Annotated in this window: 63 protein-coding genes (2 of these 63 cut by a window edge); 51 read left to right on the forward strand and 12 right to left on the reverse strand. The window is 48.7% G+C overall.

Annotation, left to right across the window (positions count from 1 at the left end):
• Positions 1-3,370, forward strand: partial view of a phosphoribosylformylglycinamidine synthase gene (purL, locus tag KFE80_00255; protein ID UTW45403.1) — the 3' portion only. It extends 500 nt beyond the left edge of the window; the window shows 3,370 of its 3,870 coding nt (coding positions 501-3,870); its start codon lies off the left edge, out of view; its stop codon occupies positions 3,368-3,370.
• A gap of 13 nt (positions 3,371-3,383) precedes the next feature.
• On the opposite strand, the gene KFE80_00260 is transcribed toward purL, so the two are convergent.
• Positions 3,384-4,418 carry an integron integrase gene (locus KFE80_00260; protein ID UTW45404.1) on the reverse strand — a complete coding sequence of 345 codons (1,035 nt, stop codon included), beginning with the start codon at positions 4,416-4,418 and terminating at the stop codon, positions 3,384-3,386.
• A 321-nt stretch (positions 4,419-4,739) separates the two neighbouring features.
• Here KFE80_00260 and KFE80_00265 point away from each other — a divergent pair, with 321 nt between their 5' ends.
• The 34 genes from KFE80_00265 (at position 4,740) to KFE80_00430 (ending at position 23,499) form a co-directional block, all read left to right on the forward strand.
• Positions 4,740-5,129 (forward strand): hypothetical protein, encoded by a 390-nt coding sequence (locus KFE80_00265; GenBank protein UTW45405.1) that lies wholly within the window; start codon positions 4,740-4,742, stop codon positions 5,127-5,129.
• 90 nt (positions 5,130-5,219) lie between these two features.
• Positions 5,220-5,642 (forward strand): DUF4375 domain-containing protein, encoded by a 423-nt coding sequence (locus KFE80_00270; GenBank protein UTW45406.1) that lies wholly within the window; start codon positions 5,220-5,222, stop codon positions 5,640-5,642.
• 63 nt (positions 5,643-5,705) lie between these two features.
• Positions 5,706-6,068, forward strand: coding sequence for a hypothetical protein (locus KFE80_00275; GenBank protein UTW45407.1), 363 nt, complete (start codon positions 5,706-5,708; stop codon positions 6,066-6,068).
• Positions 6,069-6,171: 103 nt separating this feature from the next.
• Positions 6,172-6,462, forward strand: a complete 291-nt coding sequence (locus tag KFE80_00280) for a hypothetical protein (GenBank protein UTW45408.1) — start codon at positions 6,172-6,174, stop codon at positions 6,460-6,462.
• A gap of 90 nt (positions 6,463-6,552) precedes the next feature.
• Complete coding sequence (locus KFE80_00285) at positions 6,553-6,795, forward strand: hypothetical protein (protein UTW45409.1); 243 nt, start codon at positions 6,553-6,555, stop codon at positions 6,793-6,795.
• An 87-nt stretch (positions 6,796-6,882) separates the two neighbouring features.
• On the forward strand, positions 6,883-7,212 hold the full coding sequence (locus tag KFE80_00290) for a hypothetical protein (protein ID UTW45410.1): 330 nt from the start codon (positions 6,883-6,885) through the stop codon (positions 7,210-7,212).
• Between the two features lie 128 nt (positions 7,213-7,340).
• Positions 7,341-7,664, forward strand: a complete 324-nt coding sequence (locus KFE80_00295) for a hypothetical protein (protein ID UTW45411.1) — start codon at positions 7,341-7,343, stop codon at positions 7,662-7,664.
• Complete coding sequence (locus KFE80_00300) at positions 7,661-7,981, forward strand: hypothetical protein (protein ID UTW45412.1); 321 nt, start codon at positions 7,661-7,663, stop codon at positions 7,979-7,981. Before KFE80_00295 ends, KFE80_00300 begins: the two co-directional genes overlap by 4 nt.
• A gap of 390 nt (positions 7,982-8,371) precedes the next feature.
• Positions 8,372-8,635 carry a hypothetical protein gene (locus tag KFE80_00305; GenBank protein UTW45413.1) on the forward strand — a complete coding sequence of 88 codons (264 nt, stop codon included), beginning with the start codon at positions 8,372-8,374 and terminating at the stop codon, positions 8,633-8,635.
• A 106-nt stretch (positions 8,636-8,741) separates the two neighbouring features.
• The gene (locus KFE80_00310; protein ID UTW46558.1) at positions 8,742-9,329 is read left to right on the forward strand and encodes a hypothetical protein; all 588 of its coding nucleotides are present in this window, start codon (positions 8,742-8,744) and stop codon (positions 9,327-9,329) included.
• Complete coding sequence (locus KFE80_00315) at positions 9,326-9,751, forward strand: hypothetical protein (protein ID UTW45414.1); 426 nt, start codon at positions 9,326-9,328, stop codon at positions 9,749-9,751. Before KFE80_00310 ends, KFE80_00315 begins: the two co-directional genes overlap by 4 nt.
• Positions 9,752-9,849: 98 nt before the next feature.
• The gene (locus KFE80_00320) at positions 9,850-10,191 is read left to right on the forward strand and encodes a hypothetical protein (GenBank protein UTW45415.1); all 342 of its coding nucleotides are present in this window, start codon (positions 9,850-9,852) and stop codon (positions 10,189-10,191) included.
• 95 nt (positions 10,192-10,286) lie between these two features.
• On the forward strand, positions 10,287-11,630 hold the full coding sequence (locus KFE80_00325) for a hypothetical protein (protein ID UTW45416.1): 1,344 nt from the start codon (positions 10,287-10,289) through the stop codon (positions 11,628-11,630).
• A 26-nt stretch (positions 11,631-11,656) separates the two neighbouring features.
• A complete protein-coding gene (locus KFE80_00330) occupies positions 11,657-11,977 on the forward strand; it encodes a hypothetical protein (protein UTW45417.1) in 321 nt (106 codons plus the stop codon).
• Positions 11,978-12,079: 102 nt separating this feature from the next.
• Positions 12,080-12,343, forward strand: a complete 264-nt coding sequence (locus tag KFE80_00335; protein UTW45418.1) for a hypothetical protein — start codon at positions 12,080-12,082, stop codon at positions 12,341-12,343.
• Positions 12,344-12,436: 93 nt separating this feature from the next.
• Positions 12,437-12,901: a hypothetical protein gene (locus tag KFE80_00340; protein ID UTW45419.1), complete on the forward strand. Its 465-nt coding sequence runs from the start codon at positions 12,437-12,439 to the stop codon at positions 12,899-12,901.
• 94 nt (positions 12,902-12,995) lie between these two features.
• A complete protein-coding gene (locus tag KFE80_00345; GenBank protein ID UTW45420.1) occupies positions 12,996-13,391 on the forward strand; it encodes a hypothetical protein in 396 nt (131 codons plus the stop codon).
• 103 nt (positions 13,392-13,494) lie between these two features.
• Positions 13,495-13,803: a hypothetical protein gene (locus KFE80_00350; protein ID UTW45421.1), complete on the forward strand. Its 309-nt coding sequence runs from the start codon at positions 13,495-13,497 to the stop codon at positions 13,801-13,803.
• Positions 13,804-13,903: 100 nt separating this feature from the next.
• On the forward strand, positions 13,904-14,278 hold the full coding sequence (locus tag KFE80_00355; protein UTW45422.1) for a hypothetical protein: 375 nt from the start codon (positions 13,904-13,906) through the stop codon (positions 14,276-14,278).
• Positions 14,279-14,356: 78 nt separating this feature from the next.
• On the forward strand, positions 14,357-14,749 hold the full coding sequence (locus KFE80_00360; protein UTW45423.1) for a hypothetical protein: 393 nt from the start codon (positions 14,357-14,359) through the stop codon (positions 14,747-14,749).
• 101 nt (positions 14,750-14,850) lie between these two features.
• Positions 14,851-15,240 carry a hypothetical protein gene (locus tag KFE80_00365; GenBank protein UTW45424.1) on the forward strand — a complete coding sequence of 130 codons (390 nt, stop codon included), beginning with the start codon at positions 14,851-14,853 and terminating at the stop codon, positions 15,238-15,240.
• Between the two features lie 113 nt (positions 15,241-15,353).
• Positions 15,354-15,911 (forward strand): hypothetical protein, encoded by a 558-nt coding sequence (locus KFE80_00370; GenBank protein UTW45425.1) that lies wholly within the window; start codon positions 15,354-15,356, stop codon positions 15,909-15,911.
• A gap of 91 nt (positions 15,912-16,002) precedes the next feature.
• Positions 16,003-16,488 (forward strand): hypothetical protein, encoded by a 486-nt coding sequence (locus tag KFE80_00375; protein ID UTW45426.1) that lies wholly within the window; start codon positions 16,003-16,005, stop codon positions 16,486-16,488.
• 103 nt (positions 16,489-16,591) lie between these two features.
• Positions 16,592-16,936, forward strand: a complete 345-nt coding sequence (locus KFE80_00380) for a hypothetical protein (protein UTW45427.1) — start codon at positions 16,592-16,594, stop codon at positions 16,934-16,936.
• A 100-nt stretch (positions 16,937-17,036) separates the two neighbouring features.
• Complete coding sequence (locus KFE80_00385; protein ID UTW45428.1) at positions 17,037-17,606, forward strand: hypothetical protein; 570 nt, start codon at positions 17,037-17,039, stop codon at positions 17,604-17,606.
• Positions 17,607-18,111: 505 nt separating this feature from the next.
• Positions 18,112-18,453 (forward strand): hypothetical protein, encoded by a 342-nt coding sequence (locus tag KFE80_00390; GenBank protein ID UTW45429.1) that lies wholly within the window; start codon positions 18,112-18,114, stop codon positions 18,451-18,453.
• Positions 18,454-18,524: 71 nt separating this feature from the next.
• Positions 18,525-18,836 (forward strand): hypothetical protein, encoded by a 312-nt coding sequence (locus tag KFE80_00395; protein ID UTW45430.1) that lies wholly within the window; start codon positions 18,525-18,527, stop codon positions 18,834-18,836.
• A gap of 592 nt (positions 18,837-19,428) precedes the next feature.
• Positions 19,429-19,728: a hypothetical protein gene (locus KFE80_00400; protein UTW45431.1), complete on the forward strand. Its 300-nt coding sequence runs from the start codon at positions 19,429-19,431 to the stop codon at positions 19,726-19,728.
• A 499-nt stretch (positions 19,729-20,227) separates the two neighbouring features.
• The gene (locus KFE80_00405; protein ID UTW45432.1) at positions 20,228-20,875 is read left to right on the forward strand and encodes an alkylmercury lyase family protein; all 648 of its coding nucleotides are present in this window, start codon (positions 20,228-20,230) and stop codon (positions 20,873-20,875) included.
• 51 nt (positions 20,876-20,926) lie between these two features.
• A complete protein-coding gene (locus tag KFE80_00410; protein ID UTW45433.1) occupies positions 20,927-21,685 on the forward strand; it encodes a class I SAM-dependent methyltransferase in 759 nt (252 codons plus the stop codon).
• Positions 21,686-21,776: 91 nt separating this feature from the next.
• On the forward strand, positions 21,777-22,043 hold the full coding sequence (locus tag KFE80_00415) for a cupin domain-containing protein (GenBank protein ID UTW46559.1): 267 nt from the start codon (positions 21,777-21,779) through the stop codon (positions 22,041-22,043).
• A gap of 105 nt (positions 22,044-22,148) precedes the next feature.
• A complete protein-coding gene (locus KFE80_00420) occupies positions 22,149-22,652 on the forward strand; it encodes a cytochrome P460 family protein (GenBank protein ID UTW45434.1) in 504 nt (167 codons plus the stop codon).
• 46 nt (positions 22,653-22,698) lie between these two features.
• Positions 22,699-23,106 carry a gamma-glutamylcyclotransferase gene (locus KFE80_00425; protein ID UTW45435.1) on the forward strand — a complete coding sequence of 136 codons (408 nt, stop codon included), beginning with the start codon at positions 22,699-22,701 and terminating at the stop codon, positions 23,104-23,106.
• Between the two features lie 27 nt (positions 23,107-23,133).
• Entirely contained in the window at positions 23,134-23,499 is a 366-nt protein-coding gene (locus KFE80_00430; GenBank protein ID UTW46560.1) for a cupin domain-containing protein, read from the forward strand.
• Between the two features lie 59 nt (positions 23,500-23,558).
• On the opposite strand, the gene KFE80_00435 is transcribed toward KFE80_00430, so the two are convergent.
• Both KFE80_00435 and metG read right to left on the reverse strand, forming a co-directional pair.
• A complete protein-coding gene (locus KFE80_00435) occupies positions 23,559-24,557 on the reverse strand; it encodes a YhdH/YhfP family quinone oxidoreductase (GenBank protein UTW45436.1) in 999 nt (332 codons plus the stop codon).
• The gene (gene metG / locus KFE80_00440) at positions 24,557-26,590 is read right to left on the reverse strand and encodes a methionine--tRNA ligase (GenBank protein UTW45437.1); all 2,034 of its coding nucleotides are present in this window, start codon (positions 26,588-26,590) and stop codon (positions 24,557-24,559) included. Before metG ends, KFE80_00435 begins: the two co-directional genes overlap by 1 nt.
• 83 nt (positions 26,591-26,673) lie before the next feature.
• On the opposite strand from metG, the gene apbC reads away from it, so the two are divergent.
• Positions 26,674-27,492, forward strand: a complete 819-nt coding sequence (gene apbC / locus KFE80_00445) for an iron-sulfur cluster carrier protein ApbC (protein UTW45438.1) — start codon at positions 26,674-26,676, stop codon at positions 27,490-27,492.
• A gap of 50 nt (positions 27,493-27,542) precedes the next feature.
• On the forward strand, positions 27,543-28,115 hold the full coding sequence (locus tag KFE80_00450; GenBank protein UTW45439.1) for a dCTP deaminase: 573 nt from the start codon (positions 27,543-27,545) through the stop codon (positions 28,113-28,115).
• Between the two features lie 162 nt (positions 28,116-28,277).
• On the opposite strand, the gene KFE80_00455 is transcribed toward KFE80_00450, so the two are convergent.
• Positions 28,278-29,627: an SPOR domain-containing protein gene (locus KFE80_00455; GenBank protein UTW45440.1), complete on the reverse strand. Its 1,350-nt coding sequence runs from the start codon at positions 29,625-29,627 to the stop codon at positions 28,278-28,280.
• A 107-nt stretch (positions 29,628-29,734) separates the two neighbouring features.
• On the opposite strand from KFE80_00455, the gene KFE80_00460 reads away from it, so the two are divergent.
• The 3 genes from KFE80_00460 (at position 29,735) to KFE80_00470 (ending at position 33,114) form a co-directional block, all read left to right on the forward strand.
• Positions 29,735-31,099, forward strand: coding sequence for a flagellar hook-length control protein FliK (locus KFE80_00460; protein UTW45441.1), 1,365 nt, complete (start codon positions 29,735-29,737; stop codon positions 31,097-31,099).
• Positions 31,100-31,120: 21 nt separating this feature from the next.
• Positions 31,121-31,411, forward strand: a complete 291-nt coding sequence (locus KFE80_00465) for an EscU/YscU/HrcU family type III secretion system export apparatus switch protein (protein UTW45442.1) — start codon at positions 31,121-31,123, stop codon at positions 31,409-31,411.
• A gap of 143 nt (positions 31,412-31,554) precedes the next feature.
• Entirely contained in the window at positions 31,555-33,114 is a 1,560-nt protein-coding gene (locus tag KFE80_00470) for a GGDEF domain-containing protein (protein ID UTW45443.1), read from the forward strand.
• Positions 33,115-33,186: 72 nt separating this feature from the next.
• On the opposite strand, the gene KFE80_00475 is transcribed toward KFE80_00470, so the two are convergent.
• On the reverse strand, positions 33,187-34,125 hold the full coding sequence (locus KFE80_00475; GenBank protein UTW45444.1) for a GGDEF domain-containing protein: 939 nt from the start codon (positions 34,123-34,125) through the stop codon (positions 33,187-33,189).
• A gap of 253 nt (positions 34,126-34,378) precedes the next feature.
• Between KFE80_00475 and KFE80_00480 the strand changes: the two genes are divergently transcribed.
• The 6 genes from KFE80_00480 (at position 34,379) to KFE80_00505 (ending at position 42,894) form a co-directional block, all read left to right on the forward strand.
• Positions 34,379-36,307: a S9 family peptidase gene (locus KFE80_00480; GenBank protein UTW45445.1), complete on the forward strand. Its 1,929-nt coding sequence runs from the start codon at positions 34,379-34,381 to the stop codon at positions 36,305-36,307.
• A 74-nt stretch (positions 36,308-36,381) separates the two neighbouring features.
• On the forward strand, positions 36,382-37,392 hold the full coding sequence (locus KFE80_00485; protein ID UTW45446.1) for an aspartate carbamoyltransferase: 1,011 nt from the start codon (positions 36,382-36,384) through the stop codon (positions 37,390-37,392).
• A gap of 70 nt (positions 37,393-37,462) precedes the next feature.
• Positions 37,463-38,623: a 1-acyl-sn-glycerol-3-phosphate acyltransferase gene (locus KFE80_00490; GenBank protein ID UTW45447.1), complete on the forward strand. Its 1,161-nt coding sequence runs from the start codon at positions 37,463-37,465 to the stop codon at positions 38,621-38,623.
• Between the two features lie 68 nt (positions 38,624-38,691).
• Positions 38,692-40,833 (forward strand): ATP-dependent DNA helicase DinG, encoded by a 2,142-nt coding sequence (gene dinG / locus KFE80_00495; GenBank protein ID UTW45448.1) that lies wholly within the window; start codon positions 38,692-38,694, stop codon positions 40,831-40,833.
• A 64-nt stretch (positions 40,834-40,897) separates the two neighbouring features.
• Positions 40,898-41,188, forward strand: coding sequence for a DUF4212 domain-containing protein (locus KFE80_00500; protein UTW45449.1), 291 nt, complete (start codon positions 40,898-40,900; stop codon positions 41,186-41,188).
• Positions 41,188-42,894: a cation acetate symporter gene (locus KFE80_00505; GenBank protein UTW45450.1), complete on the forward strand. Its 1,707-nt coding sequence runs from the start codon at positions 41,188-41,190 to the stop codon at positions 42,892-42,894. Before KFE80_00500 ends, KFE80_00505 begins: the two co-directional genes overlap by 1 nt.
• Positions 42,895-42,898: 4 nt before the next feature.
• Here the strand turns inward: KFE80_00505 and KFE80_00510 are convergent, their stop codons facing one another.
• The 4 genes from KFE80_00510 to KFE80_00525 all read right to left on the reverse strand — a co-directional run bounded on the left by KFE80_00510 (position 42,899) and on the right by KFE80_00525 (position 46,199).
• Positions 42,899-43,327: a ribose ABC transporter gene (locus KFE80_00510; protein UTW45451.1), complete on the reverse strand. Its 429-nt coding sequence runs from the start codon at positions 43,325-43,327 to the stop codon at positions 42,899-42,901.
• Positions 43,327-44,457 carry a DUF2961 domain-containing protein gene (locus KFE80_00515; GenBank protein ID UTW45452.1) on the reverse strand — a complete coding sequence of 377 codons (1,131 nt, stop codon included), beginning with the start codon at positions 44,455-44,457 and terminating at the stop codon, positions 43,327-43,329. The genes KFE80_00510 and KFE80_00515 overlap by 1 nt, the downstream gene beginning before the upstream one ends.
• Before the next feature lie 66 nt (positions 44,458-44,523).
• Complete coding sequence (locus KFE80_00520; GenBank protein ID UTW45453.1) at positions 44,524-45,600, reverse strand: FecR domain-containing protein; 1,077 nt, start codon at positions 45,598-45,600, stop codon at positions 44,524-44,526.
• A complete protein-coding gene (locus KFE80_00525) occupies positions 45,597-46,199 on the reverse strand; it encodes an RNA polymerase sigma factor (protein UTW45454.1) in 603 nt (200 codons plus the stop codon). Before KFE80_00525 ends, KFE80_00520 begins: the two co-directional genes overlap by 4 nt.
• Before the next feature lie 280 nt (positions 46,200-46,479).
• Here KFE80_00525 and KFE80_00530 point away from each other — a divergent pair, with 280 nt between their 5' ends.
• From KFE80_00530 to mgrA, 5 genes are all read left to right on the forward strand, one after another.
• Positions 46,480-49,794 carry a TonB-dependent receptor gene (locus tag KFE80_00530; protein UTW45455.1) on the forward strand — a complete coding sequence of 1,105 codons (3,315 nt, stop codon included), beginning with the start codon at positions 46,480-46,482 and terminating at the stop codon, positions 49,792-49,794.
• Between the two features lie 98 nt (positions 49,795-49,892).
• Positions 49,893-51,245, forward strand: a complete 1,353-nt coding sequence (locus KFE80_00535; protein UTW45456.1) for an MFS transporter — start codon at positions 49,893-49,895, stop codon at positions 51,243-51,245.
• 56 nt (positions 51,246-51,301) lie between these two features.
• Positions 51,302-52,408, forward strand: a complete 1,107-nt coding sequence (locus tag KFE80_00540; GenBank protein UTW46561.1) for a DUF2961 domain-containing protein — start codon at positions 51,302-51,304, stop codon at positions 52,406-52,408.
• A gap of 42 nt (positions 52,409-52,450) precedes the next feature.
• Entirely contained in the window at positions 52,451-53,815 is a 1,365-nt protein-coding gene (locus tag KFE80_00545) for an MFS transporter (GenBank protein ID UTW45457.1), read from the forward strand.
• Between the two features lie 88 nt (positions 53,816-53,903).
• A complete protein-coding gene (mgrA, locus tag KFE80_00550) occupies positions 53,904-54,902 on the forward strand; it encodes an L-glyceraldehyde 3-phosphate reductase (GenBank protein UTW46562.1) in 999 nt (332 codons plus the stop codon).
• A 56-nt stretch (positions 54,903-54,958) separates the two neighbouring features.
• Here the strand turns inward: mgrA and KFE80_00555 are convergent, their stop codons facing one another.
• The 3 genes from KFE80_00555 to KFE80_00565 all read right to left on the reverse strand — a co-directional run.
• A complete protein-coding gene (locus KFE80_00555) occupies positions 54,959-55,807 on the reverse strand; it encodes a fumarylacetoacetate hydrolase family protein (GenBank protein UTW45458.1) in 849 nt (282 codons plus the stop codon).
• 14 nt (positions 55,808-55,821) lie between these two features.
• Positions 55,822-56,598 carry a glucose 1-dehydrogenase gene (locus KFE80_00560; protein UTW45459.1) on the reverse strand — a complete coding sequence of 259 codons (777 nt, stop codon included), beginning with the start codon at positions 56,596-56,598 and terminating at the stop codon, positions 55,822-55,824.
• Between the two features lie 82 nt (positions 56,599-56,680).
• A protein-coding gene (locus KFE80_00565; protein UTW45460.1) for a UxaA family hydrolase crosses the window boundary here: on the reverse strand, positions 56,681-57,671 show its 3' portion. Its footprint extends 215 nt past the window's final position; the window shows 991 of its 1,206 coding nt (coding positions 216-1,206); the start codon falls outside the window, past its right edge; it ends in the stop codon at positions 56,681-56,683.

Raw genomic sequence — 57,671 nt, forward strand, 5'->3', positions numbered from 1 at the left:
TGCATTGGAACAAGCTAATGTCCAGCTTGGTCTGGCGCTGGCGGAAGATGAAATCGACTATCTGGTCAACAGCTTTGAAGGTTTGCAGCGCAATCCCACAGATGTAGAGCTGATGATGTTCGCCCAGGCGAACTCCGAACACTGCCGTCACAAAATCTTCAACGCCAGTTGGACACTGGATGGCGAGGAGATGCCCTGCAGCCTGTTCAAAATGATCAAAAACACCTATGAACAGGGTGGCCAAGATGTGTTATCGGCCTATGCCGACAATGCCTCAGTGATTACTGGCGCCAAAGCAGGGCGTTTCTACCCGGACCCGGAAACCTGCCAGTACGGCTTTAGCCAGGAAGATATCCATATCCTGATGAAGGTGGAAACTCACAACCACCCAACCGCTATTGCGCCATACCCCGGTGCGGGCACCGGTTCCGGCGGTGAGATTCGCGATGAAGGCGCGGTAGGCCGCGGCTCCAAACCCAAGGTGGGTCTGACCGGCTTTACCGTATCCAACTTGCAGATTCCCGGCCACCAGCAGCCGTGGGAAAACGACTATGGCAAGCCGGAACGCATCGTTACCGCGCTGGATATTATGATCGAAGGCCCCATCGGCGGTGCTGCCTTCAACAACGAATTTGGCCGCCCCAATATCTGCGGTTATTTCCGTACCTTTGAAGAGAACTTTAGCGGCGAGCGTCGCGGCTACCACAAACCCATTATGTTGGCCGGTGGCTACGGTAATATTCGCGCCGAACACGTGGACCAGCACGAATTCGACCCCGGCCATAAACTCATTGTGCTGGGTGGCCCGGCCATGTTGATCGGCCTGGGCGGCGGCGCTGCGTCTTCCATGACCAGCGGTGCTTCCTGCGAAGACCTGGATTTTGCCTCCGTGCAGCGCCAAAACCCGGAAATGGAACGCCGCTGCCAGGAAGTGATCGACCGCTGCTGGCAACTGGGCGACGCCAACCCCATTGCCTTTATTCACGACGTGGGTGCCGGTGGCCTGAGTAACGCCTTCCCGGAATTGGCCAAAGACGGCGGCTGCGGCGCCAATTTTGAACTGCGCAATGTGCCCAACGACGAACCGGGCATGTCGCCGCGGGAAATCTGGTGTAACGAATCTCAGGAACGCTACGTGATGGCGGTGGCGCCGCAGGATTTGGCGCAATTTGAAGCTATCTGTGAACGGGAACGCTGCCCTTACGCGGTGGTGGGCGAAGCCACCGACGAACAACACTTGCGCCTTGGGGACACTCACTTCGACAACAATCCCGTCGACCTGCCCATGGATGTGCTGTTTGGCAAACCGCCAAAAATGCACCGCACCGCAGAAACCCGCAGCTACGATCTGGTGCCGTTCGATACCAGCGATATCGATATTCACGATGCGGTAGAACGGGTGCTGCGCCTGCCCACTGTGGCCAGCAAAAACTTCCTGATTACCATTGGCGACCGCTCGGTAACCGGTATGGTGCACCGCGATCAGATGGTAGGCCCCTGGCAGGTGCCAGTGGCGGACTGTGCGGTAACCACCGCGAGTTACGATTCGAACGCTGGTGAAGCCATGTCCATGGGCGAACGCACCCCGGCGGCACTGTTGGATGGCCCAGCGTCCGGCCGTATGGCTATCGGTGAGGCGATTACCAATATCGCCGCCACCCGAATTGAAAAAATCTCCGACATCAAACTCTCCGCCAACTGGATGTGTGCCGCAGGCCACCCCGGCGAAGACGAAAAACTCTACCGCACCGTGGAAGCGGTGGGCATGGAATTGTGCCCCCAGCTGGGCATTACCATTCCGGTGGGCAAAGACTCCATGTCTATGCGTACTGCCTGGAATGACGGTGAAGACAAAGCTGTGACTGCGCCACTGTCGCTGGTAATTACCGCGTTTGCACCGGTGCCGGATGTTCGCAAAACTGTTACCCCGCAATTGAAAACAGAGGGCGATACAGAACTGCTGTTGATCGACCTGGGCAACGGCAAAAATCGCCTGGGCGCCTCCTGCCTGGCGCAGGTGTACAACCAGATCGGCACTGATACCCCGGACGTGGATAACGCCGAACAACTGAAAGCCTTTTTCGAGCAAATACAAAACCTGCTGGAAGCGGAAAAAATCCTCGCCTACCATGACCGTGGTGACGGCGGCCTGTTTACCACCATCGCCGAAATGGCCTTTGCCGGCCACTGCGGCGTGGACCTGAATATTGTCGGCTTGGGAGCGGATAAACTGGCGGCCTTGTTCAGTGAAGAACTGGGAGCGGTGATTCAAGTGAATACCGCTGACAGTGCGGCAATTCAACAGCAGTTTGCTGACGTCGGAGTTACGGCACACAGCGTCGGCACCCTCAACGACCTGGACCAATTGCGGGTGTTTGAAGGCGACCTGATGCACTACAGCCACCAGCGGGTACACCTGCAACTGGCGTGGAGCGAAACCAGCTACCGTGTGCAGTCGCTGCGCGACAACGCCGATTGCGCCCAGTCTGAATTTGATGCCATTACTGAGGAAGATCCTGGTTTGTCGGTGAACCTGAGTTACGACGCCCAGGACGACATTGTCGCCAAGTTGATTGCGAATACGCCAGAAAACCAGCGCCCTAAAGTAGCTGTGCTGCGGGAGCAGGGCGTTAACGGCCATGTGGAAATGGCCGCTGCTTTTAGTAAAGCAGGCTTTACTGCCGTGGACGTGCATATGAGCGATGTGTTGGCAGGGCGTGTTGATCTGAATGACTTTAAAGGCCTAGTGGCCTGCGGCGGCTTCTCCTACGGTGACGTACTGGGTGCCGGTGAAGGCTGGGCCAAATCTATTCTGTTTAATAACGATGCTCGCGAAGCCTTCCGCCAATTCTTTCAACGTGAAGATACTTTCAGTCTGGGCATCTGCAACGGCTGCCAGATGATGAGCAACCTCAAAGAACTGATTCCCGGCAGCGACCACTGGCCGCACTTTGTACGCAATGAATCAGAGCAATTTGAAGCGCGTTTCTCGCTGGTAAAAGTGCCGGAATCGCCTTCGGTATTATTTAAAGGTATGGCCGGTTCCCATATGCCGGTAGCGGTTGCTCATGGAGAAGGGCGCGCTGAATTTGCCAATACCGAAGCGCGTAATACCTGCGACAACAGCGGTTTGGTGTCCCTGCGTTATATCGATAACCAGTTGAACATGACCGAACGCTACCCGGCCAACCCCAATGGCTCACCAGCGGGTATTACCGGCGTGTGCAGCAGCGATGGCCGAGTCACCATTATGATGCCCCACCCGGAGCGTATCTTCCGCACTGTGACTAACTCCTGGGCGCCAGATGATATGGGTGAAGACTCGCCTTGGATGCGGATGTTCAGGAATGCGCGGGCGTTTGTGGGGTAAGCTTGTTTCATCGTCATGCCCGCGCAGGCGGGCATCCAAAAAAGCCGCTCTCAATTGAGGGCGGTTTTTTATTGTAGGCCGCTTTTGGCTCACAAATTTGATCCAGAGGGCTGGTGGCTCCTGCATAGTGCCTGCCGAGTACGTGAGTGTATATTTGCGTGGTTTTCACGTCGTTATGGCCAAGCAGCTCCTGCACCGTGCGAATGTCTGTACCTGCAGACAGCATATGGGTAGCAAAAGAGTGCCTGAAGGTATGGCAGTTCACTCGTTTCATGGTGATTCCTGCTTGCTCAACAGATCTCTGCAATGCCTTACGAACGACGGATTGGTGTAAATGATGCCGGCAGACTGCGCCAGTTACAGGGTGTTTGCATAAAGAGGTAGATGGAAATAGAAATGCCCAGCCATCATTGCGAAACGCATTGGGGTATTTTTTGCCAAGTGCTTCAGGTAATGAGTATCCAACCCCTCTCTTGTTATCATTTTTCTGTTGCGCGATGGCATCGGCTATTGTGTTTTTAAGGGCATTAATCAAGCTAGGGCTGAGTAATGTTTGGCGGTCTTTTCGTCCTTTGCCGTTGTGAATAGTGATAGAAAGACGATCCAGGTCCACATCCTTTACCCGCAACCGCAAACATTCTGAAACCCGTAAACCACTCCCATAAAGAAGTTCAATAATCAGCTTATGTTTCCCTGATAGTTGGCTGATGATTCTCTTTACCTCCAATGGCGTAAGAACAGTAGGCAATGTTCGTTGCCGGGTAGCCAGAGTAAAACCCAGATCACCCAAGTCAATCTTGAGCACTTTCTGATACATAAAGACAATGGCATTCAAGGCTACTTTTTGTGTGTTTACCGCCACGTTTTGATCCGTAGCAAGCCAGCTTAAAAAGGCTTTTACTTCAACAGCGCCTGCTTCAAGTGGATGGCGCTTATTGATGAAATAGATATACCGCTTAATCCAAGTCAGATACGTCTTCTCTGTACGTATACTGTACCCGCGCAAGCGAATATCACTTCTTACTGACTCCAGAAAGGGGCTTTTCATGGTAATCTCTCCTTGATAATTCTGTATAAATATACAGTATTTTTGTGCCAAATCAATGATCTTGCTCACATGCACAGTATAAAATGCGCACATGCATGCCTTGTCAGAAATAATGTTTAGTAATTACAAGAGGTTACTTCGATAGCTTGGCAAATATCGAGACCCTCGCTATGATTGTTTTCGAGACCCCTCATATGTACTCAAAGGGAATTTGGTATCTTCGCGTAAATTTCTTTTGAATCAGCGAGTTGAAATCAGATAAGAGACAATCTTATTTGGCAAAGCGCGCATGCGCGATATACAAATGTTATGAGTACTAGTATGCGAATCATCGTATTTATATTTGCGATCTTTTCAGCCAGTTGTTTTGCAGACATGGTCTCTCATTGCAAAGCTATGAAATACGAAAAGAACGTAGAGTTAATGTACGAAATCGCATTTGAGGATGAAGCACTAAAGAGCAACATATTTAATATCAAGGCCATTGCTCCTAAAAGTGTACTGGGTAGACCTTTGGAGAACATTAATTTCCAAAGTAATACTGGCGGTATTAATGTACCAATGGCTTACGAAGAAACCAAAAAAGGCATCACAACATCGTTTAGCATTAGCAATTCAGATATTAATCATACCTATATAGTTGCGTACTATGGTTTAAAAGAAAACGGTTGCCCAATACTACTAGGCACAAGGGTTACCAATGCAAAGTAACGTACTCATAACCAGGTTAGGCACCGGACTACGCACTGCGTGCTTCGCTCGGTGCTAACGGCGTTATGTGCTTCAGGAGCTCGGTAGATAGTGAATAATAATGGGCTAGAAAAACGGATTTTCGATCAGTACGGTGGTGTACAGTCAATTTCGAGCGTCCCTGAACCTGCAAAAACAGTTGTAGCAATATATGCCGCCCAAGGTGTAATTGATTATGGTGGATTAGGTTATTTCTTTGAGAGCGACTTCCCATCAGATGATGCCTATAGTGTAATTTGTCAAAGCTACCGAAATATCGGAATGCCAGAGCGTGCAGAAGCTTTAGAGAAAATTTTATCGCTATTTCCAGATTCAAAGCCCCATAAAAATCATGCTAGGCGACAGAAATTTATAGAAAAATATTTCGATTATGGCTCGCTCCATCCTACAGTTCGTTGGGCTGAAGAGGTTTTAGATGGCAGTAATGGTGACGCTTGCAATGAAGCACTTGAGTATTACAAGAAACACACATAACCAGGAAAAGCAGTGGATCGCCGCACTGCGTGCGCCTCACCACTGTTTGCGGCGTTATAAGTAATGGAATATCACCAAATTACAAATCTTGAGGGCTTTCCCAATTTAACAATTGAATCATGGCCTGATGAGCCAAGGGCAGTTCTCAAGGTGTCGGGTAAATATGCTCCGCCGTCCAGAGGGCTTTATAAATTTGTTACAGAAGATGGCGCTGAACACCAGATATATATCCAAGAACAGAATTATGATCGAGTGCCTAGAGTATGGCTCAATGGTGAAGAAGTTTGGGTGGGTAATCGTAATCCACAGCAACCAATAAAAAATTTCTTGGTTTTTTATTTCAAAGAGTTTGGGTTAAAAACTACCGCTGCTTTCTTAGTAATAGCTGCTATCCACGGTCTAATAAATTATGCAAAAAACTTATAACAAGGCCATTAAATTCGTTCCGGCCGCAAAAGGCGCGGCCTCCACCGGATCGCCTACGCGTTGCTTCGGCTCCCGTTTATGGCGGCGTTATGTGTATTAAGTAATGAATCGCACTGAATCAATAAATTGGATTAGAAAAAAATGCGGTGAAGGCTGGGTACCCTTGGTCGAAGATATTTATTCAGATTTACCCAAGGGCACGACTATCACTAGCATTTATCAGAAGTGGGGAGCCTTGATGTTTGACGCGTCACCTTGGAGTGATGAGGTTGAGGAAATCTACAATAGAATTGAATCCGTTTCTTTGCAGACTTGTGAGGTTTGTGGAGCAAAAGGTAAAGAAACCACTATTAGTGGCTGGGTACATACTCGTTGTGAAAATCATGGAATCTAAAACACATAATAAGTTGCCCAAGTTACTCCGCCCTTCGGGCTCTGCGGGACACGCTAAAGCGTGCCCCTTGGCAAGGCGTTATGAGTAAAAATGATTGATAGAAATATTGATAACCTTCTTGGGGAACTCTGTATAAAGTGGGGATTTTGCCTGCCGCCCAAAGAGCATCATCGTATTGCTTCAGCATGCTCATGGGATGCTGAAAGCTTTGCAAGGGATGTCGTAGAAAGTGAGGGCCTAAATCCAGAATATGAAGTTGGGCATGTTCGAAGTATTCGTAACAAATTTATTGAGGTTCTTGGTAGCAATGTCTACAAAAGTGAAAACTCATAACAAGGTGCAGCACAACGCGGCTCCTCCGCTCGGACAGCCTCCGCGTTGCTTCGGCTGCCCGTGTGCACGGCGTTATGAGTACTTGATATGGAGCTAGTAGTCGCTGTAGCGATTTTTGTTCTGATCATCATGCTGGTTTTTGTAGTAATACCTGCCATTCCCGTAATTGGTGGCTTGTTTGATTTTTTGGCTGAAATTGCCAGCGGGCCGCGCTTTCTAACAATGGGTATCGGTTGGGTAATGTCAGAAAATTATCGCCAGGAAATTCGTAGAGAACATAGTAAGCGCGTAAAGGTACTAGCCTGGCTGGAGTATATTTTGGCTGCCTTATGTTTATTTGGCTGGTTTGGACTATTAGGCTGGCTTTCATTCGAGTTGGCATACATTATTTTAAGTGAAGGGAAAGCCAATGCTTAAAACGTCTCATAACAAGCGTATGTTGGTGCCCCTTCGGGGCTGGGACGGCCTTCGCGTCGCTCAGTCCGCGCCAAATACGGGCGTTAAAAGGCGGTAAAGCTAATCGTTTTTTTCACAAGGAAAATGCAGTGATTTCAGCAATCAATTCAAAACGCTATTTTGGCCGGTTGCCAAGTGGTAAAAGCAGTGCGTTTTGTCACTATCTTGCTGCATTCTTTCACGTTCATTGCTCGCCTTTGGGCGCACAAGCTGGCCACTTCGCAAGCTGGGTTGCCATCGTTGGCAATCGTGGTATTGTCGGTTTTAGTGCGTTTGTTCGGTGTGCCATTAGCGGGTTCAGGTTCCGCTTGCGCTCCACAACGCAGTTTCGTTCACGCGCGGCAAGCCGCGCTTTTAACCAGCAAGGGCAGAGCGAGCGCTGCCGCGCCGCCTGCCTTGGGCGTTATGTGTGATTGATATGGCGATAGTTACTCCCTATTCTAGATGCGCGCTTTGTGGTGAACTCCTACTGGAAGATGATTTGGATGTATTTTTCTTTCCCGCCGTAGGATTAAGCATGGATTTCATGGTTGAGTATATTGAATACACCAAATTTGATGATAATGGTGTTCATCAAAAATGTATTCAATCATGGGGTAAAGCTCCCCAGTTCGTAAGATTTTGGAATGAATATGTTAAAACTCTCCAGAACAGTGAAAATATTCAGTTAACACTTACAGATAAGTCCAAGTTGAAATATGTTGCTCCAAATAGAAGTAAAAGCACATAACCAGCATATGTTGGCCGCCCCTTTGGGGCTGGGACGGCCTTCGTGTTGCTCAGTCCGCCCCAAATACGGGCGTTAAAAGGCGGTTAGAAAAAATTTATTCACAAGGAAAATGCAGTGGTTTCAGCAAAGCACACAAATCACCTCTTTGGCTTTCTGCCAATCTCGAATAATGGCACTTTTCACTACTTCCTTGGTGCATTCTTTAGCAATCGTGGTAAGGTCAGTTTCGGTGCGTTTTTCGGGTGTGCCATTGTCAGGTTTAGGTTCCGCCTTCGCTCCACAACGCAGTTTATTTCCCGCGCGGCACGCCGCGCTTTTAACCAGGCTAAGCAGTGGATCGCCGCACTGCGTGCGCCTCACCACTGTTAGCGGCGTTAAATTTCATTAGCTATGAAAGAAGAATACGAGATTGTAGAAAGATTCGATATCACAGGGCGGGGAACAGCTGTTGTGATTGATAAGCTTACAGAGAGAGTTCCGGGAAAAGAGTACAAGGCACAAATCAAAAATTCTGATGGTGCGAGCATCGCAGTATCAGCATTTAAAGAATGGCTTTTGCGTCGCAACTCAGAACCAATTGAAAGAGAGGCATACCTTCTTAAAGGTGTCCAAAAAACGGAAATTGCAGAAAATGCGGTTATTTCATTTCTGTAAACATCAAGAATTTAACAAGGCCAGGCACAATTGCCCGCAAGCGGGCTGGACCTCCGCACTGCGTGCTCCGGCCTTTGCTGGCGGCGTTAAGTTCCAAGGAGAGAATGTGCCAAAGGAAATATTTTTATTTATGGGTGCCGTAATTGGTGCCTTGGCTGCTTACATTACAGCCAAGGCAACAGGGAATAAACAGCTCGAAATCGCAAAGCTGAATGCTCAGAAAGAAATAACCCTTCAAGAAAATATGCTTCATGACGAGAGGATAAAGTCGGAGGTTTCATTAGAACGTGAAAAGCTAGAAAGCCTCCACATCATTCTGTCAAAAATCGCTTTAGAAAATTCTCAGACAATGAGTCACATTCAATCTGACTCAAACACGGAGATTGAGTCTTTTAGAGAAAGGTACCTTGATAACTGCTCTCGATTGCATCAAGCAAGGGCTATCGTTGATATTTATTATCCAGACATGAGCGAATCTGTCAGAGAAATCTATGGCAAAGCGAATGTGTTCTGGGGGCATCAAGAAGCAGTTATTAGAATTAACATAAAAGAGAACCCAAAAGGCTGGAACTCAAATCTATCTGAAGTTTTAAAAGCTGGAGATGAAATAGCAGGCAATGTAAAGCAGCTGCAATACAATATATCCAGTTGTAGTAAAGAACTTAACAAGGTGCTGCACCGGACAAGCCGGTGAGCACGGCGTTAGCAGTCAAGGAAGCCATGTACCAAGAAGGTGAAATTACGATATCCCAATGCGCGAAGTGTGGTAACAAATTTCCAGTTTTCACCTTTGTCGCGGATACCGATATGGTCACAGCCGGCTGTGTTGCTTTAACTGGCTTAAGCAATAGCATTGTTCTGACCATGTGTGAACCCAATGAAGGTATTGAGGCCATTGAGGCTAGGGTGGGCTCAAGTCATAAAGTGGTGCGAGTTACCTACAAAAATACACCAACTAATAACGTAGGTTCATTTCAGGAGTTCCTTAAAAATCATAAGCCAGCCACACCAATTTATACGTGTATATACTGCGGCGGTAACGCTAAGGCTATAAAACATGAAACTAAAGAACAGTTCCTTCGTTACGGCAACATAGAGGTTCTAAATGACTGCTAACAAGGTGCTTAAATTTGCTCCGGGCTTTCAGCCCTCCACCGGACTGTCCAAGCGTCGCTTGGACAGCCCTTTAGCACGACGTTAACTTTTTATCGAGTATGGAAATTTTACCGGAACGTGAGATTGCGGAAATTAGGAGTAAGTACCCAGATATTTCCCAAGAGTATCTGGCCTGGTTGTCTGAGGTCGGGTGGGGAGAGTTGGAAAGTGGGTATATGATTTATTCTAGCCCGATCTATGCATCTGAGATGTTTGGTGAGTTGTGCCCCGAGAATATTAAGAAAGTGCTTATGGTCGGCGATGATATGGCTGGATATTCAGTAGGCTTTGTTTTTAATGACTCTGGATGGAATTTTGTTGGCGTTGATAGCTGCGGGTGGGTAGACGAGATGATTCCTGAGGGATTTAGCGCCTACTTCAAAGTTAACAAGGCCCAGTAGTAAAGCCAGCTTCGCTGGCCGGACAATTTAACGCGGCTGTGCCGCTAAAGGCAAATTGCCGCTATGGGCGGCGTTATGAAGAAAGGTAATTAAACATGGGTGAAATTTTCAAGAATATAAAAACACTTTTCTTCACCTATATGTCTATTGTTTTCCTGCTATTTTTTGCAGTTCTTCAATCTAGCCAAGAGATATACGACACAGCTTTGGAGCAACTTAATGAAATCGAAAGGCTAGTCGCTTCGTACGATGAAAAGGCCATCCAAAACCTAATTAGCATTAAAGCCCCTGATGCAAGTAGAAAAGAAAATGATGAGTATAAAATTCCCAGTTTGAACTTATCAGTTAGCTTTGCATTCAACGTATCGGACTTGGACTTTGCTTCTCTAAAAGGAAAATTTGAGGGACAGGCTCCCGCAGGGTTTGATTTTGGAGCGGGAAATCAAGATCGCCTACCGGATGATTTTACTAAAGTTGATTCAGTGAAAGACTTTATAATAACTCTGCTACCACCTAGAAGCATTGTCGGATATAAACAAGTACATAACGGAACCCTTGCAGATATCATTCTCCCTGTATTTAGCCCCGAGTTTACGTCAGCACGCGTGGAAGCATTTGAGTACAAAAAGAGTACATATAACTCTATTGAAATGATTAACACCAGTGAATATCAAAATCACAAGGTATTTGACCAACTTTTGTTAGTTGAAGAATCCGCATCTAAAGTGTCGACCTGTAATATGAGGCTAGTAAAAACAGCTACAAATGGTCGTTATGCATACTTCTGTAGTATCTCAAACTTTGAACATGAGGGGGTTAGTTATTCTGGAGCAAGAATTTTCATTCCTGCAAAATATAGTACAGTCTTACTTAAGAAGAGTGATCTAATGGAATTGTATGGAATTCCTATAGACCGACGGGTAGCGTTCAAAAATGCTTACAAAGAATTGTTTGATACAACAAAGGCATATTCTTTTCTTGAGTTTGAAAAAATAGAATCCATTATTGAATCTGAAAAATCTAGAAATCCGAGTAAATTATCGATCTTTGGTGCAGAAATTAATATTAGTATTTTGACAAAGTTGATTTTTCCGATTCTCATAATGGTATGCCTATATATTTACTTACACCTAAAGGAAGCTAGGCGAAGAGTTATTAATTCCAATGGGAAATGGAATGATTATGATGTTCCTTGGGTTGGAATATATACTGAAAACATCAATAAAAGCGCTATTTTTACTCAACTAATTATCTTTCCAGTCGCGTTGATGGGGATAATTCACGTTAAGTCATCACTTGATACGACACTAGTTTTGTCATGGGTTTTTTGTATTGGGTTGCTCCTGATCAACTTTTATAATTACCGTGTAATAGTAGATTTACGTGCGACACTTCATAACAATTCAATGCAGCCGACCGCTAAAGCGCCGGCTGATTGAGGCGTTATATGCGGTAGGTGCTGATTATGGCGGAAATTTCTCCTTGGACAATACTGGTTTTTTGGCAGCTAGTTGGTTTGGCTGTATTTGTTCTTTTCTTTTTCCTCACTAAAGATTACATATGGTACGTAAGGGGACTTCTCTTAACGCTAATTCCGCTGGTGTTTATTCCATTTATAGCATTTGGTGCTCATAGTGCTGTGGTTGTTATGCCAGTTGTATGGCTGGCCTTTGAGAAGCCAAGTATCCTTGTATATTATGGCCTGGCTTGGGGGTTTTTATTTTTGTTGTATATGTCATGCACAAAATCAGCAAGAATTAAAAATTTTGAGGTTCGAGAAAAATAAGTGTTTAAAGCATATAACCAGTCAAAGCATACGGACTCCGCTCCGCGTCGCCCGTGTTTGCGGCGTTATGAATTTCTTTAAAACCAAACTAGGGATATGGAAGTGAGCAATGAGCAAAGGGTAAGGGAAATAGAAAAAGAATTTACCACACTGGGACTCATTGATGCTGTCCCTGTAATCATGATTGGATTAGGTTTGCATGCAAAGTTTGGCAAGGACGGCGAACCAATATTTGAGTTTCTTAAAAACGAATCCATCGTGAATGGTATGTTTATAATTGCCGTTCCCGTCGTTTTATGGTGCATGGTTAAAGCAATTAGACTTGCAGTAGAACGCAAGCGCATAGAATCAAGTGCAAACTCATAACAAGCGAGTCAAGTTCACTCCGCCCTTTCGGGACTGCGCGGGACAGCCAAAGCGTTGCTTTGTCTGCCCCTTACCGGGGCGTTAAGTTTCACCATGCCGAAAGATCACGGAATAAAAGCAGATTATTATCTATATGGAATAGAGCTAGGGATTCTTAGCTTCGAGCAAGCTATTACATGGGCAGATCAAGTAATTGAGTTTGAAGCTGAACCAACTGGAGAAATAATTGATCTTGCTCTAAGTCGTCCTAGAGGCAGAAACGGGGTTATGGAAGCGCTAAAAGAAATTGAAGGCAAGCGACAGCCTCAGGTTGCTGGTGCCATGCTACTGAATGATCTTTCCTCACGGTTAGAGCAAGGAGAAAACATCAAGGGTGTTGCCAGCAAAGCTCTCAATGTAGCTTGGGCTACACAGCTTCCAGAAGAAGTGCGTTGGGAATTTGACCACATAGATGATGAAATCTCATTGGTAGAACAGGGAATTTATGGTGATCTTGCGCACTGTGAAACAGAGCTTAGAAATAGTTTAAATAAGTACCGACACAATGCAAAAACTTAACAAGGCCAGGCACAATCGCCCGCAGGCGGGTTGGACTCAGCACTGCGTGCTTCGCCTGTGCTGGCGGCGTTATGCTTTTATATAGATTACACCTATGAATAAAATTCTATTATCAATTTCTGTGACGGCACTAATTTCAGTGCTTACAAGCCTCCATTTTACAAGTGCTTTTTTTCGAGGCGTAATTCAGGAAAAATCTCAGGAAGAGAGATTGCAAGTTGTTGCATTTTCTCAATTTTTGTTTGAGGATTTGGATAGCAATGATATTCAATCATTGCGAAAACGAGTCAATCGGCAAATGACGGCTGCGCTAGCTCACCCTTACCCAGAAAATTCATATAAATACATGTATTCTGATGCCTGCAAAATACATCAATTGGTTTATGAGTACCGCATAGATCATCCAGAGCAGTATAAGGTGGAAAGCCCCGAGGAAATTATATCTCAAAGAAACCTTGAGTATTGGAGCAAGAAGGATTGTGGTGCCTAATATAAGTCTCAACAAGCATAACAAATGTATTTTAATCGCCCCTGCGGGGCTGGGACGGCCTTCGCGTCGCTCAGTCCGCCATAAATACGGGCGTTAACTGCATATGGATAGAAAAGCTCAACTAACTGACCTCAAAAGAGAGCTGGAAAATCTGGTAGCAGTTCTTCGGGAGGATGAAGGCTGCACATGGCTTTCTCACTTTGAGCGTTGTTTAGATAAAACTGACCAACTCATAGAGAGCGGTTTCGAGCAAAACCAATTAAGCGAGCTTTCGGTATCTGTCAGGTCGGTTTACGGTGGCATGGGTAGTTTTAATGACTATGTGCCACCACAAAGTGCATGGGGGACAGACAGGTTCTCTAATAATGTTTGGGAAGCTGCTATGGCTCTAAAAGTAATCGGGGAGTACTAGCAGTTAACAAGCGTATGTTGGTCGCCCCTTCGGGATTGGGACGGCCTTCGCGTCGCTCAGTCCGCCCCAAATACGGGCGTTATATGCCAACGGAAATCGAATGAAAAAAATACTCATAGCACTGGTGCCTCTATTATTAGCTACAGGTGTTTATGCTCAAAATCAAACATACAAAGATGTTCTGGCCGGGAAGGTCTGCAAAGAATCCGATATTCAGCAATTAGACTGCGAGTATAAAGTTGGCAAAGATCTAAATGTTTATATTGCAGGTATTGGTTTGCCGGATACATCAATTACGTTCTATGCGTCAAGTTACGACGGCGACTATTTCGCTAGGGTGGGTGTTTTACATGGCTGCATAATCGTAGTGCCTGGCAAGGCTGCTAGCCGTGGCATTGTTGGCGAACAGGCCTTTATTTCACCAGTAAATGGTAAGGTTTATCAAAATTGGCAATCATGCAAGCAAGGCTATTAAAGGCATATAACCAAGCAAAGCACATGAACGCCGCTCCGCGTCGCCCATGTTTGCGGCGTTATGCATAAAGGAGCAAGTATGGATCTCAACTTTCAATATGCACACCATGCACATTCGGAGTCAGAAACTACAAAAAATGTAGTTAGGAGCCAAGCGGAAAAAGCGTTTGATGATTTTGATTGGGTCGCTGAGGCCAAGAAGGCGGATGAGCTACAAAAGTGCTCGCCTACATTAACCATTCTTACAAATGGTGATAAAGAGCTAATTTGGGTATCTGCATATACCAATGGTAGTACAGTTGGATTTGTCTCTGAGTGCCGTTTTCCGAGTGAGGTCAGCAAATGGTTTGGCCTTTCTAAAAAGCAGGGAACTGTAAGCCTTGACACTGATGGTTTTTCTATAGAACAAGCAAAACGTGCAATCTCCCTTTTTTTAGATCGAAATTTTATTTCTCTAAGGGAAATGTACTAATGCATAACCAGCGTATGTTGGTTGCCCCTTCTGGGCTGGGACGGCTTTCGCGATGCTCAGTCCGCCCCAAATGCGGGCGTTAAGCATCATTGAGAGATACAGTGAAATTTAAATCGCTATTTATATCAGCCTGTATTTGGGTATCAGTAACGTTTGTAGTTGCATTTTTTATAGCAGCGCTCATTGGTGGTCGCGGCGGAGAAATAATATTATTTTTCGGGTTTGTACCTGGGCTTGTCGGGTGGGGTGTTCATATTGGTTTCATAAAATATAAAAAATCTATAGCTACATTTCCCACAGCCCAGCCGCTCCTGTATGGCCTAGTTTCGCTATCTGTAACAAGCCTAATAGTAACGTTAATGGGCAGCCCTAAGCCAATCTATGCTGCGGCAGCGATGATATTTATGTTTGGTTCACTACCTGCCCTTGTTGCAGCATATTTGGCACATTGGGCTTTATTAAAACTTAATTCAGGTGCAAAAAATGCCTAACAAACAGCTCAAGAGGGGCATTTTTTACGTCGCTTCATTTTGTGCTTAAATAGCACAAAACAAACCAACTACAAAAATGCCCCTTAGCTGGGCGTTATAACCCAAGGTAGATCATGCCTCTATTCAAGAAAAAAGATCCAAATCTAGAGCGACTTGAAAATATCCTTGGAAAAATCAAGGAAGCTGAGTCTCCTGATGGATGGGAAAAAGTTACGTCTGCCGCAGTCGGAGGCCTATCTGATCTAGGCTTCTCTAAAAAAGATCCTTATCTTTTGGTGATTTCCAGTCAAGGTCGAGGTGTATTTGATTGTAATACAGGGGTGAAGGTTGCAAGAGATGATGAGTCCTACGGCGAATGGTTTAATGAAAGAGGGTTGGTTTGCGAAGGTATAGGGCCGATTGAGTCCGAGAAAATACATACAGCTGGGCTTCAAGGTGGAGGTCTACCACATAGTAATCAATACGGTGAAAGCATCGAAGTGGTAGCACCAAACTGGCCAGTTTATGATTTATATTTTTGCAAAGAATATAAATCAGCATTAATTGATGGTCACGGCTTATATTGTACAAGAATAGATTCTGAACATCTTAGAGCATATGGTTTCTCTTGGTGTGGTAATTTTTTAGTCTCTGCAATTGGTAGTGACTTCACATTATGGAAAAGATTATAACAGGGTGGTGTTATTTTCCGCTTCGCAGCTGGGACGGCTTCCGCGTTGCTCCAGCCGCCTCAAACCACGGCGTTAAGTTTCTAGGAAGATTATGCTCACGAAATCAGCTCAGATACCTACTGCCAAAAGGTACAGTCTAATAAAACAGTGCTTTGGAGGCGTACTTGAACTACATGGTTTTACCACTGACGGCTCTAAAACATCTGTATTCTGGCGCAAGACTGAAAGCGATATATTCCATTATGTAGTGGCGTGGAAAGCACTACGTAAGCCTAAATACGATATTTTGGCCTTTGCCCACTCTCCACTCTTAGCTGAGGATTTCCTAGAAAAACATCCAGACAATATCGGGTGTCCAATCAATGGCTATTTGCATAGCAAATTTGGGGTTGGTATTCGCAGTGAGCAACTATTTTGTCGCACAGAAGAGGGGTTTGTAAGGAACTTTGAAAAAAAAGGTAAAAGCATGCTTATTGAGCATGCCGTACCATTCCTCAACAGCATACAAACATTGCAAGATTTGGCCCCATTTATTAATGCAGTTGGTGCCACAGAAAAACTTAACAAGTTGCTGTAGTGTGTTCCGGCAACAAAAATCGTTGCCTCCACCGGACAGCCTACACTGCGTTTCGGCTGCCGCTAAGTAAGGCGTTATACATCAATAGAACCTCGGAATAGAAATGGACTTAAAACAAAATCAAAAAGCTTGTTGTAATCACTACAAAGCTGATTTCATTCCTCCAAACCCAGACCAAATGGTAGCAATCTCAGAGGGGGTTCTATCAGGCACACTCGAAATCGAAGGTGTCAGGTATCCTTCCCCAGAGCATATGTCTGGTTGGTGGCTCACAACTGATCTATACAACGGAGATGTTGAAAGCCTTGAAACCGTTCACTTTTCTCACGTAGCTGACGCACGTCCAGAAATAGCTCAATATTTGGCTTTACCTTTTGGCTATCGTTTTGTTTTAGGCGGTGAAAGTGAGCATGTATGGTTCGATAATGAGGTGGCAGAAAGTGTATAACAAGCGCATTATTTTCGGACAGCTTACGCTGCGCTCCAGCTGCCCAATATGCGGGCGTTAGGTTTGTAGGTTGAAATTCAGAAATTAGAGGGAGTTTTTTATGAAGATCAAAATGAAATATGTTGCCTTTTTTGTTTTAAATTTTTTGCCTCCTTTTGCTCTGGCCGGCCCACTCTGTGCGCTGTCACCTGGTGGTTATGCAAATCATGCTGATCAGCCAGCTTCACCTATGGCTGCCGATCAAATGTCGCATACAAACAATGTTTTATGTAGTAGGTTTCCATGTCCTTCTTATCAATTTTTTAAAAACCATACCGCAGGTAATGCTCAAGCTTATCTCGACCAATTTGGTGCTCAAATTCGCTACAATCCTCAATTTATGAACCAAGTGCTTCAATCGTTTGGCCCACAAGCTACTATTGGCATACTTGCCCATGAATTAGGTCATATAATAGATTTTGCGAATAATCCATCACAGCAGTCCCAATACCAGCGAGAGGCTGCCGCAGACGAGTACGCTGGATGCGCATTTGCTTTGGCAGGCGCACCTCCTCAGGCTTTATCTGCACTTCAGCAAACCTTATTTTCTATGGGTTCCAGTCCAGGTTATCCAAACTCTCACCAGCGAGCTGCACTTATTCAATCCGGTTACAATAAATGCCTCAATTAGCATATAAATCTGCTTGCCTGACAAGTTGCTTAAGTAAACTCCGCCAGCCAGGGCTGGCTCCGCGGGACGCCCGCTGCGTGTGCGCCCCTTGGCAAATCGTTAAAAGGCCGGGGTTTTAAAAAGGTTATGAAAAAATCGGCATCGATATTAATTACTTTAATAGGGATTGGTCTGTGTTCTTGGGGTGGTAGTGTAGTGCTCTCCTCTGATTTTGATCTCGCTTCTAAGTGGAGTGCAGAGGGAAGAGACTTAAATGCAGCTTTAATTTTTCTAATTATCGGCATTTGCTGCATATTGTATGGCTTATTTGAAATCTTTATTTCTCGTAGTTCCAAAAGTCAATAAAGTGCTAAATTTTAAACTCTGGCCATTTAACCAAGCAAAACACATGGACACCGCTCTGCGTCGCCCATGTTTGCGGCGTTATGTATAGGGAGAGACGAATATCAAGCGTTTAATTGGTCAACAAATTGCTGCGTTATTAGGTGTTATTGTTGGTGTTTTCATGGCGCCTGAAAAGCCGCTATACCCATTTGCGCCGACAGAGCTTGATTCGATTTTAATTCACTATGGAGAAGTAGAGTATTACTTTTCTATTGGTCTGATCGGATTTCTGATTTCTCTAATAGCAATGAGAATTACTCGTCAGAGTTTGGCTGTAGCTTTTATAGCTACACTGGTCTCGGGTGCAATATATGCGACACTTGAATCGCTTAGATTTGGCATATTTCCACATTATATTGATATGGCCAATATTTTGGCTTTTGTATTGGGCGCTCTTTGCGTCTGTGGTTTTTTCTCCCTTATCACCGAGCTAAGAAAGCATGCAAGCAGTAACAATAAATAACAAGTCAAAGCACATGGACGCCGCTCCAGGTCGCCCATTTTTGCGGCGTTATGCGCTATTGAGATCGAGCAATGAGTGAAGGAATGAATGTAGATGTAATGTCCATACTTATAGAAAAGGACAAGGAAAGTGAGGATTATGTAGATTATTTCTATGCGTCCAATATCTACACAAAAGACCCTCGTGGCAATAGCAGAAATATATGTCTTGGAAACGTGCGTGGTTTGTTCAGAATTACAAAAGTTGATCTTGAAGCACATCTACTATTACCTATTGAGCATGACAGTAAAAACGGCTGTTTTCTTAAGGCATCAAGAAAAGTAATAAAGCAATTTAAGACAAATAATAAGTTTCCAAATAAAACGAGCTTTCAATCTGGATAAATAGCGTAACAAGCGTATGTTAGCCGCTCTTGTGGGGCTGGGATAGTCTTCGCGTCGCTCAGCCCACCCCTAATACTGGCGTTATGTTTACTAGAGCTAATTTGCAATGAATAAAATAATACCTAAGTTACATTTAGTATGTGCACTTGTGGCATGTTCGATTGTCTTTGTGCTTGCTCTGCAATACTGGTACTTCAATATATCTTCTATATCGCTCTTATTTTCTGAAAATATTGAAATAATAGTGAGGTTAATGCTAAGTGTAGTAGGCGTCGTGTTGTTTTTAAAGAGAAACAAATTTTCCCAATGGTTGGGTGCTTTGTTATGCATATATTGGGCTATTGGTTATCTATTCATAATAGAGATGCAATTAGAGAATGATGGTGTTTTTTATCAGTGGAACTGGATCGGCTTTTTAATGTTTGTATCATGTCTTATTGCTGTTTTGACCCTTTCATTTCCCAGCTGTAGAGCCTTATATGCAATAAAAAAATAACAAATGTGTTATGTTTTCCGAAAAAACTCGGCTGAGACTGGCATTACATTGGCGCTACATGCCAGCCCCATACACAAGCGTTAAGTGTCTCCATGCATGATAGAAATTGTTAAAGAAGTTGGGCTATGGGCAGTACTTTTTATCGGTGCAGTAGTACTAATTGCTCGTGGTTCACAACTATTACTCATGGCCATTATCGGCGACGATGGTTTTGATGAGTATATCTGCGCTAAATTATACAGAGACTCAGGCAATATATTTATTCGTGGTCTTGGAATAACTATGGAATACAGCTCAGAATTAATGCTGTCAATTATTAAGATATTTCCGCTTATTGTTGCTGCATTTTCATCCTTAATTTTGCTGTGGGCACTATATGCAATACAAAACACTTAACAAGTCGTTCAAGCACACTCCGGCCACAAAAGGTGTGGCCTCCACGGGACAGTCAACACTACGTTTCGGCTACCCCTTAGCAAGGCGTTAGGAGTATAGAAGAAAAATGGAATTGCTATTCGTCTTGACACTATTGTTCCCAGTGTTTTTGTTGTCTATTCAAATACCTCTGGTTATAAGTTATTTCGTAGTTCTAAAGCGAAACCAGTGGTTTAAATTAAAACAATTCATATTCATATCTGCTCCAATATCTATCCTTTGCGGTTGGGCGGCTATTCACTATTTTGTCAGTCCGCCTACCGCCAGAAGCGCTATTATCACTATCATATTTTTTGGTGTGTTTGGCGCTGTCAGTGGTTTGTTATGGTGGTATCTTTTAGTTAAACGGGGTTCACATAATGTTCACCCCTAATAAGACCAACATGCTGGCGGAGTTTCATATAAAAGTCCCTACGGAGCGAAGGTGCACTTAAATAATTCAAGTCTTCACTGCTACATAATGAAGCATATCGTTGACGAAGGAAAAGCACCTGAAATCGCCACTATGGCTATAGATTTTGGCGTGTCCACAGGCGATATGGTTCAAGCCCTTAAAGCACTTCAGGATTATCACGGAGTCGTTTTACACCCAGTGTCTTCGGAAGTTTGGGTAATGCACCCGTTTTCTACGGCGCCAACCAATTTCTGGATCAAGTCTGACACTGAGAGCTGGTGGGGCAATTGCGCCTGGTGCTCGCTGGGAGCGGCTGCGTTACTTGATCGCGACTTAACGATAACGACAACGTTGGGTAGTGAGTCCAAACAGGTGGTCATTGAAGTAAAGGGCGGTCAAATAACTCAGCAAAACCTGTTTATCCACTTTCCAGTTCCAATGATTAAGGCGTGGGAGAATGTCGCTTACACGTGCAGCACTATGCTTATGTTCGAGTCAGAGTCTGATATTGATGATTGGTGTGAACGTCACGGCATCGCCAAAGGCGATGTTCAACCAATAAACAAAATATGGGAATTTTCCAAGGTGTGGTACGGAAGCCACCTAAACCCTGATTGGGTTAAGTGGTCGGTGGATGAAGCAAAAGAAATATTTGCACAATTTAAACTCGACCATTCAATATGGAATATGCCGTCTGATGCTGGCAGGTTTTAATGCTAGCTGGAGATTGTTCCTGTAAAACGTTCATAAACCTTTGGAATGCATGTGAAAGTCTCGTCCTTGCTTAAGAAAATCGAGGAGCTTCAAGGTGATACGCCTTGGGGGCATGTTCTGGATGCCGGTACAGGGCCGAAATCCCTTTCTTGGATTAGTCGGCTTCCGAGTCAAAGTTGGACAGCTGTGACCGCTCAGTCTTCCATGGTTGAAAGTGCCCGCGGTGCTTTGCAAGTGCCCCCTCGAGAAACGGATCGGATTGTCCTTGGTAACTGGGTTGATGGCTCGCTCCTTGAAGGGGAACGGTTCGATACGGTGCTTTTGGATTATTTTATTGGATCCATCGATGCGTTTGCGCCGTACTCTCAGGAAGCTCTGCTTCATCGTATTGCTGCGAGTGTACGCGGCACGCTGTATATCACCGGTCTTGAACCCTATGTCCCCGTCGTAGTTGACGAAGAAGTTGGCTCTTTTGTGGGTGATTTGGCTCGGCTTCGGGATGCTTGTATGCTGCTGGCTCGGGATCGCCCGTATAGAGAGTACCCGTCTTCGTGGGTTGCGGCGCAGCTTCGCCAGATTGGCTTCACAGTGACTCATACCAAGTACTTTTCTATTCGCTACCGTCACCGATTTCTCTCCAGTCAGCTGCAGATCTGCGAGGATCGTGTAACGCGTTTCACCGATCCCGATCTGGCAGCGGCCATGGGTAAACACATCGCTCAAATGCGCCACAGAGGTGAGCTGCTTATTGAGCGCAACGATGGATTACGTTACGGCCGAGATTATCTGATACGGGCTGTTCCCGGTTAATAGGGGGTAAAAAGTGATTATTAACTACCAAGAATACCAAGATCAGCTTCCGCTTCCTGCGACCGACAAATGGAAAGAAGGGGTCTGGGATATGGAGGCGTTCAAAAATGGCAGTATGTCTCTCATCTACTTCGCCCCACAAGGTAATGACTATCAAACGCCACATGATCAGGATGAGCTGTATATTGTTCTTGAGGGCAGTGGAAAGATCGAAATAGACGGTGTTGTCGCCTGTTTTGAAAAAGGGTCTTCGATCTTTGTGGCTGCAGGGCAAGAACATAGGTTCTTGGGCGAGCTCTCTGGCTTAAAAATGTGGGCAATATTTTGGGGGCCGAAAGGTGGTGAGTCCGATGCCTAGCAACCATTTTGAACCTCACCAGGCTTTGGGCATCTATTTAGGTTGTGATGGGGCCGCTGTTCCAGCGCCTCCTGCCTTTTTAGCCGGATTGAGGGAGTGATAACTATGAGACTGTTTGTCGCCTTTGTGTTGTTTGCCGTAATGCCATTATTGTCAGTGGCTGAAAACCGAGTTGCTCTACCCAGCGACTACCGCGAGAGTTTTGTCGAATATCTATCTTTGGATCGAGTTCAAAACCTCGATCAGTTTATGCGCTTGTTTGCGAACGACATCGCTATGCAAGGGCGAGATGAGAACGGTTTACTGCCCGATGGGGCGGTTATTGTTGCCGAAGTTTATTCTGTGCAAAAGAATGAGGATGGCACGGTAAAAACCAGTGAATTGGGTCGTAGAATTAAGGATCAGTTAATTTCCATCGCAGTGATGGAAAAGCAGGCTGAGTTTGGTCAGTCGCCCAGCTCCGTTATTAAAACCGGTAACTGGGATTTCGGGTCCTACAAGCCCAATGGTGAGGCCGCAGCAAAAAATCTGAACGAATGCCGGGCCTGCCACGCGCCTCTAAAAGAGAAGGATTTTATGTTTTCCATTGAGCACCTTCCGGGCAAATAATGGTTAGAAGCCAATATTCGTTGCCTTACTTGGGGCCACTCATAGCATGACAACTGTCTTTTTCTATGGCTTGTTTATGGATGAACATCTTTTGAAGCAGAAGGGGCTTAACCCCGAAAGCATCCGGCTTGCTTGCTTGGACGGTTATCAATTACGGATTGGGGAGCGAGCCACATTGGTGCCACACCGAGGCATGAGCTCTTATGGGGCGGTTATGAGGTTGAGCCAGCGGGAGCTGGAACAGCTCTACAGCAGTGATGGCGTTGAGGACTATGTACCAGATTCTGTGCAAGTGCGTGTAATCAACGATGAGCTCGTTGACGCCGTTACTTATGTGTTGCCCATAGAACGAATATTGGGCAGTAACAGTGAATACGCAGTAAAGCTCGCCCACACGGCCGAGGCGCTGGGGCTTCCAAGTGCCTACGTTGATGAGATAAAGGGTTGGACCTGAATGGCCAGTAAAAGCCACGGTAGTGCTATATCTAAAATTGACCTGCACGAGAAACTGGCTCTTTTCGATGACTTGTGGTCACCCAGGATCGTCGCTCAAAGTAACGGCCAGTTGGTAAAGCTGGCAAAAGGCAGCGGTGAACTGGTGTGGCATGTTCACGAGCAGGAAGATGAGTTATTTCTGGTGTTGAAGGGGCAGTTGACCATCAAACTTCGTGATGGGGAGGTCGTATTGCTGCCCGGTGATTTGTTCGTTGTCCCTAAGGGGGTGGAGCACTGCCCGGTTGCTGAACCTGATACCCATTTTATGCTGATTGAGCCAAAAACGACGCAGCACACGGGTCGTCAACAGGTGGAGCAAACGGTTGCTGTGGATCAGCAACCCTGGATTTAGCCTGCCTTTAAAAGTGGCTTTCTAACGGACAGCTAACCGAGGTGCATTGCAGGGATTGCCTATTGGCTCAGGTCGACAAGGGTTCGGCCTTGCACTTTGCCTTGCAGTATCCAATTTATGTGTTGTTCCAAGTCCGACAGTGGTACTCGCTGACACAGGCTCATTATTGAATCCGGCTTCCACTCCGCAGATAACAGTTGCCAGATGGCTTTGCGCAAATGCATAGGGCAATCTTGCGAATCGATACCTATCAGGGAAATACCTCGTAAAATAAACGGGAATACAGTCAGCGACAGGTTGGGAGAAGCGGCTAACCCGCAACAGGTAATAATGCCGTTGGCTTTAAGCGACTTAATCAAGTTTTCCAAAATCGGGCCACCGACAGTATCAATGGCCCCGGCAAAGCGGGCCTTCAGCATTGGGCGGGCGTCTTCATCGCTCAATTCCTCACGAGGGATCACTTCGCTGGCCCCAAGTTGCTTGAGGAATTCGCCACTTTTCCCTGAGATAGCCGTTACCTGGTAACCCAGTTTCGCCAATATGGCTACGGCCAGTGAACCAACCCCACCGCTGGCGCCAGACACGGCGATAGCGCCGTCTTGTGGTGTCAGGGTGCTGGTGATGTGGCGCACACACATGCCAGCAGTCAGGCCAGCAGTGCCCAATACCATGGCCTCCTTGGCATCGAGTTCATTGGGCAGTGGCAGTGCCCAAGAAGCAGGTACGCGAATGTATTCGCCAAAGCCGCCATCGGTTTCCATGCCCAGGTCGTAGCTGGTGACTATAACCGCGTCGCCGCTGGTAAATCGGTTGCTGTCGCTTTGTTCCACAACACCGACGGCATCAATGCCGGGCACATGGGGGTAGTTACGGGTAACGCCCTTGTTACCGGTGGCCGACAGGGCGTCTTTGTAGTTCAAAGAAGAGTAATTGACTCGTACCAGCAGTTCGTCGTTCAGCGGCTCGGCCATTAACGTTTGCAGCGAGCGCTGCTGTATCGAACGAACAAAGTGGCCATTTTTTTCTTCAACCACCAAGGCACGGTAGGTGTCGGCCATTAGGTTACCCGTTGCCCTGGCACCGCACCGGAGTCTGGCGTCAGCAGATAAATGCCCTTGTTGTCACCGGCTGCCAGCACCATGCCTTCGGACAGTCCAAAGCGCATTTTCCGTGGTGCCAAGTTGGCGACCATCACCGTCAAACGGCCTTCCAGGTCTTCCGGTTTGTAGCTGGATTTAATGCCGGAAAATACGTTGCGGGTTTTGCCTTCGCCAATATCCAGAGTCAGCTGCAGCAGTTTGTCGGCACCTTCCACATGGTCGGCTTTGACGATTTTGGCGACGCGCAAATCCACTTTAATAAAGTCATCAAAATTGATTTCGGTAGCCAGGGGTTCGTCGGCTAATGGACCTTCCTGAGGCGCAACATTAGTGGGTGCCGCTGCAGCGGCTGCTTGTTCTTTTCCGGCTTCCACGATGGCGTTTACCTTGTCTTTTTCGATGCGTTGCATCAGCGGTTTGAATTTATTAATAGTATGGCCCAGCAGCGGATGTAAGGGGGCCGCCCAGCTGAGTGGGCTGTTTAAAAACGCTTCTGCTTGTTCGGCCATCGCCGGCAGTACCGGCTTCAGGTAAAGCATCAGGGTGCGGAACAAGTTGATACCCAATGAGCAGATGCCCAGTACTTCGTCGCCTTTGCCGTCTTCCTTGGCCAGCTTCCAGGGTTCTTTGGCGGCGATGTATTCGTTGGCTGCGTCTGCCAGGGTCATGACTTCGCGCATGGCTTTGCCGAATTCGCGGTTTTCGTAGTGTTCGGCGATTACGGGTTCCGCATCTACAAATTTTTGCCACAGCTGTGGCTCGACGATTTGGTCAGCCAAAACCCCGCCGGATTTTTTCACAAAACCGGCGCAACGGCTGGCGATGTTCACTACTTTGCCCACCAGGTCGGAATTGACCCGCTGCACAAAGTCGTCCAGATTTAAGTCCAGGTCGTCTACGCTGTTGGTGAGCTTGGCGGCGTAGTAGTAGCGCAGGGGTTCCGCAGGCAGATGATCCAGGTAAGTGCGGGCGTTAATAAAAGTGCCTCGGGACTTGGACATTTTTTTGCCGTTGACGGTGACAAAACCGTGGGCATTCACTTTAGTGGGTGTGCGGAACTGGGCGCTGTTGAGCATCGCGGGCCAGAACAGGGCGTGGAAGTTGATAATGTCTTTGCCGATAAAGTGGTACAGCTCAGCCTCGGAATCCTTGCCCCAGTATTCGTCGAAGTCCAGGCCTTGCTTCTCGCAGAGCACTTTAAAACTGGCCATATAACCGATGGGGGCGTCCAACCATACATAGAAGTATTTGCCCGGCGCATCGGGGATTTCAAAGCCGAAGTAGGGAGCATCGCGGCTGATATCCCATTCCTGTAATCCAGATTCCAGCCACTCGCCCAGTTTATTGGCTACTTCTTCCTGCAGGTGTCCAGCGCGGGTCCAGTCTTCCAAAAATGCTTCAAATTCCGGCAGTTTGAAAAAGTAATGAGTGGATTCCTTTTCGATGGGTGTGGCACCAGAAATGGCAGACACCGGGTTGATCAATTCCGTGGGCGAATAGGTGGCGCCGCAGGCTTCGCAGTTGTCGCCGTACTGATCTTCGGTTTTGCATTTGGGGCAGGTGCCTTTGATGTAGCGCTCTGCCAGAAACAGGCCCTTCTCCGGGTCGAAGGCCTGTTTGATCTCGCGCTTGGCGATATGACCGTTATCCCGTAAGCGGGTGTAAATCAGGCTCGACAGCTCGCGGTTCTCCTCTGAGTGAGTAGAGTGGTAGTTGTCGAAGGCGATCTGAAAATCCCCAAAATCCTTCAGGTGTTCTTGTTTGATATTGGCAATGTGTTCTTCGGAACTGATGCCCAGCTGCTCGGCCTTCAACATAATGGAAGTGCCGTGGGCATCGTCGGCGCAAACGTAGTAACATTCGTGGCCGCGCAGGCGCTGGAAGCGGGTCCAGATATCGGTCTGGATGGCTTCCATCATATGGCCAAGGTGAATAGAACCGTTGGCGTAGGGCAGGGCGCTGGTAACGAGGATTTTGCGGCGGTCGGACATTGCGGGGTGATTTCTCTGTACGGTTGGAAAGACGCGCAACTATACCGTTTTTGCTGGCGATTTTCAGGTGTTGAGTATAGGTGATGAGTGATTTCCCCGAGGGGTTGAAAGCGGTAAAACACATTGTGGCGGTGGCGTCCGGCAAAGGCGGTGTGGGCAAGTCCACCACGGCAGTCAATTTGGCGCTGGCGCTTCAAGCCGAAGGCGTGGCTACCGGGTTGCTGGATGGGGATATCTACGGCCCCAGTATTCCGCTGATGCTGGGTGTCAGTGAAGGCACTCGGCCGGGTACTGCAGGTGGTAACCAGTTGCTGCCAGTTGAAGCCCATGGCCTTAAAACTATGTCTCTTGGCTACCTGTTGGAAGATAAGGCCCCCGCCGTATGGCGTGGCCCCATGGCCAGCGGTGCGCTGCAGCAAATGCTGATGCAAACTCAATGGGGTGAACTGGATTGTCTGGTGGTTGATATGCCGCCGGGTACCGGTGATATTCAACTGACCCTCGCTCAGAAAGTGTCGGTGGCGGGTGCGGTGATTGTGACTACCCCTCAGGATATTGCCCTTCTGGACGCTGAAAAAGGCATCGAGATGTTTCGCAAGGTCAATATCCCGGTGATCGGCGTGGTGGAAAATATGGCTCTGCACATTTGCAGTCAATGCGGCCACAGCGAGCCTGTTTTTGGTGAGGGTGGCGGTGAGCGCATCGCTCGAGATTACCAAACCCAACTGCTGGGCTCACTGCCATTGGATCGCACCATCCGCGAGCAGGTGGATGGCGGCAACCCCACTGTGGTGGCAGAACCGGATGGGCAGGTGGCGGCAATCTACCGCGATATTGCTCGCAAGGTGGTGGCTCAGTTGCAGCAGACAGACAGTGCCATACCGGAAATTGAAATAGAGTAAATTAGAAACTGAACAGATTGAACAGCATGTTTTTTTGGGAACTATAAACGATGAGTATCAAAGCAGATAAATGGATCACCCGGATGGCCGCTGAGCACGGCATGATCGAGCCGTTTCAGCCGGGCCAAGTGCGCGAACCCAACCCGGGGCAGGACAAGGTGATCTCTTATGGGGTATCCAGCTACGGCTACGATGTGCGCTGCTCGGATGAATTCAAAATTTTCACCAATGTCCACTCTGCAACGGTGGACCCGAAACATTTCGACCCCAACAGTTTTGTGGATGTAAAAGCCGACCACTGCATTATCCCGCCCAACTCGTTTGCTTTGGCCAGGACGGTTGAGTACTTTCGTATTCCCCGCAATGTGCTGACTATCTGCCTGGGTAAGTCCACCTACGCCCGCTGCGGTATTATCGTTAATGTCACGCCGCTGGAGCCGGAGTGGGAAGGCCACGTTACTCTGGAGTTTTCCAACACCACTAACCTGCCTGCCAAAATTTACGCCAACGAAGGTGTGGCACAAATGTTGTTTTTCGAATCTGATGAAGTTTGTGAAACTTCCTACCGCGACCGCGGTGGCAAGTATCAGGGCCAGACTGGGGTGACCCTGCCTAAGGCATAATATTAAATGGCTGCGGGCAACGAGCTACTGGCCGCGTGCAGATCGGGTTTGATTTTATGTGTCGACCCTGTAATTCGGACTAAATAAGTGCGGCCTACAGGGTGCGTAGGGTCAAATCTCCGCTCGGTCTGCTCGTGGCGCGCGGCTCGTTGCCCGTAGCTGTTAATCAATCTTCCTGACAATCAAACCACCCACCCCCAAGCCATTTTGCAGGCGTATTGCCGCTTGCTCCGCAGCTCCTTGGCTATTGTAGCCGTAGGCTCGAATGCGGTACAGGGTGCGCCCTTGGGAGGGGTAGGGTTCCACTTTTGCGTCTGCGCCCAGAGCGCTGGCTTTGCCCGCGAGCTTGAGGGCGTTGCCGCGGTTGGACAGGGAAGCGATATTAATCACCCAGCCGTTGGGTTTTGGGGCCGCTTCAGCCGGTGCTTTTGCCACTGGGCTTGGTGTTTGTTTGGCGGTTGTGGTTGCTTGAAGCTGCTTTTGCAGTTGATCCACACGCTGCTGTAACTGCGCCATTTCGTCTTTGAGTGGCTGGTTGTTTGCTGCTGGCGCGACGGGTCTTTGAAGCTTCTGAATACGATTTTCCACAGCCTGAAGATTGTTCTCCAGGCGCGACAAGCGCAGGTCTGAACCCTCTGAGTTGCTGTCTACAGAAGTCGGTTGTTGTTGCAGTCGGGTGACTTCGCTGGTCAGCTCGACCAGGCGATTTTCTACGCCAGATAGCTGAATCATGCTCCAGGCGGCCAGTAATACAGCCATCGCCAACAGTGCCCACAACGTGAGATTGCCTACACCAATAGCTGGCTGTTGGCGCCGAGCGAATTCCGGGGGTGGCGGTGCTTGTCGCTGGCTTGAAGGCTGCTGAACCGGGGCTTCTCTGGATGGTATTTCATCGCTTTGTGGCCGGGGCTGCCTGGGTGGCTTGGCTGCCGTATTTGCTGTTGCTCTAAGGTTTGTCTGTTGTGGATCGCGTTTTGAGCTGATTGTTGCCTCAGATGGTGCAGGCTTGGCCGGCTGTGGCGCTTTGATTTTTGACGCTTGCGGTGCGTTGCCGGTTTTGGTCTCCGCCGTCTTTTCAGTCTTCTGGGTGGTTAGCTTGCTTGTGTCTACGCCGGCCAGAAACGGGTTGTTCGATTTATCAATCTTCTTGTGGGAATCACTGGGCCCTTGGCGGTTGCTCTGATTATCGGCAAATGGGTTGCGTGATTCCGCTTTCGGTGGTGTTTCTGGTTTGGCAGGTTGCGATTGGGTCTCTGTGGTGTTGGCCGTTTTGGTGGCATGAGCCGGTCCGTGGTCGCGAATATTTTCCAGGCTGCGGCTCAGGTGGCGATTGCGACTGCTGTCCAGTGGGGTAAATTCGTCGTCCAGTTCATCGTCTTCAAACGGGGTGTCATCTTTGATGTGCGGTTCCAGCCGCTCGTCAGGGTCGGCAAACGGGTTTTTCTGGCGTGAGGCGGCTTTGGATTTGGGCGCTGATACGGCTTGCGTTGTATCGTCGTCAAAAATGCTCATAGAAATTACTCAAAAGAGGTAGTTCAGAAACCGCCATTTATGCCGATAGACCGTATAGCGATAAAAATAAGGTCGCAATTATTGCACATTGGGGGCGACTCACAACCATGTTGGGAGAAATTACGCTCACTGGGCTTAACTCTCAGGGGGCGATAAGCAACCAGCTCCACAATTGGCGTGTGGGGCAGATACTGGAGGCGGTGGTGCTGTCTCGGTCGGCGTCTGAGCGCCTGCAAATACGCATTGGCAATGCTCAGCTGGAGGCGCGCAGCCAGGCGCCGATTCAGGCCGGTGACAGAGTACTGCTGAAAGTGCTGAGCGCTGGCACTTCGCCGACCCTGCAGGTGGTACCGGCCGCTGTGCCCAGTGGCGCTTCAGCGGAGCTGGTTAACCAGGCACTGCGGCAACTGCTACCGCGGCAACTGCCCACAGAGCGGGTACTGAACAATTTGCTGGATATTTTACAGGGCCGGTCTTTGCAGCGCGGTGAGTCGCTGCCGGTTCGAACCCAGGGTTTGATCGAAACCGTGCTGTCGCGTATCCCCCGTGGGGAAAAGCTGGCGGATTCTGCGCGTTTGCAGCAGTTGGTGTTGGAATCTGGGTTGTTTCATGAACAGGGTAAACAGCGCCCCAACTCAGGCAGCGGGCAAGATATCAAGCAAGCCTTGGTTCAGCTGGCAAAGGAGTTGGCCCGTCAGCGCCCTTCAAGTTCTGAAAATAATGTGGGAAGGGTGACAACTGCACCGCCTGCATCGACGTCACAGGGAGTACCAAGTGCTGGAGGAGTCGCCAGTAATCTGGCCAATGCAACCCCAGCTACGCCCTTGCCCGCAACGGTACAACCGCCTAAATCTGCTGCAACGGGTGTTGCCAGTCGCTCGGAAAGTCATGGGCAGCAGGGCATAAAACCGTTACCGCAAGTGCCAGTGCCCGCAAAGCCTGGTGGTGCGGATGTGATTCAGGGCAGGGAAACGCCAGGGGCGTCTGCCAGTAGTTCGGCGATATGGAATACCCAGGATTTACAGCGCCTGGTTGAGGGGGGCATTGCACGAATCGTCTCCCAGCAGATACAGAGTTTGCCCCAGCAGGGTCAGGACGGCGCCCGATGGGTGCTGGAACTGCCGTATCTGCAAGGGGATGAATACCGCAGCTTGCCGATGGTGATTGAGCGCGAGGCCAGCCGCGATGATCGTGCTGATAATGAATCGGGCTGGCAGGTTGAGTTGGGTTTTGAATTGCCAGAGCTGGGGTTGGTAGAGGCGACATTATTGGTGCGTGGCGACAAAGTATCGGTGTCTTTATGGCTGGAACGAGCGAACACTGCCCAGTTGGCTGAAGCGGAATTGCCCGTGTTGGAAGCAGCTCTACAGGCCAATGACCTGGAAATTGGCGCTTTGATTTGCCGCAAGGGCAAGAGCCCATCTGAGGTTCATACTGGTGGTATCAGCACATTATTGGACTGCCATATTTAGTCGCTACAGGAGAGCGTAGCAATGGCCAAGCGCACAAAGCACTGCTCGCCAAAATTGGCGGCGGCACTGAGTTACGACAACAGTGTCAGTAAGCGTTCAGCCCCCCGAGTGGTTGCCAAAGGGGAGGGTGCTGAAGCGGAACGCATCGAAGCGCTGGCCCGGGAATACGATGTTCCGGTTGAACAGGACGCTATGCTCACCGCGGCCCTGAGCACAGTGCCAGTTGGTGAAGAAATTCCAAGGCAGCTTTATGTGGCTGTGGCTGAAGTGTTGTCGTTTGTGTATTACCTCAAGGGTAAAGCACCGAAATAAGCGTTTTTGATTTGTGCATCAGTTGGCAGCTGATAAAAACATCAAGAGTAGAATGAAGTAATTGTGTATTGAAAAACGACTTTGTGGACAACATATGGCAGTGACGCCGGTTATTAATTGATAAAAATCAGAATGGTAAGGCTATGAACCAGGCTATCGGCACAGTCCATGCAGAAAAAACCGAGCGCGAATTGTTGTTGCAGCGCATTGGGGTTGAATTGACCCACTTGGCAGGAGCAGGTGACAACAAGCTGGACAAAATTCTTGAGAACTTGCGTATTGTATTGCGCGATCGCGTGTCGGGTGATGATGACGCATTGAATAAAGTATCCGCGATGTTGTTTGGCTACCTTAAGGAGCGGCCCCACAAGGAAGGATCAGAAGATAATGTTCAGCCACTGGCGGATGCCTTGCAAGCCCTGTTGCAGGAAATGCAGGTCCCCATGACCAATTACAGTGACGCTCAAAAGCTGGCTGTTGCGGCCGCCAGGTCAAAGAGCGTTGCAGAAATTATTGAGGTGCTGCAGCGCGGCCTGAAAATGTTGCGCACGATTAATGAGCAGGCTGCTGACCGGCCCCCCCCCCCTAAACTGGATAATGAACCAAAAAGCAGAGGCTGGTTAAAGCGCTCATCTGGGAAAAACAACAATGCTGCAGCCACTGAAATTTTTGATGCCTTAAGACCCGTTTTGGATAAGGTACTCGATAATGTGGCGCTATTGGACGATGTGTCTCGTCAAGTGGTGATTCTAAAGGCCCAGCTGCCGACCATCCGAAGTGCAGGGGAGATGCAGCAAGTCCTTGAGCAGGTGTTGGAATTGCTTGGTGGCATTGCCCGAAATATCAGTATAGAACGCAGGGATACTCAGCAGTTTTTAGGGGCTTTGCGAGAGAAATTGCAGGGCATTGAACAAGGCATTGTCGGGACGCTCGATAAAGGTTCTTTGAGCCGTGCTGAAAGTTTGCAGACTTGTATTGGTGAGCAGGTGAGCGATATTCAACAGGCCGTCGCTGGAGAAAATACCCTGGATGGTTTGCGTCAGCTGATCGAGGTACGTGTAGAGCAAATCAGTGATACCTTGAACACCTACCTGGAAGACGAGCATGAGAAGCATCGTAGCTCCGAGCGCCAGGTTCGTGATTTGACTCGCAGGCTCCGGGAAATGGAGCTGGAAGGGCAGCAGCTAAAGGCTAAGGTACACGAGAAACAGACTGCTGCTTCGCGAGATACGTTAACCGGTGTACTCAATCGCTTTGGTTATGAAGAGCGGGTTATTGAAGAATTTGCCCGCAGTCGTCGTATTGGCTTTCCGCTCACTATGATGGTCATCGATATCGACAAGTTTAAGATAGTTAATGATACCTATGGCCACAAGGCAGGGGACTTGGTGTTGCAGAAGGTGGTGGAAGTGATTTCTGCGGCAACTCGTAAAACCGACTGCCTGTGCCGGTTCGGCGGCGACGAATTTGTGTTGTTGTTGCCGGATACCGATCTTGAAGGGGCCAAAATTGTGGCAGAGAAGGCACGTGCTGGCGTCGAGGAGTGTGGTTTTCACAGTGGTGGGCAACGGGTCAATGTCACCATTTGTTGCGGCATCACCCAAGTGCAGGATGAAGATACGCCGGAAAGCGCCTTCGAGCGCGCCGACCAAGGCATGTACAAAGTCAAACGCAACGATCGTAACGGCTGGGTTGTCGTCTGAGTAATGGCTTCGGGCTAATGGCCTTGTACTGCAAAAGGTTCTAGCCTACGCCAACTTCTGTGGTTCGTGGCGCTATAAAACACATACTCGGTCTCTTCCGTCCTGCTTGGCCCGGTACATCGCCTTATCAGCGCGTTCAATCAGTGATTGAGCATCTTCATTGTCCAGAGTGCTACCACCAATGCTGGCACTTACCGGCAAGTTTTTGCCGCAAGGGGCAAACTCCAAGGTGCGAATACCGGCCAGTATTTTATCCGCTACTTGTTGTGCACCATGGAGGTCGGTGTTTGGTAGTTGCACAATAAATTCTTCACCGCCATAACGGTAAATACAGTCAGACCCACGAATGATACTTTCCAGCAGTAGTGCCAGTTGGCGCAACAAACGGTCACCCGCCGAATGGCCGTATTGATCGTTGATGCGTTTAAAGTGATCCAAGTCTATAAACAACAGAGCCAGTGACTCTCGGTTGCGCAGGGAACGCTTGATTTCTTTAGGTAACAAATGATTCAGTGCGTTGCGATTCAATAGCCCAGTGAGGCTGTCTGTGTAGGCGCTGCGAGCCATTTGGTGGTAGTCCACCGCATTGCGCAGGCTGTGAATAAACGTGCCCAGAACCCGCTCCAAATCGGTCATTTCTACTTCCGAAAAGCGCTTTGAGCGAGTTAATTCCAGCTGCCCGAGATGACGCCCTTGTAGGGTGAGTTTGTAATTGCAACTGTGTTTGCCGCCTTGTCCAACCCGCTGCTCCAGCGCTTGCTCTGGGTGGTAGTAACTCAAGCTATCAAAGGGCACTAGGCGGGGTAATTCAGTGATCAGACGATCAAGTAAGGTGTACACATCGAGCGTGGTTTGCCACAGCTGCGACAAGCGAAGCAAAACTTGGTCATTGATTGCCGATTCTTGAGGGGCCGAGCGGGTCGCCACCTTCAACCGCTGGTTGCCATTGGCTTTCGACAGACTTTTTGCTGTGGCGCTTTTGCCGTTGTTGAACTCTGCGATATCGCTCATTGCTTTAGGCCCTTCACTCAAAAGTGGTCGTTTAATCCTCGAATGAGCAAATGCAAGCTTTGTGCCACCGAATTTCGTACTTAAACCGAGTAAGAGTTGTCTTTATGCGCTGGAAAAATGACAGGAGATGGCCGATTGGTAGGTAAGCAACTAGTGTGACAAAATTTTGACGATCTTCGGCTGGTTGGAATATAGCGGTTAGGTGGTTACTATTGCCGGCCAGATAGTATGACCCAATACAGGGAGTGTAATAATGACTTTAGCAATTGATAGTCGCCTTTTAACCGTCGTATGTTTTTTGTTGGCGATTGTTTGCCAGCCGATAGTCGCAGCCCCAGCGGTTGAAGATTACGGCTTATTACCTCAGTACCGATCTTTCTCCATATCTCCCGACGGTGAGCATTACGCCTATATACAGCGCATCAAGCAGGATGATTACGTCATTGTTGTTAACGTTAACAGCAAAGAAATGGTTCGGGGGATAAACGCCAGCAAAGTCAAAGCGCGCTCAGTGGAGTTTTTGAGTAACGAGCACGTTATTTTACGCGCCTCAAAAACTGCGCGGCGCTTCGGTATACGCGGTCACTGGGAAAACAGCCGTGCCATCAGCCTCAATATTAAAACAGGCAAATTTAAGTACCTCCTCAATGGTACTGAGAATCTTCATTCAGCTCAGTCAGGCATGGGGCGTATCGTGGGGTTCAACCCTGACAAAAACCTTGTCTATATGCCTGCCTTTAAAGATACGGGCTTGTATAACCTTTATCGGGTCAGTTTGAGTTCGGGAAAAGGTCGTGTTCATCAGCGGGGCAGTAGTCATACCATTGATTGGTTTGTAAGCAGTAATGGGGATGCGTTGGCTCGAGAGGATTACGTAACCAATACTCAAGAGCACGAAATTTACTCGAAGGCTTCAGGTAAATGGGAAAAAATTTACTCACGAAAAACACCGATTCCCAACATTTCTATCCAGGGCGTTTCGTCAGATGGAAGTCAGCTACTTTTTATAGCAGTAGGTGATGAGAATGATGAAGTTTATTCCATGGATCTTACAAATGGTGACGTTGCTGGCCCACTTTTTTCAAAGCAGGATATGGATATTGATGGATTGGTGACAGACATCAATCGCAGATTGCTGGCGGTTAAGTACAGTGGTTTCAAATCCGTTTATGAATTTGCGGATCAGCAGCTATCTGATAATTTTGAGCGGCTTAATTTCAGCTTTCCCATGAGCAACGTGACTTACCTGGGGGGAACCTCTGGACACAAAAAAATTGTTTACAAGGTTAGTGGCTCAGAAGGTGCTGGTGTCTACGGCATTTTTGATACCGAAAAAGTACAGCTTTATAGCTTATTGTCTCAGTACCCCAAGGTTAACGACATCGGTGAGTTGAAGGCAGTGAGCTATAAATCCCGGGATGGCCTGAAAATACCCTCGATCATTACCTTTCCCCCCGATAAGTCGAAACGCAAAAACTTGCCGCTGATCGTTATGCCCCATGGCGGTCCTGAATCCTATGACAAGTTGTCTTTTGATTGGATGGCTCAGTATTTCGCCAGTATGGGGTATGTTGTATTACAACCTAACTTTCGTGGTTCCGATGGTTTTGGCTATGAGTTCACCAAGGCTGGTCATGGCAAATGGGGACGTGAGATGCAGGATGATGTGAGCGATGGCGTCAAAGCCATGGTGAGCATGAAGTACGCGGATCCGGATCGTGTGTGTATTGTCGGTGCCTCCTACGGTGGTTACTCTGCGCTGGCGGGTGGCGCTTTTTCCCCGGATCTTTATCAGTGTGTTATTGCAATAGCAGGCGTATCCGACCTGCCCCGTATGTTATCTACCGAGAAAAGAGACCATGGGAAGGGCCATTGGGTTGTCAGCTACTGGGAAAAGATAATTGGTAACTCCAAAACTGAGAGGGATAAGCTAAAAGCCATATCGCCAATTCACTTTGCCAATAAGTTTCAGGCGCCAGTACTCTTGGTGCACGGCAAAGATGATACCGTTGTGCCGATAAAGCAGAGCCAAGTTATGGCCAGGGCCTTGAAAAAGGCCAAAAAGCCTGTGGAGTTTATTACTCTAAAAGGTGAGGACCACTGGCTATCCACCAGCAGCAGTCGACTTGCGCTTCTCAAGTCTATGAGTGAATTCCTGGAAAAGCACAACCCGCCGGATTAGACCCTGGCAGCCATATTTATTGCCTGTCCAAAGTGCTAAAATCGCCCACCACATAAACCGGCAGGGCACTCACCTTGGACTTTAAAGGCTCCCATATTCTCTCTATTCGCCAGTTCGAGCGAGGCGATATCGACACTCTCTTCGCCACCGCTGACAGCATGGAACCTTACGCTCAGCGGCGTAAGGTTACCCGGGTTCTGGAGGGAGCTATTCTCGGCAATATGTTTTTTGAACCCAGTACTCGTACCCGAGTGAGTTTTGGTTGCGCCTTTAACCTTCTGGGAGGTGAGGTGCGCGAAACCACCGGCATCTCCAACTCGGCGGTGGTCAAGGGCGAGTCACTTCAGGATACCGCTCGGGTACTTTCCGGTTACAGCGATATTATTTGCATGCGCCACCCCGAGCCGGGTTCGGTAGCGGATTTCGCGTCTACCAGCCGGGTGCCGGTGATCAATGGTGGTGATGGCTCCAATGAGCACCCCACACAGGCGTTGCTGGATCTATACACCATTGATAAAGAGTTGCAGGCTCGAGGCCGTAACCTGGATGGCCTGCGCATTGCCATGGTGGGTGACTTGAAGTTTGGCCGTACTGTGCACTCCTTGTGCAAGCTCTTGATGCTCTACACACGGGTAAATATTACCCTGGTGTCACCGCCGGAGTTGGCAATGCCCGCTGAGCTGGTGGACGAGATGCGCAGTGCCGGGGTGCTGGTGACTGAGACTGATCAGTTGGACCAGGGTATCGCCCATGCGGATATTGTTTATTCCACCCGCATTCAGGAAGAGCGTTTTGCCAGTGCCGAAGAGGCGGATATGTACCGAGGCAAGATGCGTATCAACCAGTCTATCTATACGCGCCACTGTGAACCGAATACTGTCATTATGCACCCGTTGCCCAGGGATTCTCGTTCAGACGCCAATGAGCTGGATACCGATTTGGACGATAACCCCAATCTGGCTATTTTCCGTCAGGCGGACAACGGTATACTGGTTCGAATGGCACTGTTTGCCCAGGTTCTGGATGTGGCTCATCTGGTGGATGAATACAGCCGCGATGTTCGCTGGCATCATCGTCGTTGTTAAATATTTTTATATAAAAAATCAATAAAAACAAAATATTAAAGCTATTTTTTAAAGTGGGGGTTAAAGTTAGATGAGCGCTGATTTCGAAGATATTCGCCCCTACAAGGACAGCGAAGTCCCTGAGGTTTTAGCGCGCCTGATTGCCGACCCCGAGCTACACGATACCATTGCCAGAATGAGGTACCCTCGACTGGCTCGCTGGTTACCGTGGTTGTTTCGTGGCCCAATCAAATCTCGATTAAAACAAGCCTTTGCTGATGCACATGATGTGGATAGCTTCCAACAAGTGATTGGCCATTACTGGTGGGGGCTGATGGAAAGGCAGACTCGGGACATCACGGTTTCCGGGTTGGATCGGCTGAGTCCGCAAACACCGTACCTGTTTATCTGCAACCACCGGGATATTGCCGTTGATCCCGCGGTGGTGGGTATTTCCCTGGATCGCAATGGCTTCAGCACGCCGCGCATCGCCATTGGCGACAATCTTCTGACCAAACCTTTTACCTCTGACCTGATGCGTTTGAACAAGAGTTTTATCGTCAAGCGTTCGGTAAATGGTCGCCGAGAGAAACTGGCCGCTTTGATGCAGTTGTCTGGCTATATTCGTCATTCTATTTGCCAGGAAAACAGCTCTATCTGGATTGCCCAGCGGGAAGGCCGTGCCAAAGATGGCCTGGATCGCACGGATACTGCGTTGATCAAAATGCTGTCTCTCAGCAAGGGCAAGGAGCAGGACTTTGCGGAAGCCATGGGGCAGCTCAATATTGTACCGGTAACCTTGTCTTACGAATTAGACCCCTGTGACGGCTACAAAGCCCGTGAACTCTATGAAGTGGCGCAGCACGGCAGCTACCAAAAGTCCGAGCATGAAGATTTAAAAAGCATCTACAAAGGTATTATCGGTGAGAAAGGTTTGGTGCATGTGGCCTTTGGTGAGCCTTTGATCCCAGAGGAGCTCGAAAGCGCCGATACCATTGCCGCTGCCATTGATCAGCATGTGATCGAGAATTATCACCAACATTGCACCAACTTGATTGCTTACAATAGCCTCCATGGTGAACATCCAAAGGTCACCGCCATGTGCGAGCACTTGGAGCTCGGTGACCAGGAGTGGGCCGAGCGGGAGCAGCAGTTCAAACAGCGTATTGACAGCTTGCCTGCAGAGCACCGAGCCATTGCCTTGACGGGTTACGCCAATTCGGTGGTGAGCCAGCTGGAGCTTGCTGACTAATAAATCTTGCCCAGCCCTTAGGGGTGCGCTCAATTAGTGTTAATAGGCCCTAGGCTCCAATAGACAACGTGCCTCTCTCTGAAGAAATCAAACAAACCATTCAAAAAGGCTATCGCGACTTTCTCAATGCGCGCGAGCTAAAGCCACGCCTGGGCCAAAAGCAGATGATTGCCGCCATCGCCAACAGCCTGGCGGCCATTGAACTGGACGGCGATAAAAACCGTATCGTGTCTGCGCAAGTGGATGGCAGTGGTCTCTGTGTGGTGGAAGCGGGCACGGGTACCGGTAAGACCCTTGCCTACTTGCTGGCCACACTGCCCATCGCCAAGGCGTTGGGCAAAAAAGTCGTGATCGCCACCGGCACGGTTTCTCTGCAGGAACAATTGGTGCTGCGGGATATTCCTGAACTGCTGCAGCACACGGGCTGGAATACCCGCTTTGCCCTGGCTAAGGGGCGCGGTCGTTATTTGTGCCCGTTAAAGTTGGAACAGTGCCTGGATCAGGCCGGGAGCGCTCAAGCTGGACAAGGGCTTTTCCCGGACGAGCTGCTGTTTAATCCCACCGCCGATAGCATCCAGCTTTACAACAACATGGCCGATGCCCTGGCTGCCGGCAAATGGCAGGGAGATCGAGACAGCTGGCCCGATGGTGTGCCCCAAGAGCAATGGCAGCCGCTTACGGTAGATCGCCGTCAGTGTGCCGGGCGCAATTGCCGCCATATCAATAACTGCTGCTTTTTCCGCGCCCGCGATGATCTGGGTGAGGCGGATTGCCTGGTTGCCAATCACGATCTGGTGATGTCCGATCTGGCCCTGGGTGGCGGTGCCATTTTGTCGCCGCCAGAAGAGACGATCTATATTTTTGACGAAGGTCACCGCTTGCCGGATACCGCGTTGCGGCACTTTGCCAGCCACTGCCAATTGGAAAGCACCGGTAAGTGGCTGCAGCAGATCGATAAACAGCTAAAAGCCAGCGCCAGTAACTTTACCCCGGTGGAGGACCTGCACAGTCTGTGTGTTGACGTGGGCCAGCAAGCCCTGGAGTGCGCCAGCCAGCTGGCTATTGCTACGCCACAGTTCAGCGAGGTAGCAGACAGAATCGATACCGCAGGTGATCAGCAGTATCGCTTTGCCAACGGCGATATCGGCCCGCAACTCAGGGATGTATCGGCTTTGCTGGGAACCCGTTTCGCCCAGTTGGAAGTGCGCCTGGAATTGCTGAACGATCGCCTCAGCGATCTGCTAGAAGAGCCCCATTGCCCGGTGCCTCGGGTCGATCTTGAGCAATTGTATCAAGCGGCTGGTGGTTGGTTGTCTCGCACCGAGTCCAGTGCAGCGCTGTGGAGCGCCTTTGCCAGCGCGGACTCCAACGACGGAGCTCCCAGTGCCCGTTGGTTATCTGTTGAAACCGGTGCTGGTGGCAATATGGATATCCGGCTCAGTTGCAGCCCCATAGTGGCTGCTCCGTTGTTGCGAGAACAATTGTGGAGCCGAGCTTTTGCGACCATTATCACCTCGGCTACTCTGTGTGCGCTGAACAGCTTCGACCGCTTTCGCGCCCACGCAGGTACTTTTTCCAAAGCTCACTACCAACAGGTGCCCGGAGCATTTGACTACGCCAATGCCGGTGTTCTGGTGGTGCCTGACATTGCCGATGCCAGCGACGCTTATGCCCATACGGATGACTTGATCGACAAACTGCCCGATTGGATTGATGCCAACGAAGGTACCCTGATGTTGTTTGCCTCCCGTCGCCAGATGGAGCAGGTGTACGACGGTTTGCCCACAACATTAACCGGACAAATTCTGGTGCAGGGAGATTATTCGCACGCGGAAGTCATTCGTCGTCATAAACAACAAATCGATGCCGGGGAGGGCAGTACTATTTTTGGCCTTGCCAGTTTTGCCGAAGGCGTCGATTTACCCGGTGATTACTGTCGCCATGTGATTATTGCCAAGATTCCCTTTGCTGTGCCCAATGAGCCGATTCAGGAAGCCCTGGCGGAATGGATAGAAAATAAAGGCAGAAAACCGTTTTTTGAAATTTCCTTGCCGGATGCTTCGTTGAAACTCATTCAAGCGGCAGGACGCTTGCTGCGTACCGAGCAAGATACCGGTAAGGTGACTGTGCTCGACCGCCGGGTTGTGACCAAAGGCTACGGTCGTCAGTTGTTGGATTCGCTGCCGCCGTTTCGACGTGAGATTGAATAATTCGATTCTGCGCACACTGATTTAACCGCTATTGCTTTGCAAAAAATAACCAGAGAGTAAAACCATGAACAATGTATCTCGCCATAACGCCAAAGCTTACTGGAAAGAAAACCTGCGTCTGATGCTCGTGTTACTCAGCATCTGGTTTGTAGTGTCATTTGGTTGCGGCATTATTTTCGTGGATGAACTAAACGCCATTCCTCTGGCCGGTTTTAAACTCGGTTTCTGGTTTGCCCAGCAGGGCGCCATGTACGTGTTTGTAGCGCTGATTTTTGTGTATATCCGCGCTATGAAAAAGCTCGATCGCAAGTACGGCCTTGAAGAAGACAGCCCCAGCTATAAAGAGAAACCATAATGAGTATTCAAGTCTGGACGTTCTTGTTAATTGGGCTGTCATTTGCTTTGTACATTGGCATTGCCATCTGGGCGCGAGCTGGCTCCACCAAAGAGTTCTATGTGGCTGGTGGCGGTGTGCCCGCAGTGGCAAACGGTATGGCCACCGCCGCGGACTGGATGTCCGCTGCCTCGTTTATTTCGCTGGCGGGTATTATTTCGTTTGCCGGTTATGACGGCTCTGTATATCTGATGGGCTGGACGGGTGGCTATGTTCTATTGGCTCTGTGTTTGGCACCTTACCTGCGCAAATTTGGCAAATTTACGGTGCCGGATTTTATTGGTGACCGCTATTACTCACAGGCCGCTCGCACAGTAGCGGTGATCTGTGCGATTTTTATTTGCTTTACTTATATCGCTGGTCAGATGCGCGGTGTGGGGGTGGTGTTTTCTCGCTTCCTGGAAGTGGAAGTGGTGTACGGCGTGCTGATTGGATCGGTGATCGTGTTTTTTTACGCCGTGCTCGGCGGCATGAAAGGCATTACTTATACTCAGGTGGCGCAGTACTGCGTGTTGATTTTCGCCTACATGGTGCCGGCGATTTTTATTTCCTTGTTGATGACGGGCAACCCCATTCCACAGCTGGGTTTCGGCAGTGAGCTGGCGGATGGCTCTGGGGTATCGCTGCTGGATAAACTGGATGGGCTGTCTAAAGAGCTGGGCTTTGCCGCTTACACAGATGGTCAAAAAAGTACCATTGATGTGTTTTTTATTACCGCCGCTTTAATGGTGGGGACGGCGGGCTTGCCTCATGTGATCGTGCGCTTTTTTACCGTGGCAAAAGTACATGATGCCCGCCGCTCCGCCGGCTGGGCTCTGTTGTTTATCGCTATTCTTTACACCACCGCACCCGCAGTGGCAGGTTTTGCCCGGGTGAATATGATCGAGACCATCAATGGCAAAAAAGGGGCGGGTACGCTGCAACAAGAAGCGCCACAATGGGTGAATAATTGGCAGCAGACCGGCCTTATTGCCTGGGAAGATAAAAACAAAGATGGCCGTATGTTTTATTCCGGTGATGAGCGTAACGAAATGACCATCGACCGAGATATTATGGTGTTGGCCAATCCGGAAATTGCCAAATTGCCGAACTGGGTTATTGCTCTGGTGGCTGCGGGGGGTATCGCTGCAGCGCTGTCTACATCGGCGGGCCTGCTATTGGTGATCTCCACTTCCATTTCCCACGATTTGCTGAAGCGCAATTTAATGCCAGAGATCAGTGACCGTCAGGAATTGGGTTACGCTCGCCTTGCGGCGGCTATTGCCCTTGCTGCGGCTACCTACTTGGGAATCAATCCGCCGGACTATGTGGCCTCAGTGGTAGCATTTGCCTTTGGACTTGCTGCGGCCAGTTTTTTCCCGGCGATTATTCTGGGCATATTTTCCAAGCGGATGAATAAAGAGGGGGCCATTGCTGGCATGCTCACCGGCATTATTTTTACGGCGGCTTACATCATCTATTTTAAGTTTGTGAACCCGGCTGTGAATAATCCCGATCACTGGTGGTTTGGCGTATCCCCGGAAGGTATTGGCACGCTGGGTATGTTGTTGAACTTTGCGGTGGCGTTGACGGTACAGTGTTTTACCGCTGCACCGCCTGCCGAGGTGGGGGATATGGTGGAAAGCCTGCGTTACCCGAAGGGGGCTGGTGAAGCGCAGTCGCACTGACGGGTTATTTAATGATGCCCTTGGTGAGTAGAATATTTCCGTACAATCGGGTTTCCCCGGTGCTGATAATCGCATAAGCACTTTTCACCCGCTCATAAAAAGCAAACCGTTCCAGAGAGGAGGGCGCCACCGGGTTGCTTTCCTGCTGTTTCACAATGTCGTGAAATTCGGTGACAATTTCCGGTGTGGCATCCGGGTTACCGACCACTTGCATGGTGTGAACTGGGTGATCTACAAAGCTATCCAGTGGCAAAACAGACAGTACCGCATTTAGCACATCGGTGGCGCTGCAACCATCCAGCCGCACAAGGCGCGCGGCGTTGCTGTCGGCGGGGTAGTTGGCGTCCACGATGGCGATTTCATCGCCATGGCCCATGGCGCGCAGGGTTTTCAATAACTCTGGCCCCAACAGCGGATTGATGTTTTTCAGCATCAGTTGACCTCCATATAATCCCGATGTGGAAGCTCAGGGAACGGCGCTGTCGGCAGTGTCTGGTACCAGAACGCCACTGAGGCGATGTCATCCTGCAAAGGCAGGTAGCGGCGTTGCTCAACATCACCTCCCCAGTTGTGGAAGTCCCGCCAACCCAGCGCTTGGATATTCACCTTGAGGCTTTTTTCAAAACGCACCGGGTCGGGGATGTGCCAGCGGTACATGCCAAAGCGTTGTTGGGCTCTGTATACACCGTCAGGGCGTTGTACTTCCGGCACGCCCGCGTAGGCGGTGGTGTACTCGCTGTAGGCGTTAGGGTGACCTTTGACGGCGACGCCAATGTCGTAGTTGAACGAGCCGAGAAAGTAGTCTTCAGTGCCGGTACCGCAAATGGTGGGGAAGTCGGTATCGTCGTCCATAAAGAACTTGATTTCTCCCTCGCCCCACCAACCGTTGTTGTTGACGCCCCAGGCCATATAGGTACCCACGTACTGCCCTTGACCGCTGACTCCGTCCAATATGGTGTGTACCTCTTTAAAGGGAACAGGGTTGGTGCGGCGGAACTGAGCGTGGAAGTAAGCGCAATCTTCCGGTACCTCGGTTTCGGTGTAATTGATCTGGTAATAGATGATAACTTTTTGCAGTGGATCACGGTTTTCCAGGGTAATGCGGGCGTTTTTGCGATAGGGCATCTCCCAGAAACAGTTGTAGGCCAGGCCGGGGTTTACGGACACTGGCAGGGAGTCCACATGGGCGTAGTCTTCAAGGCCGTTACAGAAGAAATCCCCCAGGGGTACTTCAACGGAGGGGTGCTCCTGATCATCCCAGTACATGCGCAAAATCAAATCGCGTTTTTTTGGTCCCAAAGTGGTGATCCAGATTTGCTGGATGGCGCCACCTTGTTTGATATCCGCCAGGGTAAAGGTTTGCAGAGGCTCCACTTCAACAGATGGGGATATTTTCCAGCCCTGGCCCAGGTCGCGTCCTGGCATGGCGCCTGTGCCTTCGGTAGCCATACCACCTTTGCCGGGTTCGCCGGTAAAATTTTCCGCAGAAATGGAGCGGCTTTTGGCCTTGGAAAGCCGTGATAGATTGCCCAGGTTCATGCCTAAGCCGTTAAATTGACTCATGTTGTTGATCCTTACTGATGCTGATGGGAATAAGACCGCTCAGGTGGGGAAAAACCTCTATGGGGCCTACTGAACAGTAGTGGAGCGAATCTTGGGAGATAGTTGTATTGAGGTGGTATTTGACCGATTCACGCTGATGTCGAATGACTCTTCCAGTGTTGATAGCAGTATGTCTGTTTTTCCCGCGGGGAAATAACCGCCGATGGCCATATTGCGAATGGATTCATCGACGACAATTTCGGTATCGGTATAGCGACTGACTTCCTGCACCACCTCACCCAGAGGTTGGTTATCAAAAATCAGCATACCATTGCGCCAGGAAAGCTCCTTGGTCAGCTCCTGATCCGACTTCTGCTCGACCGTTTTGACGGTGTCTGCCAGTAGAGTACGCTGGCCTTTGCCAAAGCGCCCTAAGGTTTTTTTGTCTTGGAGCTGGCTTAGTGTGGGCAAGTTGTCGGCGGCCATATTGCCTATAGAAGACAATTCTACGGTGCCTTCTGAAACAATCACTTCTACATTGCCGTCTTTCTTTATGTGTACAGAAAATGCAGTTCCGATGGCCTGAACGGCAATGTCACCAGCGTAAACAACGAAAGGCTTGTCTGGCTGGTGAGAAACATTGAAGTGCGCTTCCCCGACTTTCAAATGCACCAGGCGGGCGTTGTCTTGATAATTTACCTCGGCATGCGTGTTGGTGTTTAGTTGCAAATCAGAGCCATCAGGCAGTCCGACTGTCTTGATTTCGCCAACGCGTGTGCTGTGGCTCTCCTCATAGTGGTTCCAAAAGCCCGATTTAGCGATCAGCAGTGAAGCAATAGAAACAGTAAACAGAAGACATACGGCAATATTGAGCCTGGTGTTGGAAAATAAACCCGTGTACTTATTCACAGCTGCCGTTGACTTTGTGGCATCTGCAGTTGCCTGAGGTAGAAGCTCTGAAAGGTAATCGTCAAGGCCGTCCCAAAGCTCAGCTATCCGCTTAAACTCTTCTACGTGGCTTGGGTTTTCGGCCAGCCATTTCTTGAAATCGTTGAGTTGTCTGCCACTGGGCTGGCCATCCAGCTTTGTCGCCCAGTAATAAGCCTGTTCGGTAGTCGACTGCTCCGATCGTCGGCTTGGCTTGTTGAAATCAACGACTGTCATCCCGAACGGTATTCCATATAGCGAGTAATGTTTCCTGAGCTTGAGGTTGGATTGCTTGTCATCAGCTTATTATCACCGCTGCGCGTCATAATATGATCACAACGCCTCATGCCATTGATAATGTGTTTTTCCACTGTGCTGACCGAAATGCCCAACTTTTGAGCAATTTCCTTATGGCTAAACCCGTAGACTTTGCGCAATATGAACACTTTTCGGCATTGGGCAGGCAGTGTTTCCCGAAGCATTGTATAAAATTTGCGCAGTTCTTGTCGTGCCATCTCACGGCTTTCTACAGAAGATTTACTATCTATGACCTCTGAGGCTTCAAAATCCTCTACATAGAATGTAATTCTGCGTTTATTTTGTGATATTTGGTTCAGTGCCAAGTTTCTGGCTACTTTGAATAGAAAAGGGCGGTGAGACTTGATATGAGTTGTTTTTTCAGCCTTTGAGACGCGTATATAGGTGTCTTGCAATATGTCCTCAACGTCTTCCTTTCGTACCAACATTTTTAGCAGGTAGTGCTTAAGTTCGGCTTCAATACCGAGGAAACTGCTGAGGATGCTTGGCTTTCTGGAAGGCTTTAAGTTAGCTGCCATAATTCGCGACCCATAATTTGAAAATTGTTTTTATATAAAAAATATTACCACCTGAGGCCCATAAAAGAAATGCTTGGGGATATTATTGTTGGTTATAGGTAGAATGCAGCCCTTCACTACCCAGCTTAAGAGTAGTTGTTTGTTTAATTGTCTGTATTTAAAGGAATTTTTATTTCTTTTGTGTTTGAGGTCGGCGTTCCAAAAAGGTGCAATAATTGCCTTTTAGGAGTAAACTTAGTTTTTTCTTATAAAAAAATTGATGTTTGTATAGAGGATTTTTTTGAGTAGCACGGTCTTCAGCATAAGCACAGTTGTATTGCGCAGCCTATTTGGCCCTGCAAACGCGCATGTGGCTCTGCTTGTGCGAAATAGTGTGAGAAATTGGCCGGTAGGTAATGTATTGCTGCTCAGTTTGGTGCTTGCTTTTGCCCCCGACCTTGAGGCTGCTGAAGATAAATACCATTTTAATATAGCAGCAGCAGATGCGGCACAGGGGTTGCGTCAATTAGCGCAGCAGTCCAACACGCCGCTTCTTTTCTCTCACAGTGAAATTCGCGATATCAAAAGTAATGCAGTTCGTGGGCGTTACACGGTTCGTGAAGCACTGGCTATTTTGCTTAAAGGTTCCCGGTATACCGGGCAATTTAACCAAAATGGGGTTTTAACCATTTCCAAGGTTGAGCCTGAGAAAAAAGAGGGTAGAGATATGCCATTTAAAAAAAATGGTTTGACGGCATTAATCGCAGCAGTTGCGGGCGCTAGTGCCTCCTTGGGGGCTGTTGCTCAAGACAATTCGAAAGATATCCAGGAAGAAATTGTTGTTAAAGGAATTAAAGGATCATTACAGCGAGCACTGAACATTAAGGAAAATTCGACTGGTTTTGTCGATGCGATCAGTGCTGAAGATGTGGGCAAGCTGCCTGACCAGAACGTGGCTGAAGCCCTGCAACGTGTTACCGGTGTGGCCATTCAGCGCAGCCGCGGTGAAGGTGACTTTGTGTCGATTCGAGGTCTGGGGCCTGATTTTGTTCGCGGTAGTGTAAATGGTCGATCTTTTCTCAGTGCTACCGAAGCCGTTGACCCTATTTTTAACGGTAACGAATTAACCACAACTGGTCGCGCTGCCAACTTTGATATTCTACCCTCTGAAATTATCCGTACATTAGAAGTAGCCAAGTCTACTTCTGCAAGCCACGTTGAAGGCGGTATCGGTGGTTCTGTCGATTTGAAAACAGCTCGCCCATTGGAACTTGGGCATAAGAAAGCTGGCACCTTAACTGGGACCTATCGCCAGTTTAACAGCGAGACAGATCCATCTATCTCTGGCTTATACAGTTGGGTTAATGACGATAATAGCTTTGGTGCATTGGGTTCTATCGCCTATTCAGAGCGCTCAATTCGCGAAGACTTTTCACGTACTTTTGGTTGGTTCCCCTCGTTCGGTATCGGTTCTCAGCTGGATACTGACAATGACGGTATTGGTGATGCTAGCCCCAATGACGTGCCATTCTCTCTATCAAATAACGCAGAAGCGTACGAAGAAAGCCGTGACCGTGTAACCGCCATGGGGACTTTGCAGTGGGATTGGGGCGAGTCGGGCCTTGTCGTTGACCTGCTATACAGCAAACGAGAAATTGATGAGTCTCATCAGAACTTTATCTTTTTGCCAATTATTTTCGATGATGACCTGGCTGGTAATACCGTCAACCCCGATGGCAGTGTTCAGGTCGGTGATTTGGTGAATGACGGTACCTTCTTTCGCCATATCACTACTCTGCGTCCCGAGCTGACTACAGACTTGCAGGATATCGAAGAAGACTTGATCTCTTTTGGTTTGAACTATGAGAAGCAGTCAGGTGCCTGGACAACAACAACAGATATCAGTTATTCGAAAGCTGAGGGGTCTAATGTTTTCGATCGCGTCAGGATCGATGGTGATCGAGGGACTTTTGCCTTTGATTCAACAATAGATAACGATGGCTTCGATATTACTCAGACGAACTTGGGTGATGGAGCAGCTGCCGACCTTGGAAATCCGGCCAACTTTGTTGTTTCTGTATTTGATGATCGGTTTGCCAGGAACGAAGATGAGGAATTCGCAATCCAGTTTGATGCGATTCGCGATATTGATCACGACGTTGTTTCATCTATCGAAATGGGCGTTCGTTATCGCTCGCGTGAAAAAGCCATTGAGAGGGCTAGTAACGGTAACGGTATCCCGGTTGTCGGTGCTGGTATCGGTGTTGACACAGTGAGTGCATTTAATCGGGGTGCGTCGGATTTTCTTGATGGTAGCTATAGAACTAACTTCGGCTTTGATTCGTTGATTTTCCCTGATAATGATGCGGCACGTGCTGCTGTTGCATCAAGAATTGCCGAATTGGCTGCTATGGAAGGTTCTTTGAGTGACGATGATGCTGGTTTGCTGGCAACACTTAGATCTTCGTTGGCACCTATTTCCCCGGACCCCTTTGGCTCCTTTGCTATTGAAGAAGACACGTTTGCTGGCTACTTTCAGGTTAACTTCGAAGGTGATCTCGCTGGCGTAGGCTACGTGGGTGATATCGGTTTCCGTCTGGTACATACCGACCTAACCGTAAACGGCTTCGATGCAGAGTTTGTGGTAACTGATAATGGTGGTATGGATACAACCATATTTGACACACTGACTACAGGAGCGGCTACGCCAGTCAGTTTTGAGTCCAGCTATACCAATGTGCTGCCCAGCCTGAACTTCAGGTTTGAGCTGGCGGAAAACTTGTATCTGCGTGTTGCTTCGAACGATACGATCACCCGGCCCACCTTTAACAGCCTTGCTCCAGCGTTTGATATCAATGCCAATGCCTCTACCAATGGCGGCGACAACTTTGCTGTCTCGTTGAATGCGGGTAACCCGGCACTGGAACCGGCTGAAGCAGAAAACTATGACTTGGGTGTTGAGTGGTATTTTGGTGAAGGCAGTGCGGTGTATGCCGGCTTGTTCCACAAAGAAATCGAAGGCTTTACCGCCAATGTAGTTAATACGGGTTCATTTACTTCCCTGGCAGGAACGCCCATTCGTGCTACCGGTGTAGAGATGGATGGAACTAGTCGCCCTATTCCTGTGGATATCATTAGCCAGCCGGCAAACCAGGGCCTAGCTCAAGTTAGCGGTGCTGAATTGGGTGTTCAGCAGGCATTTGAGTCCGGTTTCGGTTACATTGCCAATGTCACGCTAAACGATACGTCAGCGGAGCTTGAGAGTACGGGTGAGTCTATCGATTTTCCCGGCGTCTCTGACACCAGCTTCAACCTGACTTTCTATTATGAAAAAGGGCCTATCCAGGCGCGTGCAGCGTATACCAGCCGTAGCGAGTTCTTGCGGGTGGCCAATGCGATTGGTAGTGGTGGTCAAATCTTTAATGATGATTTCTCTCAACTTGATGCATCGTTCAGTTACGATATTTCGCCAAACTTAACGATATTCCTCAATGGCGTGAACCTCACCGATGAAGAGCAGGACGTTTTCCAAATACTGCCTGCTGGCCAGCAGCGGTGGGTGTCTACATCCTTCACCGGTAGACGTGTCGCTTTAGGTATTCGCGGTACTTTCTAAGCGGTTTTTCAGACCGATAGCCCCGACAATACAGTTTATTGTCGGGGCTGTTCTTTGATTAATTTTTTCAAGAAGTTGTCTGACTGACGTAGGAAAATATGACTGCGAAATTGAAGATTCGAGAAAAAATTGGTTTCAGCCTGGGCGATATGGCAGGTAACTTTGTATACCAATCCGTGTTGTTATTGCTGGCTTTCTATTACACCGATGTCTACGGCTTAAGTGCAGCAACCGTGGCTGGAATTTTTTTGTTCGTTCGTGTTTTTGATGCGGTAACAGACCCACTGATGGGGATGCTTGCTGACAGAACGAAAACTCGCTGGGGGCGCTATCGCCCTTACCTGTTGTTTCTCTGTGTACCCTATGCGACAGCATCAATTCTGGTGTTCACAGTCCCAGATATGAGCTTGAATGGAAAAACCATTTACGCTTACGTTACGTACGCCGTACTTATGCTGCTGTTTACTGCCACCAATATTCCTTATTTTGGTTTGGGCAGCACTATGACCGCAGACCCGGATGAGCGGGTTTCTCTGAATTCTTACCGCTTCGCCGCCGCTACTGGTGGCGGATTGCTCATCACCACGCTGGTTATTCCCATGGCGGACTGGTTTGGTGGCGATAACAAGGCGGTGGGCTACCAGCAGGCTATGATGGTGATGGCCGCCTTATCTGTAATCCTGTTTCTCATTACGTTTGCTTCCACTAAGGAGCGGGTCAAGCCCGCTAATACGGGGGCAAGTGGTTATAAAGACGATCTGAAGCAAATTTTTAAAAACGATCAGTGGCGCCTGATGGCATTGACTGTTTTGATCATGGTGACAGCGCAAACCATTAAGGCAACCACGGGTATCTACTACATCACCTACTACGCTGAGAATGCCGCAGCCATGGTAACCCTGTTTCTCTCCCTTTGGATGGTGGGTGGGATAATTGGCAGCTCATTGGCAAGCTCAGTTGCTAAACACATCTGCAAAAAAACGGCGTGGATGATCTTATGCTTTGTCTGTGCGTTTATGTCTGCAATTACTTATTTGATTGATGCCAGCAGCCTGGTCTGGATTATGGTCGCACAATTTATGGTTGGCTTTTTTAACCAGATGATGGCCCCCATGCTCACATCAATCATGGCTGATGTGACCGATTACGGTGAGTTGAAAAATAAACGCCGAATCGATGGTCTTGTCGCGTCGTTCACAGTGGGTATTTTAAAAGTTGGTTTGGCTATTGGTGGTGCGGTTGCAACCGGTTTGCTTGCCGTATTCGGTTATCAAAGTGGTGGTGTCGATCAAAACGCAGACACTGTGTCCGGTATTTTAATCATCTTTACGTTGGCGCCTGCGGTTTTCTTTGTTGTGTGCGGTTTTATTGTTCGTGCCATGAAGTTAGATAAAGAAACCGTTGCAGAAAACTCTAGAAAGCTTGAAGAGTTGCGAGCTAATAATTACTAAAAGCACGTTATTAAGAGGTAAGTGTTGTGTCTGAATTTAATGGTTTAGGGTTGAATATGGGCAATCTGTCGCTTTTGTCCAAAGCAAAAAGTCGCTCTATTTCACCAGAAAATTTCACTGGAGAACCGGGCAAAGGCGGTATGGCCACAGAAGGTATGGGGTCGATTCCATCTCGAGATTTGGGCCAAGGCTGGAAGGTTTCACCCTGTGTTGAAGTTCCTCCAGAAGAGACCTTTACTCTGGCTGATATTAAAAAGGGTGGTGCTATCCAACAAATGTGGATGACGGTTATTGGCCCTAAGAAACGCGATTTGATTTTGCGTATGTATTGGGACGATCAGGAGCATCCCTCTGTTGAAGTTCCCATCGGTGATTTTTTCTGTAATGGTTTGGAAGACTTTGCTCAGGTCGATTCAATGCCTGTTACGGTTAACCCTGGTCTGGCGTACAACTGCTTTTGGGAAATGCCTTACAAAAAGAGCGCTCGAATTACACTGGAGAATCGTGATCCACTGCAAAAGTGTGTGATTTTTTATCAAATCAATTACACCGAGACCGAGGTACCTGACAACTGCGCGTACTTCCATGCTCAGTTCCGCCGCAGCAACCCTCTGCCATACAAAGAGGTTCACACTATTTTGGATGGTGTTGAGGGGCAGGGCCACTACATCGGTACTTACATGGCTTGGGGTGTCAACAATAATGGCTGGTGGGGGGAGGGTGAAATCAAGTTCTTTATGGACGACGACACTGACTTCCCAACCATTTGCGGCACTGGAACAGAAGACTATTTCCTGGGTTCCTATAACTACGATATTAGTTTGGCAGTACCCAATAAGAATTGGCCTGAGGCATACACCGAGTATTCAAATGCGTTTGCCGGTGTTCCACAAATTCAGCGCCCAGACGGTATTTACAATGCTAACCAGCGTTTTGGTATGTACCGTTGGCATATTCCCGACCCCGTGCGTTTTGAGAAAAGCTTGAAAGTGAATATCCAGGCTCTCGGTTGGCGGGATTATCCGAACTTTGGTGGGGCTGTCGATAATCGCCGTTACTTGCCTCTGCAAGACGATATCTCTTCGGTGGCATTTTGGTACCAAACTTTACCGACGGTTCCGTTCTCGGAGTTGCCTCACAGAGATTTCTTGGAGGTTAACTAAACTTCTCTTAATAACTCTATCAAATATTACGGGGCATAATTTATGACGGGAAGTCGCTTAAAAGTCCGGGAAAAAGTCGGTTTTAGCGTCGGCGATATGGCGGGTAACTTTGTTTATCAGTCAGTGGTTTTGCTGTTGGCCTATTACTACACCGATGTTTTTGGGTTAGATGCCGCTACCGTCGCTGGCATATTTCTGTTTGTACGCATTTTCGATGCAGTGACAGACCCACTAATGGGTTTGCTTGTCGACAGAACCAATACCCGTTGGGGCAAGTATCGACCTTTTCTGTTATTTCTCTGTGTGCCTTACGCCATTATGTCGGTGGTGGTTTTTACGGTTCCAGATATGGACGTTGCCGGTAAAACCATCTACGCCTATGTCAGCTACGCGGTGCTTATGCTGTTTTTTACTGCCACCAATATTCCTTACTTTGCCTTGGGCAGTGTGATGACAGCGGACCCCAAGGAGCGAGTGTCGCTAAATTCGTTTCGCTTTGTAGCAGCCACCGGCGGTGGTTTGATCGTTACTGCGGGCTTGGTTCCACTGGCAGATTTTCTGGGGCAGGGCGATAAGACAACCGGTTATAAGTTAGCAATGATGGTGATGGCCGCGCTGTCTGTTGTTCTATTTTTGATCTGCTTTGCTTCTACCAAGGAGCGGGTGAAACCGGTAAATACCGGTACCAAAAATATTAAAAACGATATTGCCCAGGTGATGAAAAATGATCAGTGGCGCCTGCTGGGCTTGGCGGTATTGATTATGGTCACCGCGCAGACAGTCAAAGCGACAACCGGAATTTATTACCTCAATTATTACGCAGAGGATGCGGAATCCATGGTGTCGCTGTTCTTGTCCCTGTGGATGATCGGCGGTATGTTGGGCAGCGCACTGGCGAATCGTTTGACCTCTCTTATGTGCAAAAAGCGCGCTTGGGTGATGCTGTGTCTGATCAGTGCCGTTCTTTCCGGAAGTACCTACCTGATTGCGCCAAGTTGGATTGGTGCCATTTTGGTAATGCAGTTTTTTGTCGGCTTTTTTAACCAAATGATGGCGCCGTTGATTTTCTCAACTATGGCTGAAGTGACGGATTATGGCGAGCTTCAAAATAACCGCCGCCTGGATGGGCTGATTTCCTCGTTTACTCTGTTTGCGTTGAAAGTAGGTCTTGCGGTTGGTGGTGCATTGGCTACTTACCTGTTGGCGGTATACGGCTATAAAAGTGGTGGCGTCGATCAAAGCACCGATACGGTGTCGGGCATACTGGCGATTTTTACCCTGATTCCAGCAGTTGGTTTTGTAATCACTGCATGGATTTTAAACAAGATGTCGCTGACTTCAGAAGTGGTCGCCTCGAACGCGGTGAAATTACAAAAGCTGCGCGGCAACAGCCCTCAGCAAGTTTAAATGTTATCTATTGATTCAGGAGGTAGACGTGTTTCCCTGGCAATCTGAAGCTGAACGTTATGTCGCATCATCTGATCGTTATCAGTCAATGACCTATCGCCGCTGTGGCAGTAGTGGTTTGCAACTTCCAGCGATTTCTCTGGGCTTGTGGCATAACTTTGGCTACAACGTACCCTACGAAACCCACCAACAGTTGTGCTTTAAAGCCTTTGATTTGGGCATTACCCACTTTGATCTGGCCAATAATTATGGGCCGCCACCGGGTTCAGCTGAGGAGAATTTTGGCCGTATTCTTAGTAGAGATTTTGCCGCCTATCGAGATGAGCTAATTATTTCCAGTAAAGCTGGTTATTGGATGTGGCCCGGCCCTTATGGGGAGTGGGGCAGCCGCAAGTATTTGCTGGCCAGCCTTGATCAAAGCCTCAAACGCCTGGGGCTGGATTATGTGGATATTTTTTACTCCCACCGCTTTGATCCAGACACACCACTGGAAGAAACCATGGGTGCTCTTGATACGGCGCTGTCTTCCGGCAAAGCGTTATACGTAGGTGTTTCTTCCTACAACAGCTTGCGCACGGAAGAGGCCAGTCAGCTGGTGCGGGAGTTTAGTTCCCGCCTGCTGATTCACCAGCCCAGCTATTCCATGCTGAATCGGTGGATTGAGCGAGATGGTCTTTTGGATACTCTTGAGCAGCAGGAGATGGGCTGTATCGTGTTTTCGCCACTGGCTCAGGGAATGTTGACAGATAAGTATCTGAACGGTGTGCCTGATACCAGCCGAGCGGCACAGCAGGGCACCCTGTCTCAAGAGTTGTTGTCAGAAGAAAATATTGCCAATATCAAAGCACTTAATGATATTGCCGCACAGCGCGGGCAGTCACTGGCGCAAATGGCCATTGCCTGGGTATTGCGGGATCAGCGAGTAACCTCTGCATTGATTGGTGCCAGCAAAGTTGAGCAAATAGAAAGCTGTGTTGGCGCTTTGAAAAATCTATCGTTTAGCGATGACGAGCTGTTGGCGATCGACAAGTATGCTCAGGAGGGTGGTATTAATCTGTGGGCCGAGTCCAGCCAGACAAATAATTGAATGTGAAAGCCGTAGGGTGGATTAGTCGCGCAGCGACGTAATCCACCCTGCAGTGTTTATTCAGGGCAGGCTTCTACAGTTTGTCGTTGCACGCCCAAACCTTCGATACCCAGTTCAATCACATCACCCGGTTTTAAATATACGGGCGGCTTTTGACCCAGGCCAACCCCAGGCGGTGTGCCTGTGGAAATTACATCTCCCGGCTGCAGGCTCATGTATTGGCTCAAAAAGCTGACGATAAAAGCCGGGCTAAAAATCATGGTTGAGGTATTGCCGTTCTGGTAGCGATGACCATTTACCTCAAGCCACATGCTGAGGTTGGATACATCGCCAGCTTCGTCAGCGGTTACCAGGTAGGGGCCAATCGGACCAAAGGTGTCACAGCCCTTGCCCAAGTCCCACTGGCCACTGCGCTCTAACTGGAACTCTCGCTCCGATACATCGTTGCAAACAAAGTAACCGGCAATGCAGTTGGCCGCTTCTTCTTCAGTCGCGTAAGAGGTTTCCTTGCCAATTACCATGGCCAGTTCCACTTCCCAATCGGTTTTTTCACTGTTGCGGGGAATGACCACATTGTCGTTGGGGCCCATCACGGAGCTGGTAGCCTTCATAAATACCACTGGCTCTGGAGGAATGGGTGCGCCGGTTTCTGCGGCATGGTCGGCATAGTTCAAGCCGATGCAGATAAACTTGCCGATATTGCCTACACAGGCACCAAAACGTTGTTCACCGTCAACCAGTGGCAGACTATCTACGTCAATGGCTTTTAGAGCATCAAGGCCTTCCGCGGTCAGTACCGAGCCATCAATATCGTTCACCTTATCTGCCAGGCTGCGGATGTTACCGTCGTTGTCGAGGATGCCCGGCTTTTCGTTTCCGGGGTTACCATAACGCACTAATTTCATAGTTGGTTCCTTGATTAATTATTCAGGGTGACAAAGCCACCGTCGATGGGGAAGTTGCAACCGGTGATAAACGCAGCTTCGTCCGAACACAGGTAAGCGATTAAACCGGCCATTTCTTCCGGCTTACCCATGCGTCCAATGGGTTGGGTGTTGGAAAGTTTTTCAAACATTTCGTCGGTATTGTCCGGATAGTTTTGTGCCAGAAAGTTATCGACGAAGGGTGTATGTACTCGGCCTGGAGCAATGCAGTTGCAGCGAATGCCATCTTTGATAAAGTCCTTGGCCACCGAGTAAGTCATGGTAAGTACTGCGCCTTTGGTCATGGAGTAGGCAAAGCGATCCACAATGCCCACGGACGAGGCAACAGACGCCAGATTTAAAATGGCTCCTGATTGGCGAGATTTCATGGCTGGAATAAGCGCAGCCATGGTGTTGTAAGTGCCTTTAATGTTTACCTGGTACAAACGGTCCAGATCGTTTTCCGTACATTGTTCGATGCTGCCAATATGGGCGATGCCTGCGCTATTAACCAGAACGTCGATAGGCTGTTTGTCGTCTAATTCCTGCAACAGGGTTTTGGTGGCTTCGGTGTCGGAAATGTCGCAGCTGTGGGCGCTGGCTTTGCCACCAGCAGCTACGATTAAATCAACGGTTTTTTGTGCCGCTTCCAAATTGAGATCGATAATTATCACCTGGGCGCCTTCATTGGCCAGGCGCAGGCAAACACTTTGGCCGATGCCGCTGGCACCGCCGGTGACTAATGCGGTTTTGTTAGTAAATCGTTGGGTCATGTTTTTCCTATTTTCTTTATCTGTCATCCTGGCAAACAAGGCGACGTCAAGCTTCAGGTTTCAGAATGGCAGTGGTGTTTCACTACGCTGACAATGGCAAGCAACTCGGCCCAATGGGCTCAAACTGTTTATACGTTAGAATAAATTCCTGATGCCCCATTTCTTCGGACTTGCTGGGGCTGCCTGCTGCAGCGGCAAGCACCTGTTGGTAAATCTCTTCACCAACGCTGTCCACATCGCCGTCGCCATTCATGATTTTGCCGGCATTTACATCCATGTCGTCCGCCATACGTTGGTAAGTTTCGGGATTGGCACAGACTTTAATGACTGGGGAAATGGCAGAACCGACCACCGATCCACGACCGGTGGTAAACAGCACCATATGGCTACCAGAGGCAATCAGCTCAACAATTTCCGCATTGTCGGAAATATTGGGGAAGCCAAATTTTGGGTCGCCATCGGGTACTACGTCCATTAAGTACAAACCGCCAGTGGGTGGTATGTCGCCGGGCTTAATCAAGCCGTGAATTTGTGAATCGCCGGATTTGCAGTAGGCGCCCATGGACTTTTCTTCCTGGGTGGTCAGGCCGCCTTCGGCATTGCCGGGGGCGAAGCTGCCATAACCCATAGCGGTGTAGTAATTCGCAGCCTTGATCATGGCGGATTCGATTTCTTTGGCCAGTTCCGGGGTGGCAGCCCGTTCGTACATGGTATCTTCGCAGCCGATCAGTTCGCCGGTCTCCTCAAAGATACACGTGGCTCCCTTGTCGACTAACTTGTCGAAACAGCGCCCCACAGCGGGGTTGGCGGTTATGCCACTGGTGCCATCGGAACCTCCGCAGATGGTGCCCACGATGAGCTCATCGACTGCCATGGGAACTTGCTCTACTGTGCTGGCTTGAGCCAGCAGTTCACCAACTTTAGCGACCCCGGCATCGATGGTTTTTTTGGTGCCGCCCTGTTGTTGAATGACCAGTGTTCCCACCGGACGGCCGCTGGCAACGATACTCTCTTGCAAGTGTTCGCGGTTAAAACCCTCGCAGCCCAGAGAAACCAGCAGCACACCGCCTACA

This window comes from bacterium SCSIO 12696 (assembly GCA_024397955.1).
Lineage (GTDB): Bacteria > Pseudomonadota > Gammaproteobacteria > Pseudomonadales > Porticoccaceae > SCSIO-12696.

Coding starts and splice junctions, on each gene's coding strand:
- KFE80_00450 (UTW45439.1), top strand. CDS start 27,543: ATGAGTATCAAAGCAGATAAATGGATCACCCGGATGGCCGCTGAGCAC.
- KFE80_00465 (UTW45442.1), top strand. CDS start 31,121: ATGGCCAAGCGCACAAAGCACTGCTCGCCAAAATTGGCGGCGGCACTG.
- apbC (UTW45438.1), top strand. CDS start 26,674: ATGAGTGATTTCCCCGAGGGGTTGAAAGCGGTAAAACACATTGTGGCG.
- KFE80_00525 (UTW45454.1), bottom strand. CDS start 46,199: ATGGCAGCTAACTTAAAGCCTTCCAGAAAGCCAAGCATCCTCAGCAGT.
- KFE80_00405 (UTW45432.1), top strand. CDS start 20,228: ATGAAGCATATCGTTGACGAAGGAAAAGCACCTGAAATCGCCACTATG.
- KFE80_00395 (UTW45430.1), top strand. CDS start 18,525: ATGAGTGAAGGAATGAATGTAGATGTAATGTCCATACTTATAGAAAAG.
- KFE80_00355 (UTW45422.1), top strand. CDS start 13,904: ATGAAAAAAATACTCATAGCACTGGTGCCTCTATTATTAGCTACAGGT.
- KFE80_00520 (UTW45453.1), bottom strand. CDS start 45,600: ATGACAGTCGTTGATTTCAACAAGCCAAGCCGACGATCGGAGCAGTCG.
- KFE80_00325 (UTW45416.1), top strand. CDS start 10,287: ATGGGTGAAATTTTCAAGAATATAAAAACACTTTTCTTCACCTATATG.
- KFE80_00435 (UTW45436.1), bottom strand. CDS start 24,557: ATGGCCGACACCTACCGTGCCTTGGTGGTTGAAGAAAAAAATGGCCAC.
- KFE80_00265 (UTW45405.1), top strand. CDS start 4,740: ATGCGAATCATCGTATTTATATTTGCGATCTTTTCAGCCAGTTGTTTT.
- KFE80_00475 (UTW45444.1), bottom strand. CDS start 34,125: ATGAGCGATATCGCAGAGTTCAACAACGGCAAAAGCGCCACAGCAAAA.
- KFE80_00480 (UTW45445.1), top strand. CDS start 34,379: ATGACTTTAGCAATTGATAGTCGCCTTTTAACCGTCGTATGTTTTTTG.
- KFE80_00540 (UTW46561.1), top strand. CDS start 51,302: ATGGGCAATCTGTCGCTTTTGTCCAAAGCAAAAAGTCGCTCTATTTCA.
- KFE80_00455 (UTW45440.1), bottom strand. CDS start 29,627: ATGAGCATTTTTGACGACGATACAACGCAAGCCGTATCAGCGCCCAAA.
- KFE80_00425 (UTW45435.1), top strand. CDS start 22,699: ATGACAACTGTCTTTTTCTATGGCTTGTTTATGGATGAACATCTTTTG.
- KFE80_00380 (UTW45427.1), top strand. CDS start 16,592: ATGGACTTAAAACAAAATCAAAAAGCTTGTTGTAATCACTACAAAGCT.
- KFE80_00260 (UTW45404.1), bottom strand. CDS start 4,418: ATGAAAAGCCCCTTTCTGGAGTCAGTAAGAAGTGATATTCGCTTGCGC.
- KFE80_00505 (UTW45450.1), top strand. CDS start 41,188: ATGAGTATTCAAGTCTGGACGTTCTTGTTAATTGGGCTGTCATTTGCT.
- KFE80_00330 (UTW45417.1), top strand. CDS start 11,657: ATGGCGGAAATTTCTCCTTGGACAATACTGGTTTTTTGGCAGCTAGTT.
- KFE80_00510 (UTW45451.1), bottom strand. CDS start 43,327: ATGCTGAAAAACATCAATCCGCTGTTGGGGCCAGAGTTATTGAAAACC.
- metG (UTW45437.1), bottom strand. CDS start 26,590: ATGTCCGACCGCCGCAAAATCCTCGTTACCAGCGCCCTGCCCTACGCC.
- KFE80_00275 (UTW45407.1), top strand. CDS start 5,706: ATGGAATATCACCAAATTACAAATCTTGAGGGCTTTCCCAATTTAACA.
- KFE80_00555 (UTW45458.1), bottom strand. CDS start 55,807: ATGAAATTAGTGCGTTATGGTAACCCCGGAAACGAAAAGCCGGGCATC.
- KFE80_00320 (UTW45415.1), top strand. CDS start 9,850: ATGGAAATTTTACCGGAACGTGAGATTGCGGAAATTAGGAGTAAGTAC.
- KFE80_00515 (UTW45452.1), bottom strand. CDS start 44,457: ATGAGTCAATTTAACGGCTTAGGCATGAACCTGGGCAATCTATCACGG.
- KFE80_00490 (UTW45447.1), top strand. CDS start 37,463: ATGAGCGCTGATTTCGAAGATATTCGCCCCTACAAGGACAGCGAAGTC.
- KFE80_00370 (UTW45425.1), top strand. CDS start 15,354: ATGCCTCTATTCAAGAAAAAAGATCCAAATCTAGAGCGACTTGAAAAT.
- mgrA (UTW46562.1), top strand. CDS start 53,904: ATGACCTATCGCCGCTGTGGCAGTAGTGGTTTGCAACTTCCAGCGATT.
- KFE80_00360 (UTW45423.1), top strand. CDS start 14,357: ATGGATCTCAACTTTCAATATGCACACCATGCACATTCGGAGTCAGAA.
- KFE80_00290 (UTW45410.1), top strand. CDS start 6,883: ATGGAGCTAGTAGTCGCTGTAGCGATTTTTGTTCTGATCATCATGCTG.
- KFE80_00305 (UTW45413.1), top strand. CDS start 8,372: ATGAAAGAAGAATACGAGATTGTAGAAAGATTCGATATCACAGGGCGG.
- KFE80_00285 (UTW45409.1), top strand. CDS start 6,553: ATGATTGATAGAAATATTGATAACCTTCTTGGGGAACTCTGTATAAAG.
- KFE80_00375 (UTW45426.1), top strand. CDS start 16,003: ATGCTCACGAAATCAGCTCAGATACCTACTGCCAAAAGGTACAGTCTA.
- KFE80_00340 (UTW45419.1), top strand. CDS start 12,437: ATGCCGAAAGATCACGGAATAAAAGCAGATTATTATCTATATGGAATA.
- KFE80_00385 (UTW45428.1), top strand. CDS start 17,037: ATGAAGATCAAAATGAAATATGTTGCCTTTTTTGTTTTAAATTTTTTG.
- KFE80_00545 (UTW45457.1), top strand. CDS start 52,451: ATGACGGGAAGTCGCTTAAAAGTCCGGGAAAAAGTCGGTTTTAGCGTC.
- KFE80_00470 (UTW45443.1), top strand. CDS start 31,555: ATGAACCAGGCTATCGGCACAGTCCATGCAGAAAAAACCGAGCGCGAA.
- KFE80_00420 (UTW45434.1), top strand. CDS start 22,149: ATGAGACTGTTTGTCGCCTTTGTGTTGTTTGCCGTAATGCCATTATTG.
- KFE80_00390 (UTW45429.1), top strand. CDS start 18,112: ATGGCGCCTGAAAAGCCGCTATACCCATTTGCGCCGACAGAGCTTGAT.
- KFE80_00280 (UTW45408.1), top strand. CDS start 6,172: ATGAATCGCACTGAATCAATAAATTGGATTAGAAAAAAATGCGGTGAA.
- KFE80_00500 (UTW45449.1), top strand. CDS start 40,898: ATGAACAATGTATCTCGCCATAACGCCAAAGCTTACTGGAAAGAAAAC.
- KFE80_00350 (UTW45421.1), top strand. CDS start 13,495: ATGGATAGAAAAGCTCAACTAACTGACCTCAAAAGAGAGCTGGAAAAT.
- KFE80_00345 (UTW45420.1), top strand. CDS start 12,996: ATGAATAAAATTCTATTATCAATTTCTGTGACGGCACTAATTTCAGTG.
- KFE80_00415 (UTW46559.1), top strand. CDS start 21,777: ATGGAGGCGTTCAAAAATGGCAGTATGTCTCTCATCTACTTCGCCCCA.
- KFE80_00400 (UTW45431.1), top strand. CDS start 19,429: ATGATAGAAATTGTTAAAGAAGTTGGGCTATGGGCAGTACTTTTTATC.
- KFE80_00560 (UTW45459.1), bottom strand. CDS start 56,598: ATGACCCAACGATTTACTAACAAAACCGCATTAGTCACCGGCGGTGCC.
- KFE80_00460 (UTW45441.1), top strand. CDS start 29,735: ATGTTGGGAGAAATTACGCTCACTGGGCTTAACTCTCAGGGGGCGATA.
- KFE80_00535 (UTW45456.1), top strand. CDS start 49,893: ATGACTGCGAAATTGAAGATTCGAGAAAAAATTGGTTTCAGCCTGGGC.